The 56,123-nt window shown below is 67.2% G+C and carries 59 protein-coding genes, 4 tRNA genes and 2 pseudogenes (2 of these 65 running past the window's edge); 15 read left to right on the top strand and 50 right to left on the bottom strand.

From position 1 onward, the window contains the following. From rpoB to rplJ, 14 genes are all read right to left on the bottom strand, one after another. A protein-coding gene (gene rpoB, locus IG04_RS0120520; protein ID WP_030478286.1) for a DNA-directed RNA polymerase subunit beta crosses the window boundary here: on the bottom strand, positions 1-2,769 show its 5' portion. It extends 717 nt beyond the left edge of the window; 2,769 of the gene's 3,486 nt are visible here — the first part of the coding sequence; the start codon lies at positions 2,767-2,769; its stop codon lies off the left edge, out of view. Between the two features lie 513 nt (positions 2,770-3,282). Then, a complete protein-coding gene (locus tag IG04_RS0120515; protein ID WP_144065185.1) occupies positions 3,283-4,119 on the bottom strand; it encodes a hypothetical protein in 837 nt (278 codons plus the stop codon). A gap of 30 nt (positions 4,120-4,149) precedes the next feature. Beyond that, complete coding sequence (locus tag IG04_RS0120510; RefSeq protein ID WP_030478284.1) at positions 4,150-4,650, bottom strand: hypothetical protein; 501 nt, start codon at positions 4,648-4,650, stop codon at positions 4,150-4,152. Further along, positions 4,650-5,879 carry an MCE family protein gene (locus IG04_RS0120505; protein ID WP_030478283.1) on the bottom strand — a complete coding sequence of 410 codons (1,230 nt, stop codon included), beginning with the start codon at positions 5,877-5,879 and terminating at the stop codon, positions 4,650-4,652. The genes IG04_RS0120510 and IG04_RS0120505 overlap by 1 nt, the downstream gene beginning before the upstream one ends. Next, positions 5,876-7,030, bottom strand: coding sequence for an MCE family protein (locus IG04_RS0120500; RefSeq protein WP_030478282.1), 1,155 nt, complete (start codon positions 7,028-7,030; stop codon positions 5,876-5,878). Before IG04_RS0120500 ends, IG04_RS0120505 begins: the two co-directional genes overlap by 4 nt. Next, on the bottom strand, positions 7,027-8,193 hold the full coding sequence (locus IG04_RS0120495; protein ID WP_030478281.1) for an MCE family protein: 1,167 nt from the start codon (positions 8,191-8,193) through the stop codon (positions 7,027-7,029). The genes IG04_RS0120500 and IG04_RS0120495 overlap by 4 nt, the downstream gene beginning before the upstream one ends. Continuing rightward, positions 8,190-9,191: an MCE family protein gene (locus IG04_RS0120490; RefSeq protein ID WP_036015366.1), complete on the bottom strand. Its 1,002-nt coding sequence runs from the start codon at positions 9,189-9,191 to the stop codon at positions 8,190-8,192. The genes IG04_RS0120495 and IG04_RS0120490 overlap by 4 nt, the downstream gene beginning before the upstream one ends. Then, on the bottom strand, positions 9,188-10,219 hold the full coding sequence (locus IG04_RS0120485; protein WP_030478279.1) for an MCE family protein: 1,032 nt from the start codon (positions 10,217-10,219) through the stop codon (positions 9,188-9,190). The genes IG04_RS0120490 and IG04_RS0120485 overlap by 4 nt, the downstream gene beginning before the upstream one ends. Then, entirely contained in the window at positions 10,216-11,532 is a 1,317-nt protein-coding gene (locus IG04_RS0120480; protein ID WP_030478278.1) for an MCE family protein, read from the bottom strand. Before IG04_RS0120480 ends, IG04_RS0120485 begins: the two co-directional genes overlap by 4 nt. Continuing rightward, entirely contained in the window at positions 11,529-12,338 is an 810-nt protein-coding gene (locus IG04_RS0120475) for an MlaE family ABC transporter permease (RefSeq protein ID WP_030478277.1), read from the bottom strand. The genes IG04_RS0120480 and IG04_RS0120475 overlap by 4 nt, the downstream gene beginning before the upstream one ends. Next, entirely contained in the window at positions 12,338-13,123 is a 786-nt protein-coding gene (locus IG04_RS0120470) for an MlaE family ABC transporter permease (RefSeq protein WP_030478276.1), read from the bottom strand. Before IG04_RS0120470 ends, IG04_RS0120475 begins: the two co-directional genes overlap by 1 nt. Continuing rightward, positions 13,120-14,187: an ABC transporter ATP-binding protein gene (locus IG04_RS0120465; RefSeq protein WP_030478275.1), complete on the bottom strand. Its 1,068-nt coding sequence runs from the start codon at positions 14,185-14,187 to the stop codon at positions 13,120-13,122. The genes IG04_RS0120470 and IG04_RS0120465 overlap by 4 nt, the downstream gene beginning before the upstream one ends. A gap of 484 nt (positions 14,188-14,671) precedes the next feature. Next, positions 14,672-15,055 carry a 50S ribosomal protein L7/L12 gene (rplL, locus tag IG04_RS0120460; protein WP_030478274.1) on the bottom strand — a complete coding sequence of 128 codons (384 nt, stop codon included), beginning with the start codon at positions 15,053-15,055 and terminating at the stop codon, positions 14,672-14,674. 56 nt (positions 15,056-15,111) lie between these two features. Next, entirely contained in the window at positions 15,112-15,666 is a 555-nt protein-coding gene (gene rplJ / locus IG04_RS0120455; RefSeq protein ID WP_030478273.1) for a 50S ribosomal protein L10, read from the bottom strand. A gap of 247 nt (positions 15,667-15,913) precedes the next feature. Here rplJ and IG04_RS0120450 point away from each other — a divergent pair, with 247 nt between their 5' ends. Beyond that, entirely contained in the window at positions 15,914-16,624 is a 711-nt protein-coding gene (locus tag IG04_RS0120450) for a hypothetical protein (protein ID WP_030478272.1), read from the top strand. Between the two features lie 9 nt (positions 16,625-16,633). Beyond that, entirely contained in the window at positions 16,634-17,404 is a 771-nt protein-coding gene (locus tag IG04_RS0120445; RefSeq protein WP_030478271.1) for a methyltransferase domain-containing protein, read from the top strand. On the opposite strand, the gene IG04_RS47235 is transcribed toward IG04_RS0120445, so the two are convergent. The 14 genes and pseudogenes from IG04_RS47235 to IG04_RS0120380 all read right to left on the bottom strand — a co-directional run bounded on the left by IG04_RS47235 (position 17,384) and on the right by IG04_RS0120380 (position 25,836). Continuing rightward, the gene (locus IG04_RS47235) at positions 17,384-17,536 is read right to left on the bottom strand and encodes a hypothetical protein (RefSeq protein WP_169746004.1); all 153 of its coding nucleotides are present in this window, start codon (positions 17,534-17,536) and stop codon (positions 17,384-17,386) included. The two genes, IG04_RS0120445 and IG04_RS47235, sit on opposite strands and share 21 nt — an antisense overlap. Further along, positions 17,532-17,672, bottom strand: a pseudogene (locus tag IG04_RS48185) (NAD(P)-binding domain-containing protein); the annotation flags it as partial. The gene IG04_RS47235 and the pseudogene IG04_RS48185, both read right to left, overlap by 5 nt. A 142-nt stretch (positions 17,673-17,814) precedes the next feature. Beyond that, positions 17,815-18,525 (bottom strand): 50S ribosomal protein L1, encoded by a 711-nt coding sequence (gene rplA / locus IG04_RS0120435; protein ID WP_030478270.1) that lies wholly within the window; start codon positions 18,523-18,525, stop codon positions 17,815-17,817. An 80-nt stretch (positions 18,526-18,605) separates the two neighbouring features. After that, positions 18,606-19,040 (bottom strand): 50S ribosomal protein L11, encoded by a 435-nt coding sequence (gene rplK / locus IG04_RS0120430; RefSeq protein ID WP_030478269.1) that lies wholly within the window; start codon positions 19,038-19,040, stop codon positions 18,606-18,608. Positions 19,041-19,127: 87 nt separating this feature from the next. Beyond that, entirely contained in the window at positions 19,128-19,931 is an 804-nt protein-coding gene (gene nusG / locus IG04_RS0120425) for a transcription termination/antitermination protein NusG (protein ID WP_030478268.1), read from the bottom strand. A 40-nt stretch (positions 19,932-19,971) separates the two neighbouring features. After that, a complete protein-coding gene (gene secE / locus IG04_RS0120420) occupies positions 19,972-20,385 on the bottom strand; it encodes a preprotein translocase subunit SecE (protein WP_030478267.1) in 414 nt (137 codons plus the stop codon). 37 nt (positions 20,386-20,422) lie between these two features. Beyond that, positions 20,423-20,495 (bottom strand) — tRNA-Trp (locus tag IG04_RS0120415). A 236-nt stretch (positions 20,496-20,731) separates the two neighbouring features. Continuing rightward, a complete protein-coding gene (locus IG04_RS0120410) occupies positions 20,732-21,139 on the bottom strand; it encodes a MaoC/PaaZ C-terminal domain-containing protein (RefSeq protein WP_030478266.1) in 408 nt (135 codons plus the stop codon). After that, the gene (locus tag IG04_RS0120405; RefSeq protein ID WP_030478265.1) at positions 21,136-21,585 is read right to left on the bottom strand and encodes a MaoC family dehydratase N-terminal domain-containing protein; all 450 of its coding nucleotides are present in this window, start codon (positions 21,583-21,585) and stop codon (positions 21,136-21,138) included. The genes IG04_RS0120410 and IG04_RS0120405 overlap by 4 nt, the downstream gene beginning before the upstream one ends. 71 nt (positions 21,586-21,656) lie before the next feature. Continuing rightward, the gene (rpmG, locus tag IG04_RS0120400) at positions 21,657-21,821 is read right to left on the bottom strand and encodes a 50S ribosomal protein L33 (RefSeq protein WP_030478264.1); all 165 of its coding nucleotides are present in this window, start codon (positions 21,819-21,821) and stop codon (positions 21,657-21,659) included. A 233-nt stretch (positions 21,822-22,054) separates the two neighbouring features. Beyond that, positions 22,055-22,127: transfer RNA gene (locus IG04_RS0120395), tRNA-Met, on the bottom strand. A gap of 42 nt (positions 22,128-22,169) precedes the next feature. Beyond that, positions 22,170-22,245 (bottom strand) — tRNA-Thr (locus IG04_RS0120390). A gap of 74 nt (positions 22,246-22,319) precedes the next feature. After that, on the bottom strand, positions 22,320-24,926 hold the full coding sequence (locus tag IG04_RS0120385) for a putative bifunctional diguanylate cyclase/phosphodiesterase (RefSeq protein ID WP_030478263.1): 2,607 nt from the start codon (positions 24,924-24,926) through the stop codon (positions 22,320-22,322). Between the two features lie 157 nt (positions 24,927-25,083). After that, positions 25,084-25,836: a PhzF family phenazine biosynthesis protein gene (locus IG04_RS0120380; RefSeq protein ID WP_030478262.1), complete on the bottom strand. Its 753-nt coding sequence runs from the start codon at positions 25,834-25,836 to the stop codon at positions 25,084-25,086. A 30-nt stretch (positions 25,837-25,866) separates the two neighbouring features. On the opposite strand from IG04_RS0120380, the gene IG04_RS0120375 reads away from it, so the two are divergent. Together IG04_RS0120375 and IG04_RS0120370 are read left to right on the top strand one after the other, a co-directional pair. Continuing rightward, positions 25,867-26,685 (top strand): GNAT family N-acetyltransferase, encoded by an 819-nt coding sequence (locus IG04_RS0120375; RefSeq protein WP_159460423.1) that lies wholly within the window; start codon positions 25,867-25,869, stop codon positions 26,683-26,685. A gap of 140 nt (positions 26,686-26,825) precedes the next feature. Next, positions 26,826-27,035, top strand: coding sequence for a hypothetical protein (locus IG04_RS0120370; protein WP_245815883.1), 210 nt, complete (start codon positions 26,826-26,828; stop codon positions 27,033-27,035). Between the two features lie 113 nt (positions 27,036-27,148). Here IG04_RS0120370 and IG04_RS0120365 read toward each other — a convergent pair whose 3' ends face one another. From IG04_RS0120365 to IG04_RS0120355, 3 genes are all read right to left on the bottom strand, one after another. Beyond that, a complete protein-coding gene (locus IG04_RS0120365) occupies positions 27,149-27,574 on the bottom strand; it encodes a carboxymuconolactone decarboxylase family protein (protein ID WP_030478259.1) in 426 nt (141 codons plus the stop codon). A gap of 83 nt (positions 27,575-27,657) precedes the next feature. Further along, positions 27,658-28,392 (bottom strand): SDR family NAD(P)-dependent oxidoreductase, encoded by a 735-nt coding sequence (locus IG04_RS0120360; RefSeq protein WP_030478258.1) that lies wholly within the window; start codon positions 28,390-28,392, stop codon positions 27,658-27,660. Then, positions 28,389-29,207: an NAD(P)-dependent oxidoreductase gene (locus IG04_RS0120355; protein WP_030478257.1), complete on the bottom strand. Its 819-nt coding sequence runs from the start codon at positions 29,205-29,207 to the stop codon at positions 28,389-28,391. The genes IG04_RS0120360 and IG04_RS0120355 overlap by 4 nt, the downstream gene beginning before the upstream one ends. 83 nt (positions 29,208-29,290) lie before the next feature. On the opposite strand from IG04_RS0120355, the gene IG04_RS0120350 reads away from it, so the two are divergent. After that, on the top strand, positions 29,291-29,644 hold the full coding sequence (locus IG04_RS0120350) for a winged helix-turn-helix transcriptional regulator (protein WP_030478256.1): 354 nt from the start codon (positions 29,291-29,293) through the stop codon (positions 29,642-29,644). A gap of 9 nt (positions 29,645-29,653) precedes the next feature. Here the strand turns inward: IG04_RS0120350 and IG04_RS0120345 are convergent, their stop codons facing one another. Next, positions 29,654-30,331 carry a protein phosphatase 2C domain-containing protein gene (locus tag IG04_RS0120345; RefSeq protein ID WP_144065184.1) on the bottom strand — a complete coding sequence of 226 codons (678 nt, stop codon included), beginning with the start codon at positions 30,329-30,331 and terminating at the stop codon, positions 29,654-29,656. Between the two features lie 78 nt (positions 30,332-30,409). Further along, a tRNA-Tyr gene (locus IG04_RS0120340) sits at positions 30,410-30,490 on the bottom strand. A gap of 119 nt (positions 30,491-30,609) precedes the next feature. Here IG04_RS0120340 and IG04_RS0120335 point away from each other — a divergent pair. Further along, positions 30,610-31,101 carry a YajQ family cyclic di-GMP-binding protein gene (locus IG04_RS0120335; protein WP_030478254.1) on the top strand — a complete coding sequence of 164 codons (492 nt, stop codon included), beginning with the start codon at positions 30,610-30,612 and terminating at the stop codon, positions 31,099-31,101. Then, the gene (rfbA, locus tag IG04_RS0120330; RefSeq protein WP_030478253.1) at positions 31,098-31,970 is read left to right on the top strand and encodes a glucose-1-phosphate thymidylyltransferase RfbA; all 873 of its coding nucleotides are present in this window, start codon (positions 31,098-31,100) and stop codon (positions 31,968-31,970) included. The genes IG04_RS0120335 and rfbA overlap by 4 nt, the downstream gene beginning before the upstream one ends. On the opposite strand, the gene htpX is transcribed toward rfbA, so the two are convergent. Genes htpX through IG04_RS0120310 form a run of 4 tightly spaced genes read right to left on the bottom strand, consistent with a single transcriptional unit; the run spans position 31,967 to position 34,241 of the window. After that, positions 31,967-32,836 (bottom strand): zinc metalloprotease HtpX, encoded by an 870-nt coding sequence (htpX, locus tag IG04_RS0120325; protein ID WP_030478252.1) that lies wholly within the window; start codon positions 32,834-32,836, stop codon positions 31,967-31,969. The genes rfbA and htpX overlap by 4 nt on opposite strands. 18 nt (positions 32,837-32,854) lie before the next feature. After that, positions 32,855-33,307: a 4Fe-4S binding protein gene (locus tag IG04_RS0120320; RefSeq protein ID WP_030478251.1), complete on the bottom strand. Its 453-nt coding sequence runs from the start codon at positions 33,305-33,307 to the stop codon at positions 32,855-32,857. Continuing rightward, positions 33,304-33,834 (bottom strand): NADH-quinone oxidoreductase subunit C, encoded by a 531-nt coding sequence (locus tag IG04_RS0120315; protein WP_030478250.1) that lies wholly within the window; start codon positions 33,832-33,834, stop codon positions 33,304-33,306. Before IG04_RS0120315 ends, IG04_RS0120320 begins: the two co-directional genes overlap by 4 nt. Then, positions 33,831-34,241, bottom strand: coding sequence for an NADH-quinone oxidoreductase subunit B (locus IG04_RS0120310; protein ID WP_036015288.1), 411 nt, complete (start codon positions 34,239-34,241; stop codon positions 33,831-33,833). The genes IG04_RS0120315 and IG04_RS0120310 overlap by 4 nt, the downstream gene beginning before the upstream one ends. Positions 34,242-34,552: 311 nt before the next feature. On the opposite strand from IG04_RS0120310, the gene IG04_RS0120305 reads away from it, so the two are divergent. Then, the gene (locus IG04_RS0120305; RefSeq protein ID WP_338043553.1) at positions 34,553-35,497 is read left to right on the top strand and encodes a LysR family transcriptional regulator; all 945 of its coding nucleotides are present in this window, start codon (positions 34,553-34,555) and stop codon (positions 35,495-35,497) included. Between the two features lie 78 nt (positions 35,498-35,575). Here the strand turns inward: IG04_RS0120305 and IG04_RS46585 are convergent, their stop codons facing one another. The 3 genes and pseudogenes from IG04_RS46585 to IG04_RS0120290 form a co-directional block, all read right to left on the bottom strand. Next, positions 35,576-35,725, bottom strand: coding sequence for a hypothetical protein (locus IG04_RS46585; RefSeq protein WP_157512956.1), 150 nt, complete (start codon positions 35,723-35,725; stop codon positions 35,576-35,578). Positions 35,726-35,873: 148 nt separating this feature from the next. Next, positions 35,874-36,224, bottom strand: a pseudogene (locus IG04_RS45435) (transglycosylase SLT domain-containing protein); the annotation flags it as partial. A 932-nt stretch (positions 36,225-37,156) separates the two neighbouring features. Then, positions 37,157-37,534 (bottom strand): beta/alpha barrel domain-containing protein, encoded by a 378-nt coding sequence (locus IG04_RS0120290; RefSeq protein WP_030478246.1) that lies wholly within the window; start codon positions 37,532-37,534, stop codon positions 37,157-37,159. A gap of 81 nt (positions 37,535-37,615) precedes the next feature. Between IG04_RS0120290 and IG04_RS0120285 the strand changes: the two genes are divergently transcribed. Further along, positions 37,616-38,566: a GNAT family N-acetyltransferase gene (locus IG04_RS0120285; RefSeq protein WP_030478245.1), complete on the top strand. Its 951-nt coding sequence runs from the start codon at positions 37,616-37,618 to the stop codon at positions 38,564-38,566. Positions 38,567-39,130: 564 nt separating this feature from the next. Then, complete coding sequence (locus IG04_RS0120280) at positions 39,131-39,508, top strand: MerR family transcriptional regulator (protein ID WP_030478244.1); 378 nt, start codon at positions 39,131-39,133, stop codon at positions 39,506-39,508. A gap of 120 nt (positions 39,509-39,628) precedes the next feature. Here the strand turns inward: IG04_RS0120280 and ddaH are convergent, their stop codons facing one another. Further along, positions 39,629-40,531, bottom strand: coding sequence for a dimethylargininase (ddaH, locus tag IG04_RS0120275; protein ID WP_084400888.1), 903 nt, complete (start codon positions 40,529-40,531; stop codon positions 39,629-39,631). A 75-nt stretch (positions 40,532-40,606) separates the two neighbouring features. Between ddaH and IG04_RS0120270 the strand changes: the two genes are divergently transcribed. The 4 genes from IG04_RS0120270 (at position 40,607) to IG04_RS0120255 (ending at position 44,893) form a co-directional block, all read left to right on the top strand. After that, positions 40,607-41,047, top strand: coding sequence for an Lrp/AsnC family transcriptional regulator (locus IG04_RS0120270; RefSeq protein WP_035913697.1), 441 nt, complete (start codon positions 40,607-40,609; stop codon positions 41,045-41,047). A gap of 9 nt (positions 41,048-41,056) precedes the next feature. Beyond that, positions 41,057-41,797: an enoyl-CoA hydratase gene (locus tag IG04_RS0120265; protein ID WP_030478242.1), complete on the top strand. Its 741-nt coding sequence runs from the start codon at positions 41,057-41,059 to the stop codon at positions 41,795-41,797. A gap of 211 nt (positions 41,798-42,008) precedes the next feature. Beyond that, entirely contained in the window at positions 42,009-43,847 is a 1,839-nt protein-coding gene (locus tag IG04_RS0120260; RefSeq protein ID WP_051770287.1) for a 2-oxoacid:acceptor oxidoreductase subunit alpha, read from the top strand. Next, the gene (locus IG04_RS0120255; RefSeq protein ID WP_030478240.1) at positions 43,844-44,893 is read left to right on the top strand and encodes a 2-oxoacid:ferredoxin oxidoreductase subunit beta; all 1,050 of its coding nucleotides are present in this window, start codon (positions 43,844-43,846) and stop codon (positions 44,891-44,893) included. The genes IG04_RS0120260 and IG04_RS0120255 overlap by 4 nt, the downstream gene beginning before the upstream one ends. 67 nt (positions 44,894-44,960) lie before the next feature. On the opposite strand, the gene IG04_RS0120250 is transcribed toward IG04_RS0120255, so the two are convergent. Further along, positions 44,961-47,051: a sunset domain-containing protein gene (locus tag IG04_RS0120250; protein ID WP_030478239.1), complete on the bottom strand. Its 2,091-nt coding sequence runs from the start codon at positions 47,049-47,051 to the stop codon at positions 44,961-44,963. 141 nt (positions 47,052-47,192) lie between these two features. On the opposite strand from IG04_RS0120250, the gene rarD reads away from it, so the two are divergent. Next, a complete protein-coding gene (rarD, locus tag IG04_RS0120245) occupies positions 47,193-48,116 on the top strand; it encodes an EamA family transporter RarD (RefSeq protein ID WP_030478238.1) in 924 nt (307 codons plus the stop codon). Here rarD and IG04_RS0120240 read toward each other — a convergent pair whose 3' ends face one another. The 8 genes in view from IG04_RS0120240 to nuoH are tightly spaced (at most 55 nt apart) and all read right to left on the bottom strand, a layout consistent with a single transcriptional unit that may run on beyond the window. Beyond that, entirely contained in the window at positions 48,117-49,082 is a 966-nt protein-coding gene (locus tag IG04_RS0120240; protein WP_245815953.1) for a polyprenyl synthetase family protein, read from the bottom strand. Between the two features lie 55 nt (positions 49,083-49,137). Beyond that, positions 49,138-50,709, bottom strand: a complete 1,572-nt coding sequence (gene nuoN / locus IG04_RS0120235; RefSeq protein ID WP_030478236.1) for an NADH-quinone oxidoreductase subunit NuoN — start codon at positions 50,707-50,709, stop codon at positions 49,138-49,140. A 1-nt stretch (position 50,710) separates the two neighbouring features. After that, entirely contained in the window at positions 50,711-52,279 is a 1,569-nt protein-coding gene (locus tag IG04_RS0120230) for an NADH-quinone oxidoreductase subunit M (RefSeq protein ID WP_030478235.1), read from the bottom strand. Then, complete coding sequence (gene nuoL / locus IG04_RS0120225) at positions 52,276-54,213, bottom strand: NADH-quinone oxidoreductase subunit L (RefSeq protein ID WP_030478234.1); 1,938 nt, start codon at positions 54,211-54,213, stop codon at positions 52,276-52,278. The genes IG04_RS0120230 and nuoL overlap by 4 nt, the downstream gene beginning before the upstream one ends. 10 nt (positions 54,214-54,223) lie before the next feature. Continuing rightward, positions 54,224-54,523: an NADH-quinone oxidoreductase subunit NuoK gene (nuoK, locus tag IG04_RS0120220; protein ID WP_030473209.1), complete on the bottom strand. Its 300-nt coding sequence runs from the start codon at positions 54,521-54,523 to the stop codon at positions 54,224-54,226. Next, complete coding sequence (locus IG04_RS0120215) at positions 54,520-55,368, bottom strand: NADH-quinone oxidoreductase subunit J (RefSeq protein WP_030478233.1); 849 nt, start codon at positions 55,366-55,368, stop codon at positions 54,520-54,522. The genes nuoK and IG04_RS0120215 overlap by 4 nt, the downstream gene beginning before the upstream one ends. After that, positions 55,365-55,880 (bottom strand): NADH-quinone oxidoreductase subunit NuoI, encoded by a 516-nt coding sequence (nuoI, locus tag IG04_RS0120210; RefSeq protein ID WP_030478232.1) that lies wholly within the window; start codon positions 55,878-55,880, stop codon positions 55,365-55,367. Before nuoI ends, IG04_RS0120215 begins: the two co-directional genes overlap by 4 nt. Before the next feature lie 2 nt (positions 55,881-55,882). After that, a protein-coding gene (gene nuoH, locus IG04_RS0120205; protein WP_036015355.1) for an NADH-quinone oxidoreductase subunit NuoH crosses the window boundary here: on the bottom strand, positions 55,883-56,123 show its 3' portion. It continues 1,055 nt past the right edge of the window; only the last 241 of its 1,296 coding nucleotides appear in the window; the start codon falls outside the window, past its right edge — the gene reads right to left on this strand; its stop codon occupies positions 55,883-55,885.

The raw sequence follows: 56,123 nt of genomic DNA, 5'->3' as shown, positions 1-56,123 counted from the left end.
CCACCCGAGGTGGGTCTCCAGCACCTGGCCGATGTTCATACGCCGCGGCACACCGTGCGTGTTCAGGATGATGTCGACCGGCGTGCCGTCCTCGAGGAACGGCATGTCCTCCGCGGGGAGGATCTTGCCGATGACGCCCTTGTTGCCGTGGCGGCCGGCGAGCTTGTCGCCGTCCTGGATCTTGCGCTTCTGGGCCACGTAGACGCGGACGAGCTCGTTCACGCCCGGAGGCAGCTCGTCGTCGTCCTCACGCGAGAAGACGCGGATGCCGATGACCTTGCCGTACTCACCGTGCGGCACCTTCAGCGAGGTGTCGCGCACTTCGCGCGCCTTCTCACCGAAGATCGCGCGGAGCAGGCGCTCCTCGGGCGTCAGCTCGGTCTCGCCCTTGGGCGTGACCTTGCCGACGAGGATGTCGCCGGGCTGGACCTCGGCACCGATGCGGATGATGCCGCGCTCGTCCAGGTCGGCCAGGACCTCTTCGGAGACGTTCGGGATGTCCCGGGTGATCTCCTCGGCGCCGAGCTTCGTGTCGCGGGCGTCGATCTCGTGCTCCTCGATGTGGATCGAGGTGAGAACGTCGTCCTGCACGAGGCGCTGCGACAGGATGATCGCGTCCTCGTAGTTGTGGCCTTCCCACGGCATGATCGCCACGAGCAGGTTCTTGCCGAGCGCCATCTCGGCGTTCTCGGTGCAAGGACCGTCGGCCAGGACCTGACCCGCCTCGATCCGGTCGCCCTCGTTCACGATGGGCTTCTGGTTGATGCAGGTGCCCTGGTTCGAGCGACGGAACTTGTGCAGCGCGTAGGTGTTGCGCGCACCGTCGTCGGCCATGACGGTGATGTAGTCGGCGGAGACCTCCTCGACCACACCCGTCTTCTTCGCGACTACGACGTCACCGGCGTCGACGGCGGCACGCAGCTCCATGCCGGTGCCGACGAGCGGCGACTCGGAGCGGAGCAGCGGCACGGCCTGACGCTGCATGTTCGCACCCATCAGGGCGCGGTTCGCGTCGTCGTGCTCGAGGAACGGGATCATGGCGGTCGCGGCCGACACCATCTGGCGCGGCGAGACGTCCATGTAGTCGACGTCGGTCGGGTCGATGAACTCGACCTCGCCGCCCTTCTTGCGGACCAGGACGCGGTCGTCGGTGAAGTTGCCCTCGTCGTCGGTCGGCGAGTTCGCCTGCGCCTTGACGTAGCGGTCTTCCTCGTCCGCGGTGAGGTAGTCGATCTTGTCGGTGACCCGGCCCTCGACGACCTTGCGGTACGGCGTCTCGATGAAGCCGAACGGGTTGACCCGCGCGTAGCTCGAGAGCGAACCGATCAGGCCGATGTTCGGGCCTTCCGGCGTCTCGATCGGGCACATGCGGCCGTAGTGCGACGGGTGGACGTCGCGGACCTCCATGCCGGCGCGCTCACGGGACAGACCACCGGGACCCAGCGCCGACAGGCGGCGCTTGTGGGTCAGACCCGCGAGCGGGTTGGTCTGGTCCATGAACTGCGACAGCTGCGAGGTGCCGAAGAACTCCTTGATCGCCGCCACGACGGGGCGGATGTTGATCAGGGTCTGCGGCGTGATGGCCTCGACGTCCTGCGTGGTCATGCGCTCGCGGACGACGCGCTCCATGCGGGACAGACCGACGCGGATCTGGTTCTGGATCAGCTCGCCCACCGTGCGCAGACGACGGTTGCCGAAGTGGTCGATGTCGTCGACCTCGACGGGCACGTCGCCACCGGCGGCGGCGTCCATCATCGTCTCACCGGCGTGCAGGCGAACGAGGTACTCGATCGTCGTGACGATGTCGTCCTCGGTGAGGACACCGGTGTTGATCTCGGTGTCCAGGCCCAGCTTCTTGTTGACCTTGTAACGGCCAACCTTCGCCAGGTCGTAGCGCTTGTCCTTGAAGAACAGGTTCTCCAGCAGGGCCTGCGCCGACTCCTTCGTCGGCGGCTCGCCCGGACGCAGCTTGCGGTAGATGTCGAGCAACGCCTCGTCGGTACCCGCGGTGTGGTCCTTCTCGAGCGTGGTCAGCAACGTCTCGCTGAACGCGAACCGCTCGCGAATCTGCTCCGTGCTCCAGCCCAGAGCCTTCAACAGCACCGTCACCGGCTGGCGACGCTTCCGGTCGATGCGGACACCGACGGTGTCGCGCTTGTCGACGTCGAACTCCAGCCAAGCACCCCGGGACGGGATGATCTTGACGCTGAAGACGTCCTTGTCGGTCGTCTTGTCGACCGCGGTGTCGTAGTACACACCGGGCGAGCGCACGAGCTGGGAGACCACCACGCGCTCGGTGCCGTTGATGATGAACGTGCCCTTGTTCGTCATCATCGGGAAGTCACCCATGAACACCGTCTGGCTCTTGATCTCGCCAGTGGTGTGGTTGGTGAACTCCGCCGTGACGAACAACGGTGCCGCGTACGTCATGTCCTTGTCCTTGCACTCTTCGGTCGAGGCCTTGACCTCGTCGAAGCGTGGGTCGGTGAAGGACAGTGACATGGAGCCGGAGAAGTCCTCGATCGGCGAGATCTCGTTGAGGACCTCTTCGAGGCCGCCCGTCGGGGTCTCGTCGCCGGCGTCGACGCGGCGCTGGAACCACGCCTCGTCGCCGGTCAGCCACTCAAAGGACTGGATCTGCAGGTCAAGCAGGTTGGGCGTCGAAAGCGGCTCGTTAATCTTCGCGAACGAAACCCGCTTCGGCGCTCCAGGGATCCCCGACGTGGAGTTGGTCGCAGCAGTGGCCTTGGTCGCGCGAGAGATCGCCAAGATGCGTCCTTCCAGGGACAAATAGCTGGCTAGAGCGAACTAGCACGGCTGTCAAGGGTGCGGCGCTGCTCGACTAATCCACGCTCTCGGCGAAGGGCAAGCGGAAAATGGGCAGCGCAAAGGGGCAGTCTAGCCACGCGCACGGCGACTGTCGAGAGGCACCTGGAAGGACCCTCCTGTTGCTCACCGACAGAGTGACCCTGCATGAGCGCGCAGTCAAGATGTTGCGGCTCGATCCACCCTCTGGATGGAGCGTTGTTTACTCGGGGTCACCCATTTGACCTGCACAAACACGTGTGCGGCCGTTTTGGCGGGAAGTTGACGGCCTCAAGTGGACTTACAGAGCGCCACGAGATTTGTGTGATCGAGATCACGCGTGTCAGGGCTGGCGGAGGACGTGTCCACGGTGCATCCGGGGCTCCTGTGACGTCCTCGCGGCGAAGTTGATCTTAGGGGACGAAGATCGGGTACCCGACACCGGCCCGAGCCAAACGATCGGGACGCGCGTGCGGTTCAGCAGCCCTCGAGTTGGCGGTTCTGATCCACCGTGGCGCCGAACATCTCCATGTTGTCGATCTTCCACCGGCCGCCGTCGTCGACCGCGCTCACGCGGAGCATGGCGGTGCCGCCGCCCGACTGGTTGTCGGTGGTGCGGGTGGTGACCTGGTCGGCGAACACGAGCACGGTGGCGCGGTCGTCCTTGAGCGACGACACGGCTGATGACACCACGCGGACGGTCACGATCAGCTTCTGCTGCGGCGCGACCTCCTTCACGGGGCCGAACACGGCGTTGTACTGGCACAGGGCCTTGCCCGTGAGCAGTTCCTTGGCGGCCTTCTCGGTGGACTCGACGTCGGCGAAGTTGTACGAGAACGCCTTCTCCACGGCCTCACGGACCTGGCCGTTGACCGCCGAGGTGGTGGCCGAGTCGACCAGGGCGGCGTCGTAGGACACCGAGCGCGACTTCACCAGGAAGAACGTGCCCAGGCCGCCCAGCAGCACCGCGACCAGGAGCAGCGCCACCGGGAGCACCCAGCCGTCCTTCAGGCTGGTCGTCCCGGTGACCGGCTCGGCCTCGTCGGCAGGCTCCTTCTGGGCGGCCGGCTTCAGAACGAGCGACTTGATGGGGGGCGGCGTCCACTTGACCGCCTCCGGCGCCTTGAGGTCTGCCTCTTCGGCCACCGGGTCGGGCACGACCTCCGGCGTCACGTCCTCGACCACGGCCTCGGCAGCGGGCTCCACGGCAGGCTCTGCCGCGTGCTCGGCGGACGCGCGCCGGTTCAGGCCGGCGACCTTGGGACGGCCTCCGGCGGGCGGCGTGGGGATGGGGCGGCGGCGGGATGGGGGCACGTGCACTCGTTCCAATCAGCTCTGGCCGGATCAGACGCCTGACCGCAGCGGACCCAGCTGGCTCAGCTTCCAGCCGTCCTCGGTGCGGGTGAGCTTGGTCAGGTACCGGTTGATCTTGGTGACCTTCTGGCCGCCGTCGGGCGTCACGGTGCTCTCGACCACGGCGATCATCGACGCGCTGCCGGCGCGGTCGTCCAGCTCGGTGATCGCGGCGTCCAGCACCTTCGACGTCGTCACGGACTTGGCGTCGACCAGCTGCTTCTTGCGCGAGTCCTTGTCCTTGTCGATCTCGGCGCGCAGGTCGCCGGTCGACGAGTTGAGCCAGCGCTGCAGGTCCTCGTCGACCTTCTTGTAGTCGAGGGTCAGGAAGTTCGTGACGCCGACCTGACCCGACCGCAGGGCCTCGTCGCGCGCCGCGGCGAACGACGACTCGGACGAGTGCGACGCCGAGTACCAGGCCACGCCCGAGTACGCGGCGAAGCCGAACGTCAGCACCGCCAGTACCGCGGCGACCACCGTGAAGATCCGCACTACTTCTTTCCCTCCGGCAAGCCCAGCAGCTGGCCCAGCGACGTCAGCAACGGCACCTCCGGCCCGGCGGTCTGCCCCGTCTGCTCCTGACCCGGCTGGGTCGTCGCGTTGCCGACCGGCGTGGTCGGCGTTCCACCATATGGCGCATTCTGCGAGCCTCGCACCGAGGTCGCCGACCCGCGCGCGAGAGCGCAGTACGCCTGCGTGTTCAGCGGTGCAGCAGAGGTGTCGTTACCGGAACGAATCGTCGTGCCCTCGTATCCGACGGTGCACGGCATCGGGTCGAACACGTTCAAGGCCAGCCCGAAGTGCGCCGTCCCGTCACCCGGCGCCACGGAGAACCCGCCACCGACGGCGATGGGATACGTCACCGCGATCTGTTCCAAACCATCACGCCTGGTCACGAGGATGTTCGACGTGGTCAGCAGGTTCGCGAAGACCACCCCGAGGTTCGGCCCGCTCTCCTTGAGCAACGCCGACACCTGCTCGGACGCCGGCGGCACGGCCACGATCAACCGCCGCAGGTCGCCGTCGGAGGCCTTGAGCTGCTCGGCGAGCAACCGCAGGTCTCCGCTGAACGACCGGATGGCGCCACCGGACGCGGCCTGCGTGGCCAGCACGATCCGCCCGTCCTGCAACAGCCGCGTGGTCTGCGGCAGGTGCTCGCGAGCGGCCGCCGTGAACGCCGCGGTGTTGTCGATCAGCACCTGCAGGTCGCCGCCGGTCCCGCTGAACGCCGTGTGCAGCTCGTCGACCACGATCTTCAACGAGTCCGTGGGCACCGACGACGCGAAGGCGTCCAGGTTCGACAGCAGTCCGTCGACCGGGGGCGGCGTCTTCGTGGCCGAGCGCGGGATGACCGAACCTGACTCCAGGTACGGAGCACCGTCGCTCTTCGGCCGCAGGTCCACGTACTGCTCGCCCACCGCCGACCGGTTGGCCACCACGGCCTCGGTCGCGGAGGGCACGCGAGGCGCGTCCGCGTCCAGCTCCAGGTCGACCTCGATGCCGTCCGAGGTCAGCCGTAGCTGACCGACCCGGCCGATCGGGACGCCGCGGTAGGTGACCTCGGCGTTGGTGAAGATGCCACCGGAGTCGGCGAGCTGCATCGTCACGACCGTCGCCGACGACTTGAACAGACCGACGTACGTCGCGCTGACGTAGGACACGCCCAGCAACGCGACGACCACGAACGCGCCGATCTTGAGCTTGGTTCCCCGCGTGATCACTTGCGACCACCTCCCAGCAGACCGCCGAGCACGTCGCCCAGCCCGGACCCGGTGTCCTGCCCCGGGGTCGGCAGCGGGATGTTCGGCATCGGCAACGGCGTTCCCTGCGACGGGATCAGCGAGTCGAGCGGCGACTGCCGCGACCTACTGAGGTTGTCGAGCACCGTGCCCAGGTTCAGGTCGAGGTCGATGAACGCGTTGGTGTAGTCGCCCTTGATGCCGTCGACCGCCTCGTCCGGGAACGGGTAGGTCAGCAGCAGTTCCAGCGACTTCGGCAGGTTCTGCCCCGACTCGACGAGCTTCGTCAGCGTCGGCTGCAACGCCTTCAGGTCCGCCACGATGTCGTCACGGCTCCTGTTGATCGTGTCCGTGGCGACGTCGGAGAGCTTGTCCAACGACTGCAGCAACGTCACGAGCTGCGTGCGCTGCTCGGCCAGCACCTTCAGGCCGGGCTCCAGGTCCGTCAGCGCCACCGCGATCTTGTCGCGCTGCTGCGCCAGGGTCCCCGCCAGCCGGTTCATCGAGTCGAGCGCGCGGACGATCTCCGCCTTGTGCTTGTCGAGCTCCCCGACGAACGTGTTGAGGTTGCCCAGCAACGAGCGGATCTCCTGCTCGTTGCCCTCCATCGCCGCGTTGAGCTCCTTGGTGATGTTCTGCAACTGAGCGACACCACCGCCGTTGAGCAGCATCGACAACGCCCCGAAAACCTCTTCGACCTCGGGGTTGCGGTTCGTCCTGTCCAGCGGGATCACGGCGTTGTCGGCGAGCTTGCCCACCGCAGGCTGCGTTTGATCATTCTTGGGAGGCTTGCCCAGCTCGACGAACTTCTCGCCGAGCAACGCGGACTGGCGCAGCTTCGCAAAGGCGTTCGCGGGCAACTGGACGTCGCCGTTGACCAGCATGGTCACCTCGGCGGTCCAGCCGTCGGCACCCAGGTCGATCTTCTCGACCCGTCCGACCGGCACGTCGTTGACCTTCACGCCGGCCTGCGGCACCAGGTCGAGAACGTCCTTGAACTGCGCCTTGACCCGGTACGGGTGATCACCGATGTCGGCACCGCCCGGCAACGGCATGTTGTAGACGCCGTCGAACCCGCCCGAGCCGCAGCCGGTGAGCAGGAGCGCGGAAAGAACCACGGCCAGCTTCCTCACTGGGGCACCCCCGCGAGCGGCAGGGGCAACGGCAGCTTGCCCGCGTTGAGGTCGCTGATGACCTCGGCCGGCGGCTTCAGCGGCACCACGCCGGTCAGGATCGGCTCCAGCTGCTTGCACGTCTGCGCGAGGATCGGCGGCACGTTGTTCGGCGACGCCTGCTGGATCAGCTTGCAGATCAGCACGATCGGCGGCTGGTTCAGCTCGTTGATGTTCGCGCGGGTGTCGAGCGTGCCGGACGCCGCGTTGTAGGAGTTCTGCAGGTTGCCCAGGGCCAGCGGAGCGACGTCGAGCGTCTCCGCCAGCGCGGCCCGCTGGTTCACGAGCACCTGCGTGATCGAGGCAAGTTTGTCCACATTGGACTTGAGCACCTCGCGGTTGTCCTTGATGAACCCCTGCACCAGCCCCAGCGCGGTCGCGAGCTCCGACAGCGCCGCGCCGAGGTCACCGCGTTCGTCGGCCAGCATCTTCGACACGTCCGCGAGCTGCCTGTTGAAGTCGCGCACCTGGCTGTCGTTCGCGGCCAGCATCGCGGTGAACTTCTGCAGGTTGTCGACCGTGGCGAACAGGTCCTCTTTGGACCCGGACAGGGTGCGCGTGGCCTGGCCCAGGTTCTTCAACGTGTCGTTGAGCGCCTGGCCGTTGCCTTCGAGGTTGCGAGCCGCCGAGTTCAGCAGGTCCGCCAACGCCCCGTCGGCGTTCGCACCGTTGGGCCCCAGCGCGGTCGTGAGCTTGTCGAGCGACGAGTACAGCTCGTCCAGCTCGACCGGCGTCGCGGTGCGCTCGCGCGGGATCACGGCGTTCTCGCCCAGCATCGGCCCGCCGGTGTAGGCGGGCGCGAGCTGCACGTACCGGTCGCTGACCACGCTCGGCGAGACCACGACGGCCTGCGCGTTCTCCGGCACCCGCACGTCGCGGTCGACGGTGAACACGACCTTCACGGTCTTGCCCTCGGGCGTGACCTCGTCGATCGTGCCGACCTTCACGCCGAGGATCCGCACGTCACCGCCGGGATAAACGCCGACGGCCGCCGCGAAGTGCGCGGTGACCTTGCGTCCGTTCATGCCGTTGAAGACCCACCAGAGCCCGGCCGTCACGACCAGCGCGAGCACGCACGCGATGGCGATGAACCGGCCGACTTTGCTGTGAGCAGCTGTAGTCATCGCTGCACCCCCGGAGGCAGGCAGCCTTCCTCGTTGAACCCGACGACGCCGAGGTTCACCGAGGGCGGCAGCAGACCGCAGATGTAGGTGTCGAACCAACGACCGTTGCCCAGGGTGTTCGCGAACACCCGGTAGAACGGCGCCATCAGCGCGAGGCTGCGGTCGAGGTTGTCCTGGTTGCGCTGCAGGATCGTGGTGACCCGGCCGAGCTGTTCCAACGCCGGCTTGAGCTGGTTCTGGTTGTCGGTCACGAGTCCGCTCAGCTCACGGGAGAGGTTCCGCGTGCCGGTCAGCAACGCGCTGATCGCCTCGCGGCGCTTGCGCAGCTCGCCGAGCAGCAGGTTGCCGTCCGACAGCAGCTTCTCGAACTCGGCGTTGCGGTCGGCCAGCGTCTTGGTCAGCTGCCTGGTGTTGTCCAGCAACTTCGCCAGCTGCTCGTCGCGCGAGGAGATCGTCTTGGACAACGCGGACAGGCCGTCCAGCGCGCCCCGGACGTGCTCCGGCGAGTTCTTGAAGGTGTCCGAGAGGACCGTGAAGCTGTCCGCGAGTTGCTTGGTGTCGATCTGGCCGACGGTGGTCGCGAGCCCGTTGAACGCCTCGTTCACGTCGTACGGCGCGAGCGTGCGTTCCTTGGGAATCGGGTCGCCGGGCGACAGCGGCTGGATGCCCTGCGGGTCCAGCGCCAGGAACTTCTGCCCCAGCAACGTCTTGATGCGGATCATCGCGGTCGTCCGGTCGCCCACCCAGGCGTCCTTGACCTTGAACGTCACCCGCACCTTGTCACCGTTGAGCTTGACCTTGGTGACCTTGCCGACCTTCACGCCGGCGACGCGGACCTCGTTGCCCGGCACCAGCCCCGCGGCCTCGCTGAAGTCAGCGGCGTAGCTCGTGCCGCCGCCGACGATCGGCAGGTCGTCGGAGTAGAACGCGGCCAGCAACAGCAGGACGATCAGCGTCAGGCTGACCGCGCCGGTCCTGATCGGGTTGCTCGTTCTCATCGGCGGCACCTCTGTTGGGTCACCGGCAGCGCCGTGATCGGAATCGGATCGGGGATGACCGGCGGCACCGCGATCTGGCCGGTGCCCTCGCAGAGGAAGAAGTTGAACCACGAACCGTAGGTCGCGGTCCGCGTGATCGTCTCCAGCTTGTTGGGCAGGCCCTGCAGCATCCGGTCGACGAGCACCTCGTTGTCGCCCAGCGTCTTCGAGACGATGCCGAGCTGCGCGATGTCGTTCTTCAACGGCTCGCGGCCCTGCTCCAGCAGGCCGGAGGTGGCCTGGGTCAGGTCACCGAGCGCGGTGATCGCCTCACCGATCGGCTGACGGTCCTGCGCGAGCCCGGAGACCAGCGTCTGCAACGTGATCACGAGGTTGTTGAAGTCCTCGTCGCGCGAGTTCACGGTCTCCAGCGCGGTATTGAGGTTGTCGACGACCTCGCCGATCACCTTGTCCTTGCCCGCCAGCGTGCTGGTCAGCGAGGCCGTGTGTTGCAGCAGGCTGTCGATCGTGCTGCCTTCGCCCTGCAGCACCTGGATGATCTCGAACGACAGCTTGTTCACGTCCTCCGGCGACAGGGCCTGGAAGAGCGGCTTGAAGCCGTTGAACAGCACGGTGAGGTCGAGCGCGGCCTTCGTGCGTTCCAACGGGATCGTGCCGCCCTCGGCCAGCACCGCCTTGGTGTCACCGGTGCCGGACTCCAGCGCGATGTACCGCTGCCCCACCAGGTTGCGGTACTTGATCGTCGCGGTCACCGCCTCCGGCAGCTTGCGGTCGCCGTCGATCGAGAACGCCACCTCGGCGGTCTTGCGGTCGACGACCTTGATCGCGTCGACCTGCCCGACGCGCACACCGGCGATACGGATGTCGTCACCTTCGTTCAGCGCGGTGACGTCGGTGAACTGGGCCTTGTACTCGGTGGCACTGGCCAGGTTCACGTTGGCGATGGTGACCGCGAGCAACGACGTGGCGAGGATCGTGACCACCGCGAAGGCGATCAGCTTGAGCAGCGGGGCCAGCAGTCCCTTCACTTGACGGTCACCTCCGTTCCGCGAACCAGTGGCCCGAGCAGCAGGCTCGACCAGCCGGGCATGTCCCGCGGGTCGACGCCGACGCGCGGACCGAAGAGCGCCGCGATCAACCTGGCCTCCTCCGGCGAGTTGGCGAGCCGCAGCACGTCAGCGGACTGCGGCACGGTCACGTTGCCGGCGTTGGCCGGCGGCAGGATCCCGTCGTTCGCGACGCGGGCGGGCGGCGGCGAGCTCGCCCCGTCCTGCACCGGACCCTCCGGCGGGTACTGCGGGAACGGGTTCGGCCGCGGGATCAGGTCGTAGCAGCGGGGTCCGCGCTTGTCCTTGTACTCGGGCTCGTCGAGGTTCGGCTTGTACTTGCCGCGGTTCTGCGTGATCTCCAGCGTGATGTGCAGGCCCGGCTCGTCGGTGCCCTCGCCGAACGCCTTGCTGATGATCGGCTGGAACTCCGTGAGCCCCTTGAGCAGGCACGGGTACTCGGGCGCGTACTTCGCGAGCAGCTCCAGCGTCGGCCGGCTGGTGTCGGCGAGCGCGATGATGTTGTTCTTGTTGACCGTGACGAAGCTGGTGACGTCCTGTGACGTCGTGGTCAGCGAGCCGTAGAGCGCCAGCAGGTTCTCACGCTGGTCGACGACGGTCTTGGTCGTCGTGGTCATGTCGTTGAGCGCCTGCAACAGGTCCGGCGCGGCGTCGGAGTAGACGTTCGCGACGTCCGCGAGCTTGGAGATGTTCTCCTTCAGCGCGGGCAGCTGCGGGTTGAGCTCGCCGAGATAGGCGTCCAGCGACACCAGGGTCTCGCCGAGCGGCTTGCCCCGTCCGTCGAGCGCCTGCGACAACGCCGTCAGCGTGGTGGCGAGCTTCTCCGGCTGGATCGCCTGCAGCACCGGCATCAGGTTGCCCAGCACGCGTTCGAGCTCGATCGCGCTGCTCGTCCGGTCCTGCTCGATGACGGCGCCCTGCGTGATGGCCGCGCTCTTCTGCTGCGGCAGCACGAGGTTCACGTACCGCTCGCCGAACAACGTCTTGGGCAGCAGGCGCGCGCTGACGTTCGCCGGGATCTGCCCGACCTTGTCCGGCTCCAGCGCCAGCTCCAGCTCGGCGCCGTCCCCGCTGGTACGGATGGCCTTCACCGACCCGACGATCAGCCCGCGCACCTTGACGTCGCTCGCGGTCATCAGCTGGTTGCCGATGTGGTCGGTCTTGAGCGTGACCTTCACGTAGTCGCTGAAGACGTCCTTGTAGAGCGCCACCGTGAGCGACAGGAACATGGCGATCGCGAGGAGAAAGGCGATGCCCAGCACGCGTTTCTTCATCCGGCGATCCTCACCGTCGTCGTCGCGCCCCAGATCGCGAGGCTCAGGAAGAAGTCGAGCAGCGCCGTCGTGACGATCGCGGTCCGCACCGCGCGCCCGACCGCCACCCCGACGCCGGCCGGACCGCCGGACGCGCGGTAGCCGTAGTAGCAGTGGGTCATGATGATCACGACCGCGAAGATCAGCACCTTGCCGAACGACCAGAGCACGTCGATCGGGGGTAGGAACAGGTTGAAGTAGTGGTCGTACGTGCCCGCCGACTGCCCGTAGAACTCCACGGTGATCGTTCTGGCGGCCAGATAGCTCGTCAGCAGGCCGATCACGTACAGCGGGATGATCGCGACGAACCCGGCGATGATCCGCGTGGTGACCAGGAACGGCAGGCTGGGGATGCCCATGACCTCCAGCGCGTCGATCTCCTCGGAGATCCGCATGGCACCCAGCTGCGCCGTGAACCCGGACCCGACGGTCGCCGACAACGCCAGCCCGGCCACGAGCGGCGCGATCTCACGGGTGTTGAAGTAGGCCGACACGAACCCGGCGAACGCCGACGTGCCGATCTGGTTCAGCGCAGTGAAGCCCTGAAGGCCGACCACGGTCCCGGTGAACACGCTGAGCCCGACCATCACGCCGATCGTGCCGCCGATGACCGCGAGCGCTCCCGAGCCGAAGCTGACCTCGGCCAGCAGCCGCATCGTCTCCTTGGAGTACCGCCTGAGCGCGCGCGGCGTCCAGGCCAGCGCCTTGATGTAGAACGACAGCTGGTCGCCGAAACCGTCGAGGGTGGACAGCACCTTGTTCGCCATCAGCTCCCCTTCGCGGGTACGACCTGCAGGTAGATCGTGGTGAGGACGAAGTTGACGAAGAACAGCAGCAGGAACGTGATGACCACGGCCTGGTTCACCGCGTCACCCACGCCCTTGGGCCCACCGGCCGGGTTGAGGCCTCGGTAAGCGGCGACGATGCCCGCGATGAACCCGAAGATCAGTGCCTTCAACTCGCTGATCCACAGGTCGGGCAGCTGCGCCAGCGCGCTGAAGCTCGCGAGGTAGGCGCCGGGTGTGCCGTCCTGCATGATCACGTTGAAGAAGTAGCCGCCCATCACACCGACGACGCTGACCATGCCGTTGAGCAGCACGGACACCAGCATCGCCGCCAGCACCCGAGGCACCACGAGCCGATGGATCGGCGACACGCCGAGCACTTCCATCGCGTCGATCTCCTCGCGGATCTTCCGCGACCCGAGATCCGCACAGATGGCCGAGCCGCCGGCTCCGGCGATCAGCAGCGCCGTCACGATCGGACTGGCCTGCTGAATGATCGCGAGCACACTGGCCGCACCCGTGAACGACTGCGCACCGATCTGCCGCGTAAGCGACCCGAGCTGCAACGCGATGACCGCACCGAACGGAATGGACACCAGCGCCGTAGGCAGCACCGTCACACTGACGATGAACCAACTCTGCTGAATGAACTCGCGAAGCTGGAACGGCCGCCGGAACGTAGTGCGCACGACGTCGACCCCGAGCTGGCACAGCTTCCCTGTCTCCCGCAGCGCACCAGCGCCGGGGAACGAGGCCTGCGTGGTCACAGAACACCACCCTGCCGAGGCCACGGGCTGGGCAAAGGCGCCGCCGCAGGAGCCCCCGCGTGCACGCCGTACCGCATCTGCTCCTCGGCCGTGAGGCTCTCGATGATCCCCTGCTGAGCCTGGTGCGGCAGCTGGTGGATGATCGTCATGACCCGGTCCTTGCGCCGCCGGACAGCGTCCCGGAACGGCAGCCCCGGCGTCGGCTCGATCTGCGGGATGATCCCCCGCACGTCCTCCGACGTGGAGCCGTCCGAGTGCCCGGCGTCCGCATGAGCCTGCTCGGCGGCCATGGTCGCCGTGTCCTTCTCCTCGGACATGCCGATGGGCCCGAGCCGCCGCCCGTTCAAAAACTGCTCGACAACCGGCTCGTCGCTGGTCAGCAGCACCTCGCGAGGTCCGAACATGACAAGCTCGCGCCGGAACAACATCCCGAGGTTGTCCGGCACGGTACGAGCAATGTTGATGTTGTGCGTGACGATCAGGATGGTCGCGTCGATCTGGGCGTTCAGGTCGATCAGCAACTGGCTGAGGTACGCCGTGCGCACCGGATCCAGCCCGGAGTCGGGTTCGTCGCACAGAATGATCTCGGGGTCGAGCACCAAAGCCCGCGCGAGCCCAGCCCGCTTGCGCATACCGCCGGAGATCTCACCGGGCAGCTTCTTCTCCGCCCCGACGAGACCGACCATCTCCATCTTCTCGAGAACGATCCGCCGAACCTCGGCCTCCGTCTTGCGAGTGTGCTCCCGCAACGGAAAGGCGATGTTGTCGTACAGGTCCATCGACCCGAACAACGCACCATCCTGGAACAGCACGCCGAACATCTTCCGAATCTCGTACAACCGGTGCTCAGAACACCGAACCAGATCCGTGCCGTTGATGATGATCTTGCCCTGCTCCGGCTTGAGCAACCCCACCAACGACTTCAGGAACACGCTCTTGCCGGTACCGGATGGCCCGAGCATCACGCTGACCTCACCCGGCGGCAACGTGAGCGTGACGTCCTGCCAGATGGTCTGCTTGCCGAAGGACTTGGTCAAACCCTCGACGACCACCTCGACGCCCATCCGCACCTCCGCACAAGCCCGAGGACGCCGCAGCGATCGGCGTCACACCTGGGCAACGAGTTCGTTCGCGGCAGGTTACTCACCAGTTGGCCTAACGGCGGTTGCGTTCAGATAACACCACACAGGGTGACCTCGCAAAACGGTCAGCAAGACCTAGACCACTGCCTGCCAACCGGGATTTACGAGACCCGTGTGACTCCAAACACAGATCACCGCGAAGCCGAAGTCGAGCCGTCCTTACCAAAAGGCAAGGGCAGTGGGGTCCCTGATCAGATTGCCGGGGTCTGGGGGCAGAGCCCCCAGGGAAAGCACGCAACGCGAGGTCGCCGCCCGCAAGGTGACCACCCGCCCGGTCGCGGCACGCAAGGTGACCACCGGTCTGGTCGCGCCCCAAAAACACAAAAACGGGCGCACACCCCAACAAAGGGATGCACGCCCGTTCAAGCACTACAAGGCAAAACGCCAGCCCCCAAAGGGGCTGAGATCACTTGACGGTGATCTTGGCGCCGGCAGCCTCGAGCTTCTCCTTGGCGGCGTCGGCGACGTCCTTGGCCACGCCCTCGAGGATCGCCTTCGGAGCGGACTCGACGAGCTCCTTGGCCTCCTTCAGGCCCAGACCAGAGACGACCTCGCGGACGACCTTGATGACCTGGATCTTCTTCTCGCCCGCGGACTCGAGGACGACGTTGAAGTCCGTCTGCTCCTCGGCCTCTTCGGCGGCGGCCGCGGGGCCGGCAGCCGTAACGGCGACGGGCGCCGCGGCGGTGACCTCGAAGGTCGTCTCGAACTGCTTCACGAACTCGGACAGCTCGAGGAGGGTCATCTCCTTGAACGCGTCGAGCAGCTCGTCGGTGCTGAGCTTCGCCATGATCGGCGTTCCTTTCTAATCTCCCGCGCGAAAGCGTCGGGCGTGTCTTTGGGTGATCAGCTTTCGGCGGGAGCGTCGGCCTCGGCGGCGGGAGCCGCAGCGGCCTTCTTCTCCTGCAGGGCAGCGGCCAGGCGAGCGACCTGGGAAGCCGGGGCGTTGAACAGACCCGCAGCCTTGGCCAGGTTGCCCTTCATCGCGCCCGCGAGCTTCGCGAGCAGCACCTCACGGCTTTCGAGGTCCGCGATAGCGGCGACCTCGTCGACCGAGAGCGGGCGGCCATCCATGTAGCCGCCCTTGATGATCAGGGCCTTGTTGTCCTTCGCGAAGTCGCGGATCGCCTTGGCGGCGTCGACGGGCTCGCCTTCGACGAACGCGATGGCGGTCGGACCGGACAGGAGGGCCTCGAGGCCCTCCACACCGGCGTCCGCAGCGGCCAGCTTGACCAGCGTGTTCTTCGCGACGGTGTACTTGGTGCCCGCGCCGAGAGCGCGACGCAGCGTGGTGAGCTGCGCCATGGAGAGGCCACGGTACTCAGTGACAACCGCTGCCGAGCTGGTGCGGAACTGATCCGCAAGCTCAGCGACCGCCGTAACCTTCGTGGGCTTCGCCATGATCGCCTCCTCTCTGGGCTGGGTTAGACCGCCGGCCTGGAGAAGGTCCCGAAACAACAAAAACGCCCTCGCGCACAAGCAGCACGGGGCGTCACACAAGAACTGAGCCTCGTCCTCCCTGCGCGGGCCGCCCGTGTTGCAACGGGGCCTTCGTTCTCCTCGCGGAGAAAACCTGCGGTCTTCGGTAGAACCATCCAAAACAGTACTCGACTGTGTACTGCGGCTCCAAATCGGCATGATGTGACGTGTGACCGACGAGCCCGGCAAGGACCTCGCGCCCCGCCAGCCGCCTGCCCCGCAGCCACCCGCCCCGCCGGTGGACCCGGAGCAGCTGCGGCAGTTCCAGGAGTTCCAGCGCTTCCAGGAGTTCCAGCGCTACCAGGAGGCGACAGGCCAGGCGCCGCAGGCCCCGAAGCAACCCGGCGGCAAGCGCTGGTGGCTCCTCGTGCTCGGCAGCGGCATCTTCTGGCGCGCGCTCTTCTTCCTGCTCGTCGTCTTCTCGGCCGTGTGGGCCTACAACCACTTCTTCGGTGTGGACGACCCCGGCGACATCGCGCAGGACAGCGGCGGCGTGACTGGCGCGGCGCAGGGCCTCTCCGCACCGGCCGGGCTGCAGGGCACCGTCGGCATGTTCTACAAGCACGTGTCGTTCGCCGACACGACCCGCGCCTGCACGCTCTTCCTGCGCGACGACACCCGTCAGAAGTTCGCGAACGCTTATGGCGCAAGCGATTGCGCCGGCGCGGTCAATGACCTGAAGACCAAGGTCACCAGCGTCGACAGGTACCAGCAGGTGATGTTCCCGCCGGACATGCTCAAGACCCCGACGACCACCAAGGTCACCATCGACTCCTGCGCGCTGACCGTCGAGGGCGGCCCGCGCCTGGGCACGTTCGTCGTGGAGAAGGTCGGCGCGGGCTGGGTCATCACCGACTGGTCGCCCAGCACCTGTGGTTGATTGGGGTGCATGGCAAACGCACTGGGGGTGCCCAGCCCCGACAAGGTCGAGTACATGGCGGACGCCGCCGAATTAGGCCGTGACTACAAGCACCAGCTCCTCGTCTCGCTCGGCCTGAGGCACGGCGACACGGTCCTCGACGTCGGCTGCGGCCCCGGCATGGACCTGCCGGTGATGGCCGACGCGGTCACGACGTCCGGCCGCGTCATCGGCGTCGACGTGGACCCGACGATGGTGGCGGCGGCGAGGAGCCTCCTCAACTACTACCCGCAGGTGGAGGTCCGCCAGGGGGACGCCCACGCGCTTCCCGTGGACGACGGCACCGCCGACCGCGCTCGCATGGACCGCGCGTTGCAGCACGTCGAGAGCCCGTCCGCCGTCCTCGCCGAGCTCCACCGGGCCCTGAAGCCAGGCGGTCTGCTGCGCATCGCCGAACCCGACTGGGACGCCCTGATCGTCGACGGCGACCTGGAGATGAACCGGGCGTTCAACCGGTTCGTCTGCTCGACCATGGTCCGCAACGCCACGATCGGCCGGCAGCTCGGGCGCCTGGCGCGGGAGGCGGGCTTCGAGGTCGAGGACGTCCGCGCGGCGACGACGGTGCTGCGCGACTTCGCCAGGGCGGACTACACCCTCGCCCTCACCCGCAACACGGAACGGGCGATCCGCGCGGGCGCCATCGAACGTGCGGACGGTGAGCGCTGGCTGGCCGAACTGCGCGACGGCGGCTTCCAGGCCTCGGTGACGATCTTCCTGCTGTCAGCCCGCAAACCGTTGTGACGCAACGCCCAGCGACTCGACGGCGCGGGCGGGACTCTCCTGTCCGCGCCCGGCGTCGACATGCTGGTCGACGAGCGCCTTGAGCGAGTCGAGCGCGGCGAACGGAACGCCCTGCGCCGTGGCCGACGGCACCGGGCACCTTGAGTTCGGAAGCCTTTGCGGCAGAACGGTTCCAGACCGTCACGGGGTGGCCCTCCCGCAGGAACGCCTCCGCCAGCGCACGTCCGAGGTTGCCGAGGCCCAGCACGGTGATCGCTTCAGACGTCATGGCTCGCCACCACCGGCACGACACCGCTGCAGTGGCTGCTCGACGACTACCGGCAGGCGTTCCCGCGACACCAGGCCTGACATGCGAAAAGGCCCCCGGCGAACCGGGAGCCTTTTCAAAAGCTAGCTGCGAACCGGGAGGCTCAGGCCTCGTCCACCAGCATGTTGCGGGTGCGGTTCGGGTCGACCGGGATGCCCGGGCCCATCGTCGTGGAGACGGTGATCTTCTTGAGGTACCGGCCCTTGGCCGCGGACGGCTTGACGCGGAGGATCTCGTCCAGCGCGGCGGCGTAGTTCTCGACCAGCTTCTCGGAGTCGAACGACACCTTGCCGATGACGAAGTGCAGGTTGGCCTGCTTGTCAACGCGGAAGTTGATCTTTCCGCCCTTGATCTCGTTGACGGCCTTCGTGACGTCGGGGGTCACGGTGCCGGTCTTCGGGTTCGGCATCAGGCCACGCGGGCCGAGGATGCGGGCGATACGACCGACCTTCGCCATCTGGTCGGGGGTCGCGATCGCGGCGTCGAAGTCGAGCCAGCCACCCTGGATGCGCTCGATCAGGTCCTCGGAGCCGACAGCGTCCGCACCGGCGGCCTCGGCCTCAGCGGCCTTGTCACCGGTTGCGAAGACGATCACGCGGGCGGTCTTGCCCGTACCGTGCGGCAGATTCACGGTGCCGCGGACCATCTGGTCGGCCTTGCGAGGGTCGACGCCGAGGCGAATCGCGACCTCGACGGTGGCGTCGAGCTTCACCTTGGAAGTTTCCTTGGCGAGCTTGGTGGCCTCCAGCGGCGAGTACAGCCGCTCCCGGTCCACCAGCTCTGCGGAGGCCTTGTAGGCCTTGCTGCGCTTCATGCTCTGTCCTTACCGTGGATCAGTTCGTGGTGAATGAGCCGCGCTCGGCTCTCCCACGCTTGCTAGAAAAGAGGGTGTGGTCAGCCTTCGACCGTGATGCCCATGGAACGGGCGGTGCCGGCGATGATCTTCGCCGCCTGGTCGATGTCGTTCGCGTTCAGGTCGACCATCTTGACCTGCGCGATGCTGCGCACCTGCTCCATGGTCACCTTGGCGACCTTGACGCGGTGCGGCTCGCCGCTGCCCTTGTCGACACCAGCGGCGGCGAGGATGAGTCGCGCGGCCGGAGGGGTCTTCAGCTTGAAGTCGAACGAGCGGTCTTCGTACACGGAGATCTCAACCGGCACGACCTGACCGCGCTGCGACTCGGTCGCGGCGTTGTAGGCCTTGCAGAACTCCATGATGTTGACGCCGTGCTGACCCAGCGCGGGACCAACGGGAGGCGCCGGGTTGGCGGCACCAGCCTTGATCTGCAGCTTGATGATCGCTGACAGCTTCTTCTTCTTGGGAGGCATTGTCCGTACTTCCTGTTATTGCAGTGTCCGCGCGCGGCTCTGCCAGCCGCAGCGTGGCCGATCGGCCTTCCGGTCAGGGAAAACCGCTCAGATCTTGGAGACCTGGCTGAACGACAGCTCGACCGGCGTCTCCCGGCCGAAGATCGACACCAGGACCTTCAGCTTCTGGCCGTCCGCGTTGACCTCGCTGATCGTGGCGGGCAGCGTGGCGAACGGGCCGTCCATGACCGTGACCGACTCGCCGACCTCGAAGTCGACCTCGATGGTCGGCTTCGACGCGGTGGTGGTGGCGGCCTTCTTGCCCTCGGCCGGCTTCTGCTCCTGCTGCGGGAGCAGGAACTTCAGCACCTCGTCGATCGTGAGGGGCGAAGGCTTCGAGGTGGCTCCGACGAACCCGGTGACGCCCGGCGTGTTGCGGACGGCGCTCCAGGACGCGTCGGTGAGCTCCATGCGGACCAGGATGTAGCCGGGCAGCACCTTGCGCTGCACCAGCTTGCGCTGGCCGTTCTTGATCTCGGTGACCTCTTCGGTCGGCACCTCGACCTGGAAGATGTAGTCCTCCATGTCGAGCGTGTGGATACGAGTCTCGAGGTTCGCCTTGACCTTGTTCTCGTAACCGGCGTACGAGTGCACGACGTACCAGTCGCCGGGCGCGCGGCGCAGGGCCTGGCGCAGCTCTTCGGCGGGGTCCTCGGGCTCTTCGTCGATCGGCGTCTCGTCGATCGCGAGCACGTCGGCGTCCTCTTCGGACTCCTCGGCGCTCTCGTCCGCGACGTCCTCGGAGTCCACAGCCTCCGACTCGACCGTCTCGTCCGCCGCGGTGTCCTCGGACACCTCGTCGTCGATGAGGTCGGTCTTCTCCTGGGCGTCGACGCCGTTATCGGAGGTCACTGTGGATCTCGCTTCCTGATTGCAGCGGCAGCTGTCCGGCTCAGCCGAACAACTCGAAAACAGCCGCGCCGAAGCCGAGGTCGAGAGCCCACACCATCGCAACCATGACGACCACGAAGACCATCACGACGCCGGTGTACGTGATCAGCTGCTTGCGCGTCGGCCAGATCACCTTGCGGAGTTCGCTGACGACCTCGCGGATGTAGCGGAAGCCCCGCCCGATCAGCGAGGGACGCTTCTCCTGCCCATCACGGGTCTTGGTCGGGCGACCCTTCTTCGCGTCCTCGTCCGACTCCTCGGACTTGGCGACGCTCTTCTTCGACTCAGCGCTGCTGCCGTCCTTGCGGGCGGCCGGGCGGGAGGAGGCACGACGCTCACGTCGCGCCGCAGCAGTGGACGGCCGGACAGCGCCTTCGCGCTCCTCCGGCTGGTCCTGCTCGCGGCCCTCGACCATGCCGTGCCTCCACTCCACCCATGACGCGCTTCGACAGCAGGGGCGACAGGACTTGAACCTGCAACCTGCGGTTTTGGAGACCGCTGCTCTGCCAGTTGAGCTACACCCCTTTGAGACCCCGAGTGGGATCCCCTGGCCAAGCAGGAAGTGTACGGGAGCCTGCCCCGTCCATTCCAACCAGACCGCTCAAGCACTTGCCGAGCGGCCTGTCACACAGCCTACCCATATGCGAGTCGAGAAGACGAATCAGGGGCGTGCAACTGCTGCTCCGACCTGGCCCGAATCTCCCGTGAACACCGCAAACACCACCGGACCAGGTCGTCCGGTGGTGTTCTTGATCACAAGATCAGCTGATCCGCACGCGGGCGAAGGCGCCCGTCAACACCGACTTGCCGTCAAAAGCCGCGTTGATGTTGACCTTCACAGTTCCGTCTCCGAAGTCCTTGGTGACCTTCGCGGTCACCTCGACGAGCGCGCCCTCGTCGTCGTTGGGCACCACGACGGGCCGGCCGAAGCGGCAGCCGTACTCGACGATCGCGCCGGGATCGCCGATCCACTCCGCGACGATCCGCGAGGCCACGGCCATGGTCAGCATGCCGTGCGCGATCACGTCCGGCAGGCCGACGTCCTTGGCCGTCTTCTCGTTCCAATGGATGGGGTTGAAGTCCAGCGACGCGCCCGCGTAGCGCACCAGGTCGTCGCGCTTGAGGCGCACGGACAGCGCCGGCAGTTCGGTGCCAACCTCGTAGGTCATGCTTCTTCTCCCCTCACGACGAGCATCGACCTGGCGGTGGTGACGGGCTCGCCGCCGACCGTGCTGATCTCCGTCCGCACGGTCACCATGTCGTTGCCCATGCGGGACGTGATGGCGTCGATGTGCGCCACGCACACGAGCTGGTCGCCCGCGGTGATGGGCCGGTGGTGGGTGAAGTTCTGGTCGCCGTGCACGACGCGGCTGTAGTCGAGCTCCAGCTCCGGGTCGAACATGACCGTCTCGTTGGTCTTCATCGACACGACGATCGCGAACGTCGGCGGCGCGATGACGTCCCTGTGCCCCAAGGCCTTCGCTGCTTCGGCATCGAGGTAGGCCGGGCTGGTCGCGCCGATCGCCCCGGCGAACTCGCGGATCTTCTCGCGGCTCACGTCGTACGGCTGCGACGGCGGATAACTACGTCCGATGAAAGCGGGGTCGAGAGGCACCGGAGGAGCCTATATGCGACGAGGCCCGCCCCACGGTGTGGGACGGGCCTCGTCGAAGAGTTGCTACGCGCTCAGCGGGTTTCCTTGTGCGCGCGGTGCGTCTTGCAGTTCGGGCAGAACTTCTTCATCTCCAGGCGGTCCGGGTCGTTGCGCCGGTTCTTCCTGGTGATGTAGTTCCGGTGCTTGCACTCCTCGCACGCGAGGGTGATCTTCGGGCGTACGTCGGTTGCAGCCACGGTCCTTGCCTTCCTGAGAGCACACGTGCCCCGAACACCCAGTGCGGGCTTACCGCCTGGCGGGGACGAGCCACGAAGTTGCGGCCCAAGGTTCCTACACCCCGGTCACCTACGCACCAGGGCCCATACTTCCCGGTGAACCTACGCTCCGGGGGCTTGGGGGCTTGGCCCCCAAAATCATGCGGAGCGAGGTATGGTCCGCGCACTCTGCGGACATGCCTCGCCCACTCGCGTAGCGGTGGCCGGACTTGAACCGGCGACACAGCGATTATGAGCCGCTTGCTCTACCAACTGAGCTACACCGCTTTACACAACTACAGCCGCAGCGCTCAGCACTGCGGCCAGTAGTGGAGCCCCTTTACGGAATCGAACCGTAGACCTTCTCCTTACCATGGAGACGCTCTGCCGACTGAGCTAAAGGGGCTTGCTCTTTCGTTCTTGCCGAGCGAGGAGAACTCTACAACATCGGTCCAGCGAGAACGAAATCCGGGGGTGCCTTTAGTGCACCAGCGTGAGCACCGTCTCATCGCGAGCACCCCTGACCTGCACGGTTCGTGCCCGCAGCCAGGCCTCGAAGCGATCTTCGGAGAGCGGCCGGGAGATCAGGTAGCCCTGGGCCACGTCGCAGCCCATGCCCACCAACTGGTCGCGCGCGGCGTCGTCCTCGACGCCTTCCGCCACCACCACCAGACCGAGCGAATGGCCGAGCTCCACGATCGACCGGACCACGGCCATGTCGCCGAGGTCCGAGCCCATCCCGAGCACGAACGACTTGTCGATCTTCACCTCGTCCACGGGCAGCTGCCGCAGGTACGCCAGCGACGAGTAGCCGGTGCCGAAGTCGTCGACCGCCAGCACGACGCCGATCGCGTGCAGGCGCCGCAGCACCGGCAGAGCGCGCTCGGGATCGGCCATGACGCCCGACTCGGTGAGCTCGAAGGTCAGCAGCCCCGACGGCACGTCGTGGCGCTCCAGGGCTGCCTCGACGCGGTTCGGGAAGTCCTCGTCGCCCAGCGTCCGGACGGAGAGGTTCACCGCGATGGACATCCGCAGGCCGCGGTCGAGCCAGCGGCGCACGCGTTCGAGAGCGCGGTCCATCACGAAGTCCGTCAGTACGTCCACGAGACCGGTGGCCTCGACGGCCGGCACGAACTCGTCCGGGTCGACGCGGCCGAACTCCGGATGTGTCCAGCGCACCAACGCTTCCGCGCCCACGACCTGGCGTGAGGGCAGGGCGACCTTCGGCTGGTAGTGCACCGAGATCTGCCCGGTCTCGACGGCCTGGCGGAACTGCGTCACGAGCTGGAAGCGGCGAAGGAACAGGTGGCCCATCGACGGCGCGTAGGCCTTCACGGGCGTGCCCTCGGACGTCGCACGCACGGCGACATCAGCCCGCTGCAGCAACACGTCGGGGTCCGGGTCCTCGGTCTCGGAGTCCGCTTTGGACGCGTAACCCACAACCGCGGAGGCCTCGACGGTCAGGCGGTCGACCGGGTACGGCACCGAAAGCCCGGCACGCAACCGTTCCGCGGTCTCGTGGGCGGTCTGAGCGCGCTCGTCGTCGAGGTACGCGGCGAACGCGCCACCCTCCAGGCGCGCCAGCGGCACGTCCGCTCCGAGAGCGTCCCGCAGCCGGCGTCCGGCGGCGACGACCATCCGGTTGCCCCAGGCCTGGCCCAGCGCATCGGAGACCGTCGACAGGATGTCGAGATCGATGCGCAGCACCACTCCGCTCTGGGACTCGCGCAACGGCTCGGCGCACGCCTCGCGCAGGCCGGCCCGGTTCAGCAGGCCGGTCAGCGGGTCGTGGTAGGCGTCGTGGCGCAGGCGGGCGAGCAGGCGGCGGTTGTCGACGGCCGTCGCGAGGTGCGAGGCCAGCGTGCGCAGCAGCTGGATGTCCGCCCTGCCGAAACCGCGCCAGCGCGACAGCCGGTCGTGCGCCTCGACGGCGCCGAGCAGCTGGGTCGCGCCGCGCAACGGGACGACCAGGGCTTCCTGCGCGTCGCGGCGCAGCAGGGCCTCGGTGACGTCCTCGGTCGCATCGGCCACGCGGTAGTAGCGGACGTGCGTGCCCGGCAACTGAAGTACCGGGTCTTCGCGCACGGCACGAGGGTCCGTCGCGGTCATCTCGTCGGGCAGCGGTTCGCCTGCGACGAGGGTGATCATGGCTTCCTGCGGGTCGGTGCGCAGGCGCAGCACGACCCTGTTCGCGTTGAGCTGCTCGCGGATGCGTTCCGCGATGAGCTGCCACTCGTCCTCTTCGACGCCCGTGGTGAGGTCGTCGTCGGGCTGGCGCGGGCCGGTGCCGTGCTGCCCCGATCTCGCGACACGGAGGCTGACCTCGCTCAACGCCTCCAGGTCGCGCTGTTCGCGCAGGAGCCCGGAGTAGGCGAGGTAGGTGGCCACGATGCCCGCGAGCACCAGGATGATCAGGACGCCGCCCCACTCGGTGGTGGCGACGATCTGGAAGCCGACGAGTCCGACCGAGGTGTTCAGCAGCGCCACGACCAGCGTCTGCAGCACGAGACGGGCGCTGTTGCTGACCCGCATCGACTTGCCCATGAGGCGCAACGCGCAGAGGCCCAGCACGCTCGCGAGGAGCGGCACGGTGATCGTTCCGACGAACGCGCCCGCCCAGAACGGGCCACCGGCGCCGATCATCCGGTTCACGGCCTCGGCGGCGGCGAACGCCACGGAGATCTCCATGAACATGAGGCCCGCGTTGTAGACGGCCCGGTCGAGGATCCGCCTGCCGAGCAACGTGCCCACGCCGGCGACCACGTGCGCGGCGAGCACGATCTCGAACGGGGCCACGAGCAGGCCCAGGACCAGGGGGATCTCGGTGAAGGAGATCGTCCACGCGACGCCGCTGCGGACGTCGACGTTGATCGCGAGCTGCTCCGCCAGCAGGAAGCCGACGACGAGAAGTGGGCCGATCCAGTAGAGGGAGACGTTCTCCTTCTCCGGGAGCCAGGCCGCGACCATGCCCGCGCAGACGACGCCGGCCACCAGAAGGGTGACGGCGAACGCGCTGAACGCACGGTTGGTCGACTTGGCCGACCAGGCGGCCGAGTCCGACACGGGGGCCGACGCTCGGTCGGACATCCAGCCTCCTCGTCGGCCTGGGTGGGGGACCTCTAGGCGTGACTGAGGGGTCCCGCACTTCGCGATCAGGACCCCTCCAGGGGCACTAATGTACCCCGCTCGGGGGACGAAATGGCAGGTCGAGCACCCCTAGTGACTTTGATTCACCCAGACGTGGCTACACGTTCAAGTGTCCCCGGAGCACCGTCACGGCCTGCCCCGAGAGCAGTACGCGATCTTGGGCGAGGGTCGTCCTGACGAACCCTCCGCGCGGCGATGCCTGCTCCGCCAGCAGGTCAGCGCGCTGAAGCCGAGACCCCCAATAGGACGCAAGGGTGCAGTGGGCCGATCCGGTGACGGGGTCCTCCGGGATGCCGACGGCCGGGTAGAAGCACCAGCTGACGATGTCCGCGTCGCTGTCTCCGACAGCCGTCACGATCACTCCGCGTGACTGGATTTGTGCCAGTCCTTGGACGTCAGGCCGCAAGGATCGGACTTCCGCCGCGCTTTCCAACTCGATCACGAAGTCGAACCGCCCGCGCGACACGGACTTGATCGTCGCATGTGGCAGCGCTTCCGCTAGACCGATTGGCGGGTCAGTCAACTCTGGAGGGTCTGCCGGGAAGTCCATCCGGATCCACCCATCGTCATTTGCGCATGTGAGCACCCCACTACGCGTGGTGAACGCCTGCTCTCCGCCCAGCACATGTGCGGTGGCGAGGGTGGCGTGTCCGCAGAGGTCCACCTCGACCTCCGGCGTGAACCAGCGGAGGTGGTTGTCCGGGGTGACGAAGGCCGTTTCGGCGTGCTTCATCTCGGCGGCGACCTGCTGCATCCAGGCGTCGTCACGCGGTTCGGTGAGGAGCACGACCCCGGCGGGGTTGCCTGCGAAGGGCCTGCTGGTGAACGAGTCCACGACGTAGATCTCCACACGTCCGACCCTGCCATGGTCAGATGGGATGTGAGCGAGACTTTTTCCTACCGCGAGACTGATCCGGACTCCCTGCTCCTCACCTGGGGACCCCTGCGCACACACGGCCTGACCTGGCAGCCGGGCTGTGACCTGCCCGCGTTGCTCGACGAGTGGGACGCCCGCCTCACCGGCCTGGACGACCCGGAGACCGCGGCGATCGTGCAGTTGCCCAGCCACGAGACGGCCGGCACACGGACGTTGGTCGACCGAGGTTTCGCGCCGCTGACGGTGGTCGCCGAACGCCTCGCCGGCCGTTCGCCCGCGCCGCGGCCGTCCGGGGTGAGCATCCGCGCCGCCACGCGCGCTGATTTGGACGTCGCCGTCGAACTGAACCTGCACACGGTCCGGTACGACGCGCAGTTCGGTCTGGTGACCGAGCGCCCGAACACCGCGGAGCACCTGCGCACGGCGTTGGCCGAGGTGCTCGACCGCGACCACGAGGCGATGTGGCTGGCACTGAGCGGCGACACGCCCGTCGGCATGATCTACGTCGACATGCCGCAGGACGCGGGGTGGGTGGAGAAGTACGCGTCGGCGCGGCCGTTCGCCTATCTCGGCCATCTCGGCGTGCGGCCCGATGTGCGCGGCACGGGTGCGGGCAGCGCTCTCGCGGCTCACGCGCACGGCGTCCTGGACGCGGCCGGAGTGGCATCGACGCTGCTCCACCACGCGTTGCCGAACCCGCGCTCGACGCCGTTCTGGTACTCGCAGGGCTACCGGCCACGGTGGACGCTGTGGGTTCGCCGCCCCGCACTGCGCTCTTCTTCCGGCGTGTCGGCGCAACCCGAACGGCCTAGTGGGACATGATCTACCCGTTCACACAAGCGAAGAACCCAAACGAACCCGTACTTGTGGAACGAATCCGGCCTCTATTTCGACAAAGGGGTAAGTGGATTCGAACGCCACACCTGGGGGTCGAGATGGAACTCACTGGAAGAGCGAGAGCGATGCTGCGGGCTGTCGCCGCAGGACGTGCCGAGGTGACAGGCGGCACGGAGCCCGACCTGTACGTCGACGGGCTGCCCTGTTGCGACCGCATGGCGACGCATGACCTCGTGCACGCGGGACTGCTGCGCCCTTCGCAGCCAACGAGCTTCGGCCTTCGCGTCTGCGCGGAACTGACCGACGACGGCCGGGCGGCACTCGCCGCGAGTTGATCCGCGTGTCGATCGCCCAGTGATCGAACATTTGTTCGATATGAGGTAGGCTCCGCGCTGAGGCCGGCACGCAAGAGAGAGGAAGCTCTTGCGCGCCGGCTTCAACCTTTTGCTCAGGCCACCTTCTGCCCCGTGGCCACGTTCATGCGGTTCCACAGGTTGATCGCGCCGATCGCGATCACGAGACCGGCGAGCTGCTCCTCGGTGTAGTGCTTCGCCGCCTCGTCCCACACGTCGTCGCTGACGTGCACGTGCGTGACCTGCTCGGCGAGCGCGAACCCGGCCTTCTCGGCATCGGTGTAGTACGGCACGTCCCGCCACCCCGCGACGGCGTAGACCTTCTCGTCCGCTACGTCCGCCTGACGCAGCAGCTTGGTGTGGTAGTCGATGCACATGCCGCAGCCGTTCATGATGCTGACGCGCAGGCAGATCAACTCGACGTAGTCCTTGTCCAGGCCCGTCTTCCCCGCTGCCTCCGACAGGTCCAGCAGAGCCTTCATGGCGCCGGGCACGGACATGATCGGGTTGGCGATCCTCATCTTCGTTCTCCCTGTCTTCGTCGTCTTCCGCTCTCTCGACCCGGCAGACGACGAAGGTGTGACAGGTAGTCCGAAGATTTTTCCTAGGCGCTGATCCCCTGGCCCAGTCCGCCGTCGACAGCGAGTTCGGCACCGGTCGTGAAGGTGGCGTCGAACCCCAGGAACAGCACCGCGGCCGCAACCTCGTCCATCGTGCCGTGGCGCTTGAGCGGCGTGATGCGGTCGCCCTCCTCCTTGAACTGCTGCAGCACCTCAGGCGGAGCACCGACGACACCCATGGACGGGGTGTCGATGAAGCCGGGACTGACGACGTTGACCCTGATGCCGCGCGGAGCGAGTTCCGCGGCGAATCCACGTGCGAAGGACCGCACAGCCGCCTTGGCGGCCGCGTACAGGGTCAGCCCCTCCGCGCCCTGCTCCGTGGCGACGCTGGTAGTGAAGACGATCGCGCCGCCGTCCTTGAGGAGCGGCGCCAGCTGCTGCGCGGTGAAGAACGCACCCTTGGTGTTGATGTCGAACGTGCGGTCGTAGTCGCGCTCGGTGGCGTCGGGAAACGAGGTCAGCGTCGAGTAGCCGACGTTGACGAAGAGCAGATCGATCTCATGCAGTCGTTCCCGCACTTCGCTTCCGAGCTTGGCGATGTCATCGAGGTTCGCCGCGTCCGACGCGATGGCGTGCGCCTTGATGCCTTCTGCCTTCTTCGTGCTGCGTCCTGTGAGCAGCACCTCGGCGCCACCCTCGATCAGCTTGTCGACCACCGCGCGGCCCATGCCGTGCGTGCCGCCCGTGACGACGACCTTCTTCCCCAGGTACTTCATTTCCGGATCTCCTCGATGACGCTTGCGATGCTGTGCGTGCCGTGGCCGCCACGCTGGGCACGTTCGAACAGGTCGTGCAGGGCCTGCGGGATGGTGGTGTCGAGGCCCTGCTCGCGGTTGGCCTCGGTGAGCATGCGCAGTCCGGCCACGTTGATGTCCAGCGCGGACACGTCGGTCTCGTACTGCCTGGTCCGCGTCTCCTCGCCCATCTCGGGCAGGAGGGTGCCCATTTCGTTCAGCCAGCTCATGGCCATCGGCGTGAACCGCTCCGGCGCGATGCCCTCGCTGCCCACCAACGCGACCGCCTGCAGGTAGCCACCGAACGTGGCCCACATGATGCCGAGCAGGGCGAGGTCGTGCAGCGCGGCGAGTCCAGCGTCCTCGCCGACGTACACCGGTTCACCGAACGCTTGCAGCACATGATGGTTCTCGCTGCCGCTGAAGAAGATCTTCGCCTGTTCGGTACCGATCTGCTGCGGCACAGCCATGATCACGCCGTCGACGTACTCGACGCCGTTGTCCTTCGCCCACTGCGCGGTGGCGCGGGCCTGCTCCGGCGTGCCGGACGTCAGGTTGACGAGCGTCTTGATCTCGTTGGTGAGCAACGGTTGTTGAACGTCGTACGTGGACAGGCAGGTGACGACGACGTCGCTCTTGAACGCCTCTTGCGGCGTGGCAACGCTTCTGGTGTTCGGCAGTTCCTTCGGCGTGCGGTTCCACACGGTCACTTCGTAGCCCTGGCCGACCAGGGCCTTCGCCAGCGCGCTGCCCATCCGGCCCAGGCCGAGCACGCTCACGGTCTTCTTGATCCCCATGCCGTGAATACTCGTTCTGACACTGACGGATCGACAAGTACCTACTATTTTGTCAGGTACCCACTTTTCGGTAAGGATCCAGCATGAAGCCACGACAGTATTCGTGCGGCCTCGACGCGGCCATCGACGTGATCGGCGGCCGCTGGAAGGCCCTGATCCTCTGGGCGCTGCACCACGGCCCCGTGCGCACGGGCGAGCTGCGCAGGCTGGTGTCCGGCATCAGCGAGAAGATGCTGATCCAGGTGCTGCGCGAGATGGAGGCCGACAAGATCGTGCACCGCGAGGTGTTCCACGAGGTGCCGCCGCGCGTCGAGTACTCGTTGACACCGCTTGGCGTGCGGCTGAACGAGGCGCTGCTGCCGTTGGGCGACTGGGGCGAGGACAACATGACTGCGATCGCGCACCGCCGTGGCGTCGAGCCCGCACCCAGGCATTGACGCCTAGGGCTAGCGATCGAGGAACACGACAGTCGCGTCGTCGGAAATCTTCTTGCGCGGCCATTCAACGGCCTTGACGTCTTCCTTTTCGACCGCACGCATTCTGCGGATGAGGTCGTCCGGGCCGTTCGCCGCCATCAGTTCGAGCGCCTGACGCCAATCGAAGAGATTGAACATGTCGACCGCCCGCGCGGCCCCGTCGGACAGGATCGCGACGCGCCGCACGTCCTGCAACGGCACCTCACCCGTCAACGCGTGCTCGACGTCAGCGACCTTCGCACCGGCCGTGCGCTTCGTCTTCGTGTCACTCACCACGAGCAACTCACTCTTGGTGTCGACCACGACCGTGGCGTCCCCAAGCACCAGGTACCGCAGCACGTCGTCCTTGGTCTGCACCATCGCGATCGCCACGCTGGGCGAGTCCGGATGATCGAGGTCGCAGGTGCCGGAGTGCAGCTCAGCGGCCTGTTCGACGGCCTTCGCGAGCGCCACGCCAGGCTCGAGGTGCGCGAACCGCAGGATCTCCCCGGAGAGCTGGTCGGCGAACCAGCCGACACCGTGCTCGCATCCGGTCTCGGGCTTCGCAGTCACGCCGTCGAGCACAGCGAGCAGGTTCGGGCCGACCAACGCCCGGTCCTCGCTCGGCGCCGTCGTTCTGCCGGCCTCTGTTGCCATCTGCGTACGCACTGAGATCCCCCTCGGTCCGCTACGACGATACGACTATGGGCCCCTGACCTGTCCGGTCAGAGGCCCATCAGTCTTGCGTGGCGGGTAGAGGATTCGAACCTCTGTAGCTTTCGCGACGGATTTACAGTCCGCTCCCATTGGCCGCTCGGGCAACCCGCCCCACACCGCCGTAACGGTGCGGGCAGAACAATACATAACCCCGTCGGGAGGCCCCAAATCGGGGTCCCCCAGTAGCATCGACGCTGGCTGTGATCCCGAGATCGTTGAGGAGTGAAGTCGTGGCGGACCCGTCGTTCGACGTGGTGAGCAAGGTGGACCGGCAGGAGGTCGACAACGCACTCAACCAGGCCTCGAAGGAGCTGAGTACCCGCTTCGACTTCCGCGGGACCAACACCACAGTGGCCTGGGCCGGCGAGGAGGCGATCACCTTCACCTCCGAGACCGAGGAGCGCTGCAAGGCGGCGATCGACGTCTTCCAGGAGAAGCTGGTCAAGCGCAACATCTCGATGAAGGCGTTCGAGGTGGGCGAGCCCGCTATCTCCGGCAAGGTGTTCAAGGTCACGGGAAATCTCGTGCAGGGCATCACGTCGGAGAAGGCAAAGGAGATCGCCAAGAAGATCCGCGAGGAGGCGCCCAAGGGCGTTCAGGCGCAGATCCAGGGCGACCAGTTGCGGGTGTCCGCCAAGAAGAAGGACCACCTGCAGGAAGTCATCGCACTGCTGAAGGGTTCTGACTTCGGCATCGCCCTCCAGTTCACCAACTACCGGTGAAGGGCATCGTCCTCGCCGGTGGCAGTGGATCGCGCCTGCACCCGATCACGCAGGCCGTCTCCAAGCAGTTGCTGCCGGTGTACGACAAGCCGATGATCTACTACCCGCTGTCGGTGCTGATGCTCGCCGGCATCCGCGAGGTGCTGATCATCTCGACGCCGACCGACCTGCCGCTGTTCCGGCGGTTGCTCGGTGACGGGTCCCAGTGGGGCATGGCCTTCTCCTACGCGGAGCAGGCCGCGCCGAACGGACTCGCGGAGGCGTTCGTCATCGGCGCGGACTTCGTCGGGGACGACGACGTGGCGCTGGTGCTGGGCGACAACATCTTCTACGGCCAGGGTTTCTCCACCACGCTGCAGCAGCACGCGTCCTCTTTGGACGGCTGCGTGCTGTTCGGCTACCAGGTGAAGGACCCCGAGCGGTACGGCGTGGGCGAGGTCGACGCGACGGGCAGGCTGCTGTCCATCGAGGAGAAGCCCGCGAAGCCGAAGTCGAACCGGGCGATCACCGGGCTCTACTTCTACGACAACGGTGTGGTCGACATCGCGCGGAAGCTCAAGCCGTCGCCGCGTGGCGAGCTGGAGATCACCGACGTCAACCTCGCCTACCTGCACGAGGGCCGGGCGCAGCTGGTGGAACTGAGCCGCGGGTTCGCGTGGCTCGACACCGGCACGCACGACTCGCTGCTCGAGGCCGGGCAGTTCGTGCAGGTGCTGGAGCACCGGACCGGCGTGCGCATCGCGTGTCCCGAGGAGATCGCGCTGCGCATGGGCTTCATCTCCGCGCAGGAGTGCTACGCGCTCGGCGAGAAGCTCGGCAAGTCCGGGTACGGCGAGTACCTCATGGCCGTGGCGAAGGCAGGGCGTTAACCAGCCCTGCGCGCCATCTCTTCGAGCCTGCGGATGCGGTCGGCGATCGGCGGGTGGGTCGAGAACCACTTCGAGAACTGTTCCCCGGTGCGGAACGGGTTCGCGATCATCAAGTGGCTCTGCGACACCACCTGCGGCTCCGGCGCCAGCGGCGCCGCCCGCGTCCCCAGCTCGATCTTGCGCAGCGCCGAGGCCAGCGCCAGCGGGTCGCCGGTGAGTTCGGAGCCCGACTGGTCGGCCTGGAACTCGCGCGAGCGGCTCACGGCCAGGCGCACGACGGTCGCCGCGATCGGGCCGAGCAGTGCGATCAGCAGCAGGCCGAGCGGGCCGGGGCCGTCGTCGTCGGAGTCGCCGCCGCCGAAGATCCCGGCGAACAGGGCCAGGTTCGCGAGCATCGTGATCACGCCGGCCAGCGCGCCGGCCACGCAGCTGATCAGGATGTCGCGGTTGTAGACGTGGGCGAGTTCGTGGCCGAGCACAGCGCGCAACTCACGTTCGTCGAGCAGGTCGAGGATGCCCGTGGTGCAGCACACGGCCGCGTTGCGCGGATTGCGGCCCGTCGCGAACGCGTTCGGCGCGATCGTCGGGCTCAGGAAGAGCCTGGGCATGGGCTGGCGCGCCTTCTGCGACAGCTCACGCACGATGGCGTAGAGCACTGGTTGCTCCACTTGCGACACGGGTATCGCCCGCATCGCGCGCAGGGCGAGCTTGTCCGAGTTGAAGTACGCGTAGGCGTTCACGCCCAAGGCCAACACCAGGCCGATGACCAGTGCCGTCCGGCCGAACAGGCTGCTGACCAGAACGATCAGCGCGCTCATCCCGCCGAGCAGCACGGCCGTCTTCAACCCGTTGAAGTGCTTGTGCACGGTTTTCGCCTCCGGGTTTTACGTCCTACCCCTCAACGAACCAGGCCGCCGTCCGGTTCCGGTGGCCGTTTCGGGCGCGGCCTCCGCGGCGGGGTCGAGCGGCGGTGGCGGCGGCACCTTCTCGACCCATGTGGACAGCACGTCCCGTTCGTGGACGAGCTCCGCGACGGCACCCTCGCCGTCGATCGAGCCCGTGCCCGGATAGCCGAACTCCGGCGCCCAGTGCAGGGCGTCGAACGGGCAGACCTCGACGCAGATGCCGCAGTAGAGACACTGGCCGTAGTCGATCGCGAACCGGTCGAGCACGTTGCGGCTGCGCGGGCGGGCGCTGCCGGGCTGCTGCTCGACCTCGGTGTGCGACGTGATGTGGATGCACCAGTCAGGACACTCGCGCGCGCAGATCATGCAGACCGTGCAGTTGGCCTCCAGCAGCGCGATTACGCCTCTCGTGCGCGGTGGAAGGTTCGTCACGACTGCGGCTCCTCTTCGCGGCGCGGGCCCCAGGACGGGTCCGGAACGCCAGGTGGTGCGGTGCGGCGGCGGCTCGGGGCGCTCGTGTTGTCCTCGCCGGGTTCGAGAGCGCCGGGCCACGGGCGCACGACGCGGGAGGCGAGCACGAAGTCCTTGCGCAGCGGGTGGCCCTGGAAGCTGTCGGGCAGCAACAGGTGCTCGGGCTTGCTGTCCACGGTGACGCCGAACATCTCCGCCGCTTCGCGCTCGTGCCACTGCGCGCCCTTCCAGAGGTGGGCGATGCCCGGCAACGCTTCCTCGGGGCCCAATTCGGTCCGCAGCATCACGCCCTCGCGTGTCTGCGGGCTGATGACGTGCAGGAACACCGCGTGGCGCTGACCTGAGGCGCCCGGCCGGCCCGCGTCCTCGACGCCGAGCCAGTCGAACATGACGTAGCCGTCGGCGTGGTGGGCCGTGGCCGTGGCGAGCCAGTCGGCGAGCTCCACGTGGTGGACGGTCTGGCCGAACGCCGTCTTCGAGGTCGTCATGCGTTCACCAGCCGGTGCAGTGCCTTCAGGCCTTCGAGCAGTGCTTCGGGCCGCGGCGGGCAACCGGGAACGGCGACGTGGACCGGCAGGGCCTGGTCGATTCCCTTGGTGACGCTGTAGGAATCCCAGTACGGGCCGCCGGTGTTGCTGCACGCGCCCACGGAGATCACGTAACGGGGTTCGGGCATGGCCTCGTAACTGCGGAGGACAGCGGGCAACATGACGTCCGTGACGGTGCCGGAGACAACGAGAACGTGCGCCTCGCCCGCGCCGTCGACCGGCGTGACGCCGAGGTCGGGGAGGCGGTCGAGAGCTGCCATCACTTCGACCCCGCAGCAGGCGAGGCCGAGTTCGAGCACGGTGACCTGGTAGGTGGTGCCCCATTCCAGGCGAGCGGAAGCCGTCACAACTGGCGAGGGTAATACTTGGGGGCCCGCCGGCTTGCACCTGCGGACCCCCACCCCCCAATGATTCCCCCCGGAATCGGCTCCCACGCGTGGTCGCCGCAGATAGCTTTGTACACCGCGACATAAGTGTCCAGGGATTTGCCAACAGGATCTGCAGATAATTTGTCGGCGAAATGCGGTCAAGTTCAGTTCAACTGATCGACAGAACACAAGAGAGGGTCTCGATGTCGGGCTCGTCCCAGTTGGTGCTTCCCACCAGCACCTCGCTGCACCGTTTGCTGAACATGCCCGGTGCACTACTGGATACCACGATGGACCAGCTCAGGACCCTGCTCACGGTGCATGAGACCCGTTCGGCCCTACGCGCGGCCAGGGCGTTGGGACGAGAGCAGTCGAGCGTGCAGAAGCAGCTCGACACGTTGAACAGGAACTTCCTGGAACTGTGCGGCGAAGCGCTCGTGGTGAAGCAGGGGCGCGGAAAAGACGTGCTGTTCACGCCGACTGGTGAGTCGATCGTCGAATTGGCGCGGGAGACGCTCGCGGAGTGGCTGGACGGAATTCACGAGTGCCGCCGCAAGCTCGGCACGACGGTCACCGTGGGCACGACCCGATACATGCTGGATACGCTCGCGAAGGCGTGGCACCACGTGGCGGACGAGTTCCGCGAGCGCGACGTGGACCTCAAGGTCGTGCACATCCGCACCAAGGACATCTGGACGAAGCTGGAGACGCAGGAGGTCGACATCGTCTGCGGCAGCGTCGTGACGCGGGCGGGCCAGGGCTGGGAGCGCCCCGAGTTCGAGGTGATCCAGTGGCGGCGGGGTGGCCTCGCCCTGCTGACGAACCTCCCGGAGACGGTCGTCGGGGACCGCGTGCGCGTGCCCGCGTTGCGGTCGGTGCCGTTGGTCGTGCCGGCCGCCGGGCTGATCGCCGAGTTCCTGCGCGGCTGGTTCGGCCCCGACTACCGGCAGGGTCTCGACATCGCCGCGGAGATCGACGAGATCCAGTACGGCATCTCCCTGCTCCGCTCGAACCTCGTCAAGGGCGCGATGATCGTCACGTCCGGCCTCGGGGTGGTGGCGGCGAACAACGAGCTGCGCGAGGGAAGCGGCCTGCGCGTGGTCCAGCTCGTCGACGACTCGCTGGAACGGCTCGTGGGCGTGTTCGCGCGGACCGACGCGCTGGCGAAGCACCCGGCGGACCACCCGCTGAAGCTCCTGTGGGCCGCGTTCGAGCGGGAGGCTCCTCCCCTGTGAACGCCTGGCGCTGGTCGTGCTGCCCTCACAAACAGAAGCGCCCCGGTCGTGACCGGGGCGCTTCCGTCGTTTTCCTGACTACTTCTTCGCGGGTGTCATGGCGTCGTGTTCAGGCCTGCGTTGCTCGACGTTGGGACGATGTTGGGCTTTGGCCATCTTGGCCAGCCAGCTCGTCGCCTCCGAGCGGATCTTCTCCAGCTCGTCGTCGCGTGCCTGTTGCTCGTTCATCGGCCACTCCCTGCGTTCGGGGATCGCGTTCGATGGGAGCACTACCGGGCGTGTGCCCGCTAGGGCCGCCATGCTTGTGGGTGAACCTGTTTGACAGCATCGTCCGCCGATAGGTTTCCCGCACCCCGACACGACGAATTCGGGGCCTTTAGTACCCCAGGTATCCGCCGCCCAGGTTCATGTTGACCAGACCCGGGTGGTTGTGGAAGCCGCCGTAGCGCGCGTAGGTGTAGCGAACGCCCGCGATGATGTTGTCGACCGGCGCGAGGATGTTGTCGTAACCCGCGAGCTTGTACGCACGGAACGTCGGGTCGATGCACTGCATCAGGCCCTTCGACGGCGTGCCGCGCATCGCGTTGGAGTCCCAGTTGTTGACGGCGTTGGGGTTGCCGTTCGACTCCTTCATGATGATCGTGTAGATCTCGTCGACGGAGCCGTTGTCGATATTGGTGCCGTTGGCCTGCAGGATCTTGATGGCATCCTTGATCCAGGCCTCGACCTCGCGCTGCTTGGCGGGCTTGCGCATCTCGATCTGACGCTCGGCCTCGGCCTTGGCAGCTGCCTCGCGCTGAGCGTGCGCGTCCGCGGCGACCTTCGTGGCCTGCTCGAACGTCTGCTGCGCGTACATCTGCTGGAACTGCAGAAGACGGCCGACCTGGCTGCCAGGGTTCACGTCGTGAACCGTCTGGATGGTCTTGACCTGCTGGTCGGGGAGAGCGCCCAGCTCGGCCGCACCCGCGGCGAGGTCGGTCGGAGTACCACTGGTGGCGGCGTTGGCGATGGCCGCGGTGCCGGCGGCGACACCTGCGGCGACGACGATCGCGCTCACACGGTGGGCAAGCGGAACCTTGTCGTCCTCGACGCGGTGAGCGCCGGGCTTGACTTCTTGCTTGGGCACGACCGTGTACACGGTTCGGCCATCGGCCTTGCTGTGCCGGGCCAAGGGGGAGCCTCCTGCGTCGGGGAGCTTGGCCACCGGGCTGTCTCAGCGGGGGATTCCGAGCCGGACTTTGGACCCTAGGTACTACTGGTCCTGTGTCCTGCCGGTGACCAAACCGTTATCGGCGGGCGAGAACGTAACCTCGCGTCACGAGCGCAGGCAAGCTTGAGCGCCCGTTGGGTGACTCTCGTCACGTTTCCGATGAGCTGGGCTATCCGTTGCTGACAGACAGTCAACAAGCCGTGTGCGTCCTGCGTAAGTTCATCGTTGCCTCCTGACGAACTGGCGGAGCTGTCTGTTAGTTCGCTGCTAGTCCGGCTCTCGTTATGGGTTACGTCCACGACCACGCGATCGAGTGATGCCGTCACGCTTCGTGGTTGCATTGGGGTGCGGGGTGCTGACCTGCGGGGACTTGATCGCTGGACAGCGTTTTTCTGGGTCTGACGAGGGGTACGGAGAGGCTGCCCGTCCGGTTCACCCGATGTTGTGGGTTAACTCTTGCGCTTCTGTTCGAGCGCCTTGAGAACCCAGTCCGGGCTGTCGCCGGGGCTGTCGTTGAAGGCGATAGCGGCCTCCGGCTGGCGCCAGTGCACTTCGTTGACGACGACCTGGAAAAGCTCCAGCAGGCCGGGTCCCTTGCGGATGCCGCCGCCGACCACAACGCAGTCGTACTTCCTGGCTTCGAGCTTCTCGACGAGCTTGGCCTGGGCGCGGCCGTCCAGTTCCGCGAAGTCGACGAGGAAGAGGTCCTCGGTGAGGCCCAGCTCGGCGAACGCCCTGCTGCCCTGCTCGATGCCGGCGGCGACCGGTGCGGGGTCGAAGCCGGGGATGGTGTGGGGATCGAAGCCGATCACGAGGATGTCGGTCACCCGTCCGAAGTTACTGCGGCCACCAGAGGCCGACCACAAAGTCGAGAGACAGGCCCGCACGGGCCTGATTACGTTCGGCGCATGATCGCAAGCCTCAACTGGCGCCCCCTCAGCCGCGATGACGCCGAAACGTCGGCCGACCTCCTCAACGCCATCGAGGCCGTCGACAAGATCGGAGAGAACTACACGGCGGAGGACACCTTCACCGAGCTGATCGACCCGTACGCGGACCTGGAACGCGGCAGCCTCGCGGCCTTCGACGGCGACGTGATGGTCGGCTACATGAAGATCCAGTACCGGCCGACCGCCTCAGAGGTCCACCGCGTCTCCCTGGACGGCGGCGTCCACCCAACGTATCGCCGTCAGGGCGTCGGCACCCGGCTGGTGCGGGCCGGGATCGAGTCGGCCCGCGTCCTGCACGCGCTGCACCACCCGACGCTTCGGCTCGCGATCAACGTCCACAAGGCCGAGCACATCTCGGGCCTGGCCGAACTCCTCGGTGCCGCCGGATTCACTCCGGTCCGCTACTTCCAGCGCATGGAACACGCACTCCTCGACGTCGGGCCATCCGCTGACCCGCGGATCGAACCGTGGTCGGAGGCAGCCGACGAGGAGTTCCGGCGTGTACGGAACGAGGCGTACCGCGAGAACTGGGGCTCGACGCCGATGCCGGTGAAGCTCTGGAAGAACAAGGTCACCAACCAGACGTTCCGGCCCTCCGCCAGCTTCCTGCTGCGCGATGGCGACGGGGTGGCGGCTGGGCTGTTGGTGACGATGAACTGGGAGGCCGATACCGAGGCCACCGGCGTTCGTGACGCGCACTTCATGGTCATCGGGACGTTGCCTGCCTATCGGAACCGTGGCGTTGCGAGCGCTCTGCTTGGCCATGCGCTTCGGGCGGCCGCCGAGCAGGGTTATGACCGCGCGCTGCTGAGCGTGGACTCGGAGAACTCCACTGGGGCGTTCGGCATCTTCGAGCGAGCGGGCTTCAGCTCGACGATGCGCTTCGTGCGGTGGGAACTAGCGGGCTGAGCCCTCGCTGCCGGGCGGACTGATCGAATCAGACCAGGTCAGCACAGCTGCGTCACCCGATCGAGGAAATCTATGGTGACGGGAGTAGACATTGTCCGCCGGGCGTGTGTAGTCTTCTCCGTGTTGGACGAGAGAACATGACACGGGAGATGACGAACTACCCGTGAAGCAAGTGCAGGACGGTCAGATTTGCCGGAGCCGATCAGTGGAAGGGGTTCTGGCAGGTGACCAAGGGCGGTCGGTGAGGTGAATCCGGCATGTGCAAGAGGTCCGGAGCCGACAGCCACGTGAGAGAAGGAAAGTCAGTACTCAGAGGAGAAGGGAAGGGTTACACACCATCGGATCGCCCGATTTCGGCTGAACTCCGCCGAACGGGTACCGCGGTTCCATCAGATTGGAAGGTGGTCTTCGGTTACGCACACGCGATCCCCGCAGCGCCCGCTTCTAGTACGGGGCATGCGGACAGAGGATGTCGATCTCACGGTCGGCTAGGTGGAAGTGAAACCCAACAACCCTGGGGCCCCGGTGCTACTGCACCGGGGCCCCTCGTGATGTGGAGGCGCGATGACCCCAGGCAGCAACGAATCTGCGAGCAACGAACCGCAGACCACAACCGAGAAGTTCGACGACGAGCACTACCCCGCCTACACGATGGGCCGGGCCGCGGAACTGCTCGGCACGACGGCGAACTTCCTGCGCAGCCTCGACGAGGCGAAGCTCATCGAGCCCCAGCGCTCAGCCGGCGGGCACCGCCGGTACAGCCGCTACCAACTGCGTCTGGCCTCTCGCGTCCGCACCTTGGTCGACCAGGGCACGGGACTGGACGCCGCCTGCCGCATCGTCACCTTGGAAGACCAGCTTCAGGAAGCTCAGGCGCTCAACGCCAAGCTCGCGCCCCCGCCTGCACCCGACGATCCCTATCCGCCCCTGCAAAGCGTGTGAGTCGTTCGAGAATCGGGACGTGACGCGAGAGTTCAGCGGAACGTCCCACGCGACTGATCTGCGCTGGCGAAGGCTGGTCCAGCCTTCACCGAGCGCAGATCAAGCACTGCGCGGGCGAGGTCAGCCGCGCAGTTCCATCGTGCAGCACTTCGGGCCGCCACCCGACTTGCGCAGCTCCGAGATGTCCACGAACACGGGCTCGAACCCGCGCCGCGCCACCTGCTCAGCCAAATGCGTCGCCTCGACCGGCATGACGACGTGCTTGCCGTCGGACACCGCGTTCAGCCCGAGGCACACGGCGTCGTCGTCGTTGGCGATGACGGCGTCCGGGAAGAGGCGGCGGAGGACCTGCTGCGAGCCCGGCGAGAAGGCTTCCGGGTAGTAGGCGACCAGGGGGGACGGGGACTGGTCGTCGAGCATGAACAGCGCCACGTCGAGGTGGTAGAAGCGCGGGTCGACCAGTTGCAGGGACACGACCGGGACGCCGAGGACCTCCTGGGCCTCGCCGTGCGCGCCTGGGTCGGTGCGGAAGCCCGTGCCGGCCAGGAGCAGGGAGCCGGTCCAGGTGAAGTCGCCCTCCGCCTCGTTCACGGCGGTGGGCATGACGACGGACTTGTAGCCCGACGACAGGAACCACCTGCGGAAGTGGTCGGCTTCGGCCGAGCGCTGGGAGGCCCTGAACCTGGAGCCCAGGACTCGGCCGTCGATGACGGTGCCGCTGTTCGCTGAGAAGACCATGTCCGGCAGGCCCGGTACCGGCTCGATGACCTGTACGTCGTGGCCCAGGCGCTCGTAGGTCTCCTTGAGCGCGGTCCACTGCTCCACGGCCAGCGTTGTGCTGGTGGGCTGGGTGGGATCCATCCACGGGTTGATGGCGTACTCCACCGTGAAGTACGTCGGCGGGCACATGAGGTACCGACGGGTCGTCGGCACGCGCCCAGGAAGGAGATCCTGTGCCGGCGCGAGGGGTGCGGCGATGTCGAGCGTGATCGGCTCGCCGGGCCCGGAGATGGATACGGTCATGGATCGAAATGTAAACGGCAGCTAGACCATCGAACAACGCCGCGACATTGCGTTAACTAGGGCAGAATGTTGCGTGTGGACAGCATCGACCAGCGAATCATTTCGTGCCTCATGGCCAACGCCCGTTCCAGCTACGCGGAGATCGGCAAGGAGGTGGGGTTGAGTGCGCCCGCGGTGAAGCGGCGGGTCGACAAACTGCTGGACACAGGGGTGTTGAGGGGGTTCACGGCGGTGGTGGATCCGGAGGCGCTGGGGTGGGGTACCGAGGCGTTCGTCGAGGTGCACTGCAAGGGGAACGTCGCGCCGCACGACATCCAGCACCGGCTGGAGCCGATGGCCGAGGTCAGCGCGGCTTACACGGTGTCGGGGGCCGCGGACGCGATCGTGCACCTGAGGGCCGCGGACATCCACCACCTGGAGACCGCACTGGAGCGGCTGCGGGCCGTCGAGATCATCGACAGGACCGTGTCGACGGTCGTACTGTCCCGGCTCCTGGACCGGCCGCTCGCGCCTTAGGGTTCGGGCATGGCTGAGGTTCTGCTGGAGCACCACGAGTCCGTCGCCGTGATCACGATCAACGATCCGGAGCGGCGCAACGCACTGACCATCGACCTGTCGCAGCAGCTCGCGGACAAGGTCGAGGAAGCGGAACTGGTGGCCAACGCGCTGGTCATCACGGGTGCGCCGCCCGCGTTCTGCGCCGGCGCGGACCTCACCCAGCTCGGCAACTCCAAGGACGAGGGCCTCAAGAAGATCTACAAGGGCTTCCTCGCGGTGGCCAACGCCACCATCCCGACGATCGCCGCGGTCAACGGTGCTGCGGTCGGCGCCGGGCTCAACCTCGCGCTCGCGGCGGACGTCCGGATCGCCGGGCCCAAGGCGAGGTTCGACGCCCGGTTCCTGCAGCTCGGCATCCACCCCGGCGGCGGCATGACGTGGATGTTGCAGCGGATCACCAACGGGCAGACCGCGACGGCCATGACGCTCTTCGGGCAGATCCTGGACGCCGACCAGGCCGTCGCGCACGGACTCGCCTACGCCAGGGCCGAAGACCCACTGGCAGTGGCCAAAGAGCTGGCGAGGGCCTCTGCCGAGGCGCCGGCGGAACTCGTCCGGACGATCAAGGCGACGATGCGGGCGACCGATGCAATGCACGACCACGCGGAAGCGGTCGAACTCGAGCTGATCCCACAGGTCGCTTCGATCGACACTCCAGAGTTCGCTGCGAGGCTTGCCGCGATGAAGGCTCGGATCAGCGGACGGTAAGTGTTACCTTGGGTAACAGGTATCGAGGGTGACGTCTGCCGCATTCGGGTATCCGCTGGTAGTGCTGTGCTTACCGTTAAGTCAAGGACCCGTTGCGGCAGCTGGGACAGTTCGTCTCGCCTGGTGGTACACGGCCCGTCTCGCAGGCGGTCCTGGCGACTACCCTCGTGGTGGGGCACGGCCACCCTTGGAGAGAGGTATCGGCGTAGGAATGAGCACTGAGACCCGCAAGCTGGATCGCGTTGTGATCCGCTTCGCCGGCGACTCCGGTGATGGCATGCAGCTCACCGGAGACCGGTTCACGTCGGAAGCGGCGGCGTTCGGTAACGACCTCGCCACGCAGCCCAACTTCCCCGCCGAGATCCGCGCACCACAGGGAACCCTGCCCGGTGTGTCGTCGTTCCAGCTGCACTTCGCCGACTACGACATCCTGACGCCCGGTGACCGTCCCGACGTTCTCGTCGCGATGAACCCCGCCGCGCTCAAGGCGAACGTCGTCGACCTGCCGGACGGCGGCATCCTCATCGTCAACACCGACGAGTTCTCGAAGCGGAACCTGACGAAGGTCGGGTACGACTCGAACCCGCTCGAGGACGACTCACTCGAGAGGTTCCAGGTCCACAAGGTCGCCATGGCGACGCTGACCATCGGCGCCCTCGAAGAGACCGGCCTCGGCAAGAAGGACGCCGAACGCGCGAAGAACATGTTCGCGCTCGGCCTGCTGTCGTGGATGTACCACCGGCCGACCGAGGGCACGGAACGGTTCCTGCGCGAGAAGTTCGCGAAGAAGCCGGACATCGCCGAGGCCAACGTCCTGGCGTTCCGCGCCGGTTTCTACTACGGCGAGACGACCGAGGCCTTCGCCGTCACCTACGAGGTGGCGCCCGCGAAGCTCAACGTCGGCACCTACCGCCAGATCACCGGCAACACGGCGACGGCGTACGGCATCGTCGCGGCGGCCCAGCTCTCGAAGCTGCCCGTCGTGCTCGGCACGTACCCGATCACGCCGGCGTCGGACATCCTGCACGAGCTCAGCAAGCACAAGAACTTCGACATCACCACGGTGCAGGCCGAGGACGAGATCGCGGGCATCGGCATCGCCCTCGGCGCGTCCTACGGCGGCGCGATCGGTGTGACGTCGACGTCCGGCCCCGGCATCGCGCTGAAGTCCGAGACCATCGGTCTCGGCGTGATGACCGAACTGCCGCTGCTCGTGATCGACGTGCAGCGCGGTGGCCCGTCCACCGGTCTGCCGACGAAGACCGAGCAGGCCGACCTGCTGCAGGCGATGTTCGGCCGCAACGGCGAGTCGCCGGTGCCGATCGTGGCGCCGCAGTCCCCCTCGGACTGCTTCGACGCCGTGGTCGACGCGACCAGGATCGCGCTGAAGTACCGCACCCCGGTGCTGTTCCTGAGCGACGGCGCGATCGCGAACGGCTCCGAGCCGTGGATGATCCCGGACGTCGAGACGCTGCCCGACCTCACGGTCGAGTTCGCGACGGACCCGGAGAACTTCCAGCCGTACTCCCGCGACCCGGAGACGCTGGCACGCCCGTGGGCCGTGCCCGGCACCCCTGGTCTGCAGCACCGCATCGGCGGTCTGGAGAAGCAGGACATCACCGGCAACATCTCGTACGACCCGGAGAACCACGACAAGATGGTTCGCCTGCGCCAGGCCAAGATCGACGGCATCGAGGTGCCGGACGTCGTGGTCGACGACCCGGACGGCAACGCGAAGGTCCTCGTCGTGGGCTGGGGTTCGTCCTACGGCCCGATCGGCGCGGCGGCACGCCGGGTCCGCAAGCTCGGCCTCCCGGTCGCGCACGCGCACCTGCGGCACCTCAACCCGTTCCCCAAGAACCTGGGCGACGTGCTGAAGTCGTACGAGAAGGTCATCGTGCCGGAAATGAACCTGGGACAGCTGGCGTTGCTGTTGAGGGCGAAGTACCTGGTGGACGCCGTGTCCTACACCAAGGTGCAGGGCCTTCCCTTCAAGGCGGAGGAGCTGCAGGACGTGCTCGCTGACGTGATCAAGGGGGTGTCGGCGTGACAGCCATCGATATCGGACTCCCCGGCCTGACCGGGGTTCCCACCACCGACGAGAAGCAGACGGCCAGGGACTACAAGTCCGACCAGGAAGTCCGCTGGTGCCCCGGCTGTGGCGACTACATCGTGCTCAACACCATGCAGTCGTTCCTGCCGTCGCTGGGTCTCAAGCGCGAGAACATCGTGTTCGTCTCGGGCATCGGGTGCTCGTCCCGCTTCCCGTACTACATGAACACGTACGGCATGCACTCCATCCACGGCCGTGCGCCGGCCATCGCCACGGGTCTCGCCGTGGCGCGGCCGGACCTGAGCGTGTGGGTGGTGACCGGTGACGGCGACGCGCTGTCCATCGGCGGCAACCACCTGATCCACACGTTGCGCCGCAACGTGAACCTCAAGATCCTGCTGTTCAACAACAGGATCTACGGCCTGACCAAGGGTCAGTACTCGCCTACCTCGGAACCGGGCAAGGTCACCAAGTCGACTCCGATCGGCTCGGTCGACCACCCGTTCAACCCGGTGTCGCTGGCGTTGGGCGCGGAGGCGTCGTTCGTGGGCCGGGCGCTCGACTCGGACAAGGCCGGTCTCACCTCGGTGCTGCGCCAGGCGGCGGAACACCGCGGCTCGGCGCTCGTGGAGATCTACCAGAACTGCCCCATCTTCAACGACGGCGCGTTCGACGTGCTGAAGGACGCGGACGAGGCACAGCGGCGGATCATCCACGTCGTCGACGGCGAACCGATCCGGTTCGGTCGCGAGGGCGAGTACTGCGTGGTCCGCGAGGGCTTCGGGCTCGCGGTCGCCAAGTCCTCGGACGTGGACGCGAGCGACATCGTCGTGCACGACGCGTCGGACCTGAACCTGTCGTTCGCGCTCTCGCGGCTGTCGACTCAGGACCTCACGCACACCGTCACGGGCGTGTTCCGCCGTGCGGACCGCGCGACGTACGACGACGGAGTGCGCGCGCAGGTCGACGAGGCCAAGGCAGCCAAGGCCGCGGACCTGAGCAAGCTGTTGCACGGCAAGGACACCTGGACCGTGGTCGGCTGACCCCGGAACCGCCAGAGAGGCCCCCACCGAACGCGGTGGGGGCCTCTCTGGCATCTGTGGTGCGAGCTCACGGGGCCGGGCGGAACCCGGCCTTCTCCGCGTCGGCCTCGGTGCGGAACCACACGTCCGCACGGGTGTCGCCGAAGTTCACCGAACCCTCGCTGTAGTAACGACGGCCGGTGAGCGTGGCCTTCACCGAGAAGTCCGCGGCCGGCGCGTGGCCGTCCGACCTCGGCAGCACCGAGCCGGGACCGAACGGCGAGCGCGGGTTGAAGCCCTCCGGCTGCTGGAACCGCGCCGGTGCCGAGCCCGCGGGCGTTCCGTTCGGGCGGCCGCCGGTGGACGGCGAGTAGCCGACCGGACGCGGGCGCTGCGGGAGCGACGGCGTGGGCGGGGCCTCCTGCTTCGGCTGCTCGAACGCAGAGAACGCGGGGAAGCTCTGCTGACGCTGCGGCGTGGTGCGCCGGGCCTCGCGGATCGGCAGGCCCGCCTCGGTGTGGCGCTGCGGCAGGTCGACGGGCTCGGGCTCCGGCTCGGGCGGGGCGGCGAGCAGCGGCTCGTCGCTCGGCACGAACGTCGGCACGAACGGCTGGTCGTCGGTCGTGTCCGGCAGCTTGCGGGTCTGGCCGAGCGCCGGCAACGGCTCGTCGGCGTCGAGCAGCGGCTCGAACAGCGAACGCGGGTGTTCGGCGACCGGAGCAGGGGCCGCCGGAGCGGCTGGTGCGGCGGGGGCCTCGGTTCCGTGGGAGAACGCGGCACCGACGGCACGGACCGAACGCTCCTGGGTCTCCTCGGACTCCACCCGCGGCTCGAACGCCGAGAACGGCGCGGGCGGCGGGGCACCGGGTGACATGAACGGCTGCTGGGAGAACGACCCGGTGTACTCGGGCTCGACGAACTCCTCGAAGACCCGCTCGGGCTCCTCGTGCGGCTCGTGCGCGAACTCCTGCTCAGGCTCGGTGTACGGCTCCTGCTCCTCGGCCAGCGTCGACTCGAAGACACCGTTGCGCACGCTCGGCGCGTCCAGGTCCACCGGCTCGACGATCGGCTCGATCAGCCCGGTCTGCTCAGCCGGGGACTCCGGCTCCACCTCGGGCTGCGGCTCGGTGAACCCGTCCAGCTGACCGGAGATCTCGTCGCGCAGGCCGGGGTACTCGCCGGTGAGGTCGTTGTCCGGCCAGCTGCTCTCCTCGACGGCGATGAACGACGTCTGCTCAGAGCGGGTGCCCGCGGGCTCGTCCTCCTGCTCGGCGGCCTCGTCGAGGTACGTCTCCGGTTCGTCCTGCGACCAGACCTCGCGGGGCTGGTAGATGAAGTCGTCGGCCTGCTCGTCGACCTCCGGCCCCGCGGTCGGCACGCTGGCCGGCGCACCGGGCTCGGCGACCGGCTCGACCGTGGGCACGTACGACGTCTGCTCGGCCGGGAGTTCGGGTTCCTGGTCGAAGTCCGCGGCCTCGAGCCCGGACTGCGACAGGACCGTCGTCTGCTCGGCCGGGGTCTCGGCGGGGACCTCCCCCGGCGTGAGTCGCTCGAACAGCGAACGAGGGCGGTCGTCCTCGGCGTCGGCCAGTGCCTTCTGCTCGGCCAGCTGCTCCTCGAAGCGGCGCTGCGACTCCTCGGGCTCGAGGTACTGGCGGACCTGTGCGGCCGGCTCCTCCTCGGGCTCGGGCTGGGCCTCGAAGGTGGTCGTCTCGAACGGCTCCTGCTCGAACGGCTCCCGCTCGTAAGGCGTCTGCTCGTAAGGCGTCTGCTCGAACGGTTCTTGCTCGTACGGGGCCTGCTCGTGAGGCGCCTGCTCGGGCTCCTCGATGACCGGAGGCGGCGGAACCGGGTCGGGAGCCTGCACGGGCTCACCGAAGTAGGCGGGCGGCTCCTGGTACGGCGCGGGAGCGGGAGGCAGTGCCGGCACGGCCGTGGGCGGCGTCAGCACCTCGTCGCTCAGCGAGCGCGGCGGCGGCGTGTCCCACTCGTCGACCATGAAGTCGTCGACGGGAACGGGCGCCGCGACCGGCGAGGCGCTCCGGCGCGCGTCAAGAAGTTGATCATCGAGGTCGGCAATCTGCTTCCGTGCGGGGCGCACCATCACCAACCAGGTGAGCAGTACTCCCGCAACGAAGGACAGCAGGCTCCACAGCCAGACCTGCCCGAAGATGTTCACGGGTAAGCCCCTTCTACGACCACACCGACCACTCACTCGGAAGGGTGAGCACGGCCAAACTACAGTGCCTTTGATGATGCTCCGTCACTACGCCGTTCAGCGCAAATAACGGGCGGAAAGCCCAGCGTAGAGTGGGATTTTGTGCCCCCTCTGACAACCTCGGCCACCACTTCGCCAGAAGTTCACACCCAGGGGCGAGGGCTCACCTACGGCGCACTCGCCTACGTCCTCTGGGGCTTGTTCCCGGCGTACTGGCCACTCCTCGTACCCGCCCAGCCGGTCGAGGTGCTCGCACACCGGATCGTCTGGTCGTTCGTCACGCTCGCCATCGTCGTCATGATCCTCCGACGGTGGCGGCCTTTCCTCGAACTATCAGGAAAAGGCTGGCTGATCGTTACCGCAGCGGCCGTGTTGATCACGGTGAACTGGGGCACCTACATCTACGCGGTCAACAGCCACCACGTCGTGGAAGCGGCGCTCGGCTACTTCATCACGCCACTGGTGAGCGTGGCGCTCGGAATGATCTTCCTGAAGGAACGCGTGCGGTTGCCGCAGACCGTAGCGATCGCTGTGATGATCGTCGCTGTGATCGTGCTCACCGTCGACTACGGCAGGCTGCCGATCATCTCGCTGGTCCTGGCCTGCTCGTTCGGCGTCTACGGGCTGCTGAAGAAGAAGGTGCCGCTGGACGCCATCACCAGCCTCACCGCGGAGAGCATCGTGATCGTCCCGTTCGCGCTGGTCTACCTGCTCGTCCTGGGCAGCGCGAACACCTTCACCACCGAAGGCACCGGCCACACCCTGCTGATCCTGAGCACCGGCATCGTCACGGCGATCCCGCTGGTGCTGTTCGGCGCGGGCGCGCAACGGATTCCGCTGATCACGATGGGCATGCTGCAGTACCTCGCTCCGGTGCTGCAGTTCGCGTGGGGCGTGTTCGTCGTGCACGAACCGATGCCGCCGAGCAGGTGGATCGGCTTCGCGCTGGTGTGGCTGGCCCTGGCGATCTTCACGTTCGACGCGCTGAAGAACCGGCGCAAGCAGGCGCTCGCGCCGGTCAGCTGACTATCGGGAGCGCTCCACCACGTAGGTGGCGAGCTCTTCGAGAGCGTCCCGCGCGGCGCACGGAGGCAGCTTGCCCAGCTCCGTGCGGGCCCGGTCCGCGTAGTCGTCGAGGGTCTCGCGGGCCTTGTCCATGCCGGAGGACTTGCGCAGCAGGACCAGGGCCTCGTCCACCAGTTCGTCGTCCGTGATCGGACCAGCCAGCAGCTCGGCCAGGCGCGTCTCGGACGGATCCGCCAGCGCGTAGAGCATCGGCAGCGTCTTCACGCCCTCGCGCAGGTCGGTGCCGGGGGTCTTGCCCGACTCGACGGACGGCGACGCGATGTCGATCACGTCGTCGGAGATCTGGAACGCCGCCCCGATCACCTCGGCGTAGCGGCGCAGCGCGTCCGTCTGCTCCTCGGTCGCGTCGGAGAACATGCCGCCGAACCTGGCCGCGGTGGCGATCAGGACGCCCGTCTTCTCCTCGATCACCTTGAGGTAGTGGGAGATCGGGTCCTCGCCGGGCTTCGGGCCGACGGTCTCGCGCATCTGACCGGTCACCAGGACCGAGAAGGTCTCCGCGATGATCCGCGCCGCGTCCGTGCCCAGATCGGCGGTCAGGCGGGACGCGTGGGCGAAGAGGAAGTCGCCGGTCAGGATCGCGATGCTGTTGTCCCACTTGACGTTCGCGGAGACCGCTCCGCGCCGCATGGTCGCCTCGTCCATGACGTCGTCGTGGTAGAGCGTCGCGAGGTGGGTGAGCTCGACCACAGCGGCCGCCTTGATGACCTTTTCCCGGTCCCAGTCGGCGCCGAACTGCGATGCGAGCAGTGTGAAGAGCGGGCGGATGCGCTTCCCGCCCGCCTCCACAAGGTGAAGCGAGGTTTCCGTGACCGGGTGGAACTCGCTCTGCACGACGTCGTGCAGGATGCGCTCCACCTCGGCCAGGCCGTCCTGGACTACCACGGTGAGCACGGGGTCCACCAACGCGAACCCCGGTCCCTCATGCTCGCTACTGGTCACACCAGCAGAGTACGTACACCTAGCTGAGGAAGGAGCCGGTACCCGCCCAATCGAGCACGAACGTGGGCCACAAACCCAGCACCAAGGTCACCACCGCACCCAACGTGATCGCGATCGTGGTGAACGCGCCGGGCACCGTCACGGTCGGGCCGTCCGGAGCCGGGTCGCTGAAGTACATCAGCACGATCACCCGCAGGTAGAAGAACGCCGCGACGGCCGAGGCCACCAGGGCGATCACCACGAGCGGCATCAGGCCGGCCTCGATCGCCGCGCTGAACACGACGAACTTGCCGATGAAGCCGGACGTCAGCGGAATGCCGGCCAGCGCCAGCAACAGGAACGTGAAGGTGGCCGCCACGATCGGCGACCGCTTCGCGAGACCCGCCCACTGCGACAGGTGCGTCGCCTCGCCGTCCGAGTTGCGGACCAGCGACACGATGCCGAACGCGGCGATCGTGGTGAAGCCGTACGCCAGCAGGTAGAACATGGTCGCGCTCACACCTGAGCCGTCCGGCACCAACGCGATGGAGCCGATCAGCAGGAAGCCCGCGTGCGCCACCGAGGAGTACGCGATCATGCGCTTCACGTCGGTCTGGGTGAGGCCGAGGATCGCGCCGATCACCATCGAGACGACCGCGACGCCGTAGAGCACGCCACGCCATTCCCACTGCGTGTTCTCGAACGCCACCGTGAGCACGCGCAGGATGCCGCCGAACGCGGCGACCTTGGTGCACGCGGCCATGAACGCCGTGATCGGCGTCGGCGCGCCCTGGTACACGTCCGGGGTCCAGGAGTGGAACGGGCCGACGGCGGCCTTGAACAGCAGGCCCACCACCAGCAGGCCGAAGCCCGCGAACAGCAGCGTGTCGGAACGGTCCGTGCCACCGGCGGCGGTCGCGATGGCCGAGAGCTTCACCGAACCCGCGTAGCCGTAGAGCAGAGCCACGCCGTAGAGGAAGAACGCGGACGCGAAAGCGCCGAGCAGGAAGTACTTCACGGCCGCTTCCTGCGAGAGCAGGCGACGGCGGCGAGCCAGGCCGCACAGCAGGTACAGCGGCAGCGACAGGACTTCCAGCGCGATGAACATCGTCAGCAGGTCGTTCGAGGCGACGAACGTCATCATGCCGCCGAGCGCGAACAGCGTGAGCGGGAAGACCTCGGTCTGCATGCCGGTCTTCGTCGCCTGCGCGCGGTCCTGCACGGTGCCGGGACGGATCGCGGCCTGCGCCACGAACGCGCCACCCGGCTCCACCGAACGGTCGGCGATCAGCAGCACCGAGCCGAAGCCCAGCACCAGCAACGTGGCCCACAGGAACAGTGCCGGCGAGTCGACCGCGATCGCTCCCGCCAGCGTCGCCACGCCCTGCTCGGGACGCTCCGACGTCGCGTAGAGGATCAGCGAGCCGACCGCGCCGACCAGGGTCACGAGCGTGAGCACGAGCTGCACGGCCCACCGCTGGTGCTTGGGCAGCAACGCTTCCAGCAGCACGCTGATGCACGCTGCACCGAGCACGATCAGCAGCGGCGCGATGGCGCCGTAATCGATCTCCGGCGCCTCGATCTGTTGCGCCTGAGCGACGAGAAGGTTCACGTCACTTGCCTTCCTGCACGGTGACCGGGTCGGTCACGCCGACCTCGGTCAGCGTCGCCCCCACAGTCGGGGTGATGACGTCGAGCACCGGCTGCGGGTAGAACCCGAGTGCCAGCACGATGACAACGAGCGGTGCCAGCACTGCGATCTCGCGCTTCGAGAGGTCGCGGATGGCCGTCTTCTTCTCCGGGTCGCCGACGGCTCCCGGACCGGCGGCCGCGCCGATCAGCGCGTCGCCGCGCAGCGGGCCGGTCATGATCCGCTGGTAGAGCCACAGCACGTAGAGCGCCGCGAGCACCATGCCGACCGTCGCGATGATCGTGAACACCGGCCGCGTCGGGAACGAGCCGATCAGCACCAGGAACTCCGAGACGAACGAGTTCGTGCCCGGCAGCGACAGCGTGGTCAGACCCGCCAGCAGCAGCATGCCCGCGAGCAGCGGCGCCACCTTCGACATGCCGCCGTAGTCGGAGATCAGCGACGAACCACCGCGCGCGATCACCATGCCGATCACGAGGATCAGCATGCCGGTCGAGATCGAGTGGTTGAGCATGTACGACACCGAGCCCACGCCTGCCTGCGACGTGAACGAGAAGATGCCGAGCGCGATGAACCCGAAGTGGGCGATCGACACGTAGGCCAGGAACCGCTTCATGTCCCGCTGGCCCGTGGCGAGCAGCGATCCATAAAGGACACCGGCCACCGCGAGCACGAGCACGAACGGCGCCAGGTTCTTCGACGCCTCCGGGAACATCGGCAGCAGGTAGCGCAGCATGCCGAACGTGCCGACCTTGTCCAGGATGCCGACGACGATCACCGTGACGCCGATGGGCGCCTCGGCCGCGGCGTCGGGCAGCCAGGTGTGGAACGGCACGAGCGGCGCCTTGATCGCGAACGCCAGGAAGAAGCCGAGGAACAGCCAGGTCTGCGTCGTCGAGTCGGCGTCGCTGACCACCTTCACCAGCGTCGCCCAGTCGAACGTGCCCTTGCCCAGCTCGTCCGACGCCATCGCGTACGCGCCGATGGCGGAGGCCAGCATGATCAGGCCGCCGAGGAACGAGTAGAGGAAGAACTTGACCGCCGCGTACTGCCTGCGCGCGCCGCCGTAGCCGCCGATCAGGAAGTACATCGGGATCAGCATGACTTCGAAGAGCACGTAGAACAGGAAGACGTCGGTGGCGGCGAACACCGCGACCGTCACGGCCTCCTGGATGAGGATCAGCGAGAGGTACCCGCCCTGCGAACGGCCGGCGGGCAGCTTCTCCGTCCAGCCGGCACCGATCACCAGCGGGATCAGCAGCGCGATGACCGCGATCATCACCAGCGCGATGCCGTCGATGCCGAACTGCAGCCGCACGCCGAACGCCGGGATCCAGTCCACGCCGGCGGCGAGCTGGATGCGGTCGCCGTTCGGGTCGTAGGCCGTCCACAGCAGAACTGCGAGCACGAGCTCGACGAGCGAGAAAGCCAGCGCGACGAGCTTGGCCTTCTTGTCGTCCTTGCGCAGGAACGCCACCACCAGCGCGCCGACCAGCGGCACCACCAGCAGTGCGATCAGAACCCAGGTCACGAGAACCTCACCACCAGGAGCGCCCCGAGCACGAAGATCGAGCCCAGCAGCATGGACAGTGCGTAGGAGCGGACGAACCCGGTCTGCAGCCTGCGCAACCGGCCGGAGCTACCGCCGAGCAGCGCCGCGGTCCCGTTGACCAGACCGTCGACGCCCTTCAGGTCGAGGAACACCAGCGCGCGGGTGAGCCAGGTGCCCGGCCGCGCGAAGAGGGCCTCGTTCAGTGCGTTGCCGTAGAGGTCCGCACGGGCCGCGCGCACCGGGAACGACACCCGCGCCGGACGCTCGACCGGCTGCTTGCCGCGGCCGAAGAGCAGGAACGCGAGGCCGGCGCCGACCAGCGAGAGCGCGACGGTCAGGATCCCGACCATGCCGTGCGAGAGAACGCCGTGCGACTCCTTCAGCTCACCGAGCGAAGGCTCCAGCCAGCCGGCCAGACGTCCGCCCGAGGAGAGGAACCAGCCGCCTGCGACGGACCCGACCGCGAGGATGATCATCGGGATGGTCATCGTCAGCGGGGACTCGTGCGGCTTGTAGTCGTTGCCGTTCTCCGCCTTCAGTTCCTTCCAGCGGGGCTTGCCCAGGAAGACCAGGATCAGCAGGCGCGTCATGTAGAACGCGGTCAGCGCGGCACCGAGCAGTGCGACACCGCCGAAGACGTACCCGCGCCAGCCCTCCGCGCCGAACGCCGCCGCGATGATGGCGTCCTTCGAGAAGTAGCCCGCGAACGGCGGGATGCCGATCAGCGCGAGGTAGCCGAGCGTCCAGGTGACGAAGGTGATCGGCAGGAACTTGTAGAGCCCGCCCATCCGGCGGATGTTGCCCTCGTCGTTCATGCCGTGCATGACCGAACCGGCACCGAGGAAGAGCCCGGCCTTGAAGAAGCCGTGCGTCAGCAGGTGCATGATGCCGAGCGCGTAGCCGATCGGGCCGAGGCCCACCGCGAGGATCATGTAACCGATCTGCGAGACCGTCGAGTACGCCAGGACCTTCTTGAAGTCGTCGTAGGCGCAACCGATGATGCAACCGATCAGCAGCGTGACGGCACCGATGATCATGACGACCAGACGGCCGTCCTCGCTCAGGTTGTAGAGCGGGTTGGAGCGGGCGATCAGGTACACGCCCGCGGTGACCATCGTCGCCGCGTGGATCAGGGCGGACACCGGGGTCGGGCCGGCCATCGCGTCCGGCAACCAGGCCTGGAGCGGGAACTGACCGGACTTGCCACAGGCGCCCAGGAGCAGCAGCAGCGTGATCGCGAGGACCTCGGCCGAGGAGAACTCGCCGACGCGGCTGAAGACCTCGGTGTACTGCGTCGTCCCGAGCTTGTTGAACATCAGGAAGATCGCGATGGCGAGGCCCAGGTCACCGACGCGGTTCATCAGGAAGGCCTTCTTGGCCGCCGATGCCGCTTCCGGCTTGTACTGGTACCAGCCGATCAGCAGGTACGAGGCGAGACCGACGCCCTCCCAGCCGAAGTACAGGGTCACGAAGCCGTTGCCCAGCACCAGCAGGAGCATCGCGGACACGAAGAGGTTGAGGTAGGCGAAGAACTTCCGCCTGCCTTCCTCGTGCGCCATGTAGCCGACCGAGTAGATGTGGATCAGCGAGCCCACACCGGTGATCAGCAGCACGAACGTCAGCGACAGCGGGTCGAGCCGCAGTCCGAACTCGACGGTCAGCGCGTTGACGTCGATCCAGTTCCACAGGTGCAGGTCCTGCACCCGTCCGTCGGGGTTCGAGACTCCGAGCGTCGAGAAGAACAGCGCGAGCGCGTAGCCGAACGACGCCAGCAGCGTGGCGCTGCCGAGCAGGTGGCCCCACTTGTCGGCGCGCCTGCCACTGACCAAGAGCACCGCCGCACCGAACGCGGGCAGCGCGAGCAACAACCAGGCGAAGCTCGCGACCCCGCTGGCGACAACAGGTTCCGTCACCGGTGACCCCTCAGTACTTCAGCAGGTTCGAGTCGTCGACCGAGGCCGAGCGACGCGTCCGGAAGATGGACATGATGATCGCGAGGCCGACGACGACCTCCGCCGCGGCGACGACCATCACGAAGAACGCCATCACCTGACCGTCGAGCGAGCCGTTGATCCGCGCGAACGTCACGAGGCTCAGGTTGACCGCGTTGAGCATGAGCTCGACGCACATGAAGACCACGATGGCGTTGCGGCGCACCAGAACGCCGACGGCGCCGATGCTGAACAGCAGTGCTGACAGCAGCAGGTAGTACGTGGGAGTCACGACTCACTTCCCTTGAGCGCGTGCGAGTCCGGCTGGTGCCCGGTGCCGGCCACGTCGGCGACGTCGTCCGAGAGCGTGGACCTGTCGGTCGCCTCGATGACGTCGAACAGCGACTCCTCCGACACGCTGCCGTCGGGCAGCAGGGCGGGGGTGGCCACCGAGTTGGCGGTGGCGAAGACGCCGGGGCCGGGCAGCGAGCCGACGCGGCTGCCGTCCTGGAAGCGCTCCTCGACGAGTTCCTTCTGCGTCTTCTTGGCGGGCTTCCCGTCGCGGCCGACGAAGGCCAGGATCATCGCGCCGAGGGCGGCGGTGATCAGCAGGGCCGACGTGAGCTCGAACGCGAACAGGTACTCCGTGAAGAGCTTCGTGCCGAGGTTGACGACGTTGCCGCCGTTGGTCGTGTTCGCCTCGGCCAGACCGACCGGCTGCACCGAGGTGAGAGCGCGGGCGACGGAGCCGACCATCAGGACGGCGAACCCGATGCCGAGCAACGCGGCCGCGAGTCGCTGGCCGCGGATGACCTCGACGACCGAGTCCGAACTGTCGCGGCCGACCATCATCAGCACGAACAGGAACAGCATCATGATCGCGCCGGTGTAGACGATGATCTGCACGAAGCCGAGGAACGGCGCCTGCTGGACCATGTACAGCACACCGAGGCTGAGCATCGTCACGACGAGCCACAGCGCGGAGTGCACCGCGTTGCGCGCGAAGAGCATGCCGAGCGCACCGGCCAGCGCGAGCGGACCGAGCACCCAGAACGCGATCGTCTCACCCGTGGTGACGGTGTCGACCACGCGCTGCACGGGCTCCGGCTGCTGCGCGATGAACGTCAGGAGGCTCACTGCTGAGCCTCCTTCTCCAGGCGCGGCCCGTTCACGTAGTAGTCCTGCTCGGTCTCGCCGAGCCGCATCGGGTGCGGCGGCTGCTCCATGCCGGGCAGCAGCGGAGCGAGCAGATCCTCCTTGGTGAAGATCAGGTCCTGGCGGTTGTCGTCGGCGAGCTCGTACTCGTTCGTCATCGTGAGCGAACGGGTCGGGCAGGCCTCGATGCACAGGCCGCAGCCGATGCAGCGCAGGTAGTTGATCTGGTAGTCGGCACCGAAGCGCTCACCGGGCGAGAAGCGGGCCTCGTCGGTGTTGTCGCCACCCTCGACGAAGATCGCGTCCGCCGGGCAGGCCCACGCGCACAGCTCGCAGCCGACGCACTTCTCCAGGCCGTCCGGGTGCCGGTTCAGCTGGTGACGGCCGTGGAACCGCGGCGCGGTCACCTTCTTGACCTCGGGGTACTCCTCCGTCACCACCTTCTTGAACATGGTGCCGAAGGTGACGCCGAAGCCTTTCAGGGACTCGAACATCCCTACTCAGCCTCCTTACCGGTGGTGACGGCTGCCTTGTCCGCGGGGATGTTGGCGACCTTGACCTTGCGTTTGGGCGCGGCCTTGGGAACGACGAGGTCGAGCGGCGGCACGGGGAAGCCGGAGCCCGCGAGCGGAACGCCCTTGGTGTCCTGGACCTTCTTGTCCGGCAGCAGGAACGAGACCAGCAGGACGAGGCCGACGACCACTCCGAGCGCGATGAGCCGCTGCGCCGTGGAGAGC

Source organism: Lentzea albidocapillata, from assembly GCF_000719115.1.
GTDB classification, from domain to species: domain Bacteria; phylum Actinomycetota; class Actinomycetes; order Mycobacteriales; family Pseudonocardiaceae; genus Lentzea; species Lentzea albidocapillata.
Note: the sequence above shows the minus strand (reverse complement) of the source record. Positions and strands in the feature narration are given on the sequence as shown.

Bases quoted from the DNA above. Each gene is read 5' to 3' on its own strand.
- IG04_RS0120370 (WP_245815883.1), top strand. From the start codon at position 26,826: ATGCTGCGGGCTGTCGCCGCAGGACGTGCCGAGGTGACAGGCGGCACG.
- IG04_RS0120445 (WP_030478271.1), top strand. From the start codon at position 16,634: ATGGCAAACGCACTGGGGGTGCCCAGCCCCGACAAGGTCGAGTACATG.
- rplL (WP_030478274.1), bottom strand. From the start codon at position 15,055: ATGGCGAAGCTCAGCACCGACGAGCTGCTCGACGCGTTCAAGGAGATG.
- IG04_RS0120495 (WP_030478281.1), bottom strand. From the start codon at position 8,193: ATGACTACAGCTGCTCACAGCAAAGTCGGCCGGTTCATCGCCATCGCG.
- IG04_RS0120305 (WP_338043553.1), top strand. From the start codon at position 34,553: ATGGACCAGCTCAGGACCCTGCTCACGGTGCATGAGACCCGTTCGGCC.
- IG04_RS0120365 (WP_030478259.1), bottom strand. From the start codon at position 27,574: ATGAGGATCGCCAACCCGATCATGTCCGTGCCCGGCGCCATGAAGGCT.
- IG04_RS0120315 (WP_030478250.1), bottom strand. From the start codon at position 33,834: ATGACGACCTCGAAGACGGCGTTCGGCCAGACCGTCCACCACGTGGAG.
- IG04_RS0120480 (WP_030478278.1), bottom strand. From the start codon at position 11,532: ATGAAGAAACGCGTGCTGGGCATCGCCTTTCTCCTCGCGATCGCCATG.
- IG04_RS0120285 (WP_030478245.1), top strand. From the start codon at position 37,616: ATGATCGCAAGCCTCAACTGGCGCCCCCTCAGCCGCGATGACGCCGAA.
- IG04_RS0120280 (WP_030478244.1), top strand. From the start codon at position 39,131: ATGACCCCAGGCAGCAACGAATCTGCGAGCAACGAACCGCAGACCACA.
- rplK (WP_030478269.1), bottom strand. From the start codon at position 19,040: ATGCCTCCCAAGAAGAAGAAGCTGTCAGCGATCATCAAGCTGCAGATC.
- IG04_RS0120355 (WP_030478257.1), bottom strand. From the start codon at position 29,207: ATGGGGATCAAGAAGACCGTGAGCGTGCTCGGCCTGGGCCGGATGGGC.
- IG04_RS0120260 (WP_051770287.1), top strand. From the start codon at position 42,009: ATGAGCACTGAGACCCGCAAGCTGGATCGCGTTGTGATCCGCTTCGCC.
- IG04_RS46585 (WP_157512956.1), bottom strand. From the start codon at position 35,725: ATGAACGAGCAACAGGCACGCGACGACGAGCTGGAGAAGATCCGCTCG.
- secE (WP_030478267.1), bottom strand. From the start codon at position 20,385: ATGGTCGAGGGCCGCGAGCAGGACCAGCCGGAGGAGCGCGAAGGCGCT.
- IG04_RS0120475 (WP_030478277.1), bottom strand. From the start codon at position 12,338: ATGGCGAACAAGGTGCTGTCCACCCTCGACGGTTTCGGCGACCAGCTG.
- IG04_RS0120350 (WP_030478256.1), top strand. From the start codon at position 29,291: ATGAAGCCACGACAGTATTCGTGCGGCCTCGACGCGGCCATCGACGTG.
- ddaH (WP_084400888.1), bottom strand. From the start codon at position 40,531: ATGACCGTATCCATCTCCGGGCCCGGCGAGCCGATCACGCTCGACATC.
- IG04_RS0120360 (WP_030478258.1), bottom strand. From the start codon at position 28,392: ATGAAGTACCTGGGGAAGAAGGTCGTCGTCACGGGCGGCACGCACGGC.
- IG04_RS0120385 (WP_030478263.1), bottom strand. From the start codon at position 24,926: ATGTCCGACCGAGCGTCGGCCCCCGTGTCGGACTCGGCCGCCTGGTCG.
- IG04_RS0120410 (WP_030478266.1), bottom strand. From the start codon at position 21,139: ATGACCTACGAGGTTGGCACCGAACTGCCGGCGCTGTCCGTGCGCCTC.
- IG04_RS0120465 (WP_030478275.1), bottom strand. From the start codon at position 14,187: ATGGGCGTCGAGGTGGTCGTCGAGGGTTTGACCAAGTCCTTCGGCAAG.
- rplA (WP_030478270.1), bottom strand. From the start codon at position 18,525: ATGAAGCGCAGCAAGGCCTACAAGGCCTCCGCAGAGCTGGTGGACCGG.
- IG04_RS0120265 (WP_030478242.1), top strand. From the start codon at position 41,057: ATGGCTGAGGTTCTGCTGGAGCACCACGAGTCCGTCGCCGTGATCACG.
- nuoI (WP_030478232.1), bottom strand. From the start codon at position 55,880: ATGTTCGAGTCCCTGAAAGGCTTCGGCGTCACCTTCGGCACCATGTTC.
- rplJ (WP_030478273.1), bottom strand. From the start codon at position 15,666: ATGGCGAAGCCCACGAAGGTTACGGCGGTCGCTGAGCTTGCGGATCAG.
- IG04_RS0120490 (WP_036015366.1), bottom strand. From the start codon at position 9,191: ATGAGAACGAGCAACCCGATCAGGACCGGCGCGGTCAGCCTGACGCTG.